46 protein-coding genes, 1 pseudogene and 2 riboswitches (1 of these 49 running past the window's edge) are annotated in these 44,728 nt (G+C 41.9%); of the genes and pseudogenes, 9 read left to right on the forward strand and 38 right to left on the reverse strand.

The annotated features are described in order from the left end of the window. The 9 genes from H525_RS0104020 to H525_RS0104060 all read right to left on the reverse strand — a co-directional run. Window positions 1–487, reverse strand: partial view of a hydantoinase/oxoprolinase family protein gene (locus H525_RS0104020; RefSeq protein WP_027415134.1) — the 5' portion only. 1,556 nt of this gene lie to the left of the window's left edge; the window shows 487 of its 2,043 coding nt (coding positions 1–487); its start codon is at window positions 485–487; its stop codon lies beyond the left edge, outside the window. A 50-nt stretch (window positions 488–537) separates the two neighbouring features. Continuing rightward, the gene (locus tag H525_RS0104025; protein ID WP_027415135.1) at window positions 538–1,080 is read right to left on the reverse strand and encodes a helix-turn-helix domain-containing protein; all 543 of its coding nucleotides are present in this window, start codon (window positions 1,078–1,080) and stop codon (window positions 538–540) included. A 210-nt stretch (window positions 1,081–1,290) separates the two neighbouring features. Beyond that, entirely contained in the window at window positions 1,291–2,646 is a 1,356-nt protein-coding gene (locus H525_RS0104030; protein WP_035099884.1) for an MFS transporter, read from the reverse strand. 219 nt (window positions 2,647–2,865) lie between these two features. Beyond that, window positions 2,866–3,618: an aspartate/glutamate racemase family protein gene (locus H525_RS0104035; RefSeq protein WP_027415137.1), complete on the reverse strand. Its 753-nt coding sequence runs from the start codon at window positions 3,616–3,618 to the stop codon at window positions 2,866–2,868. 159 nt (window positions 3,619–3,777) lie between these two features. Beyond that, the gene (locus H525_RS0104040) at window positions 3,778–4,527 is read right to left on the reverse strand and encodes an aspartate/glutamate racemase family protein (RefSeq protein ID WP_027415138.1); all 750 of its coding nucleotides are present in this window, start codon (window positions 4,525–4,527) and stop codon (window positions 3,778–3,780) included. A gap of 179 nt (window positions 4,528–4,706) precedes the next feature. Next, window positions 4,707–6,401, reverse strand: coding sequence for a PucR family transcriptional regulator (locus tag H525_RS0104045; RefSeq protein WP_027415139.1), 1,695 nt, complete (start codon window positions 6,399–6,401; stop codon window positions 4,707–4,709). A gap of 556 nt (window positions 6,402–6,957) precedes the next feature. After that, a complete protein-coding gene (locus H525_RS28410; protein ID WP_245590394.1) occupies window positions 6,958–7,116 on the reverse strand; it encodes an iron-containing alcohol dehydrogenase in 159 nt (52 codons plus the stop codon). 224 nt (window positions 7,117–7,340) lie between these two features. Next, on the reverse strand, window positions 7,341–8,162 hold the full coding sequence (locus H525_RS25335) for a DUF881 domain-containing protein (RefSeq protein ID WP_051330788.1): 822 nt from the start codon (window positions 8,160–8,162) through the stop codon (window positions 7,341–7,343). Between the two features lie 431 nt (window positions 8,163–8,593). Beyond that, window positions 8,594–9,070 carry a C40 family peptidase gene (locus H525_RS0104060; RefSeq protein ID WP_245590395.1) on the reverse strand — a complete coding sequence of 159 codons (477 nt, stop codon included), beginning with the start codon at window positions 9,068–9,070 and terminating at the stop codon, window positions 8,594–8,596. A 7-nt stretch (window positions 9,071–9,077) separates the two neighbouring features. Beyond that, a riboswitch (cyclic di-AMP (ydaO/yuaA leader) is annotated at window positions 9,078–9,202 on the reverse strand. Window positions 9,203–9,419: 217 nt separating this feature from the next. On the opposite strand from H525_RS0104060, the gene H525_RS0104065 reads away from it, so the two are divergent. Next, window positions 9,420–9,770, forward strand: a complete 351-nt coding sequence (locus H525_RS0104065; RefSeq protein WP_027415141.1) for a hypothetical protein — start codon at window positions 9,420–9,422, stop codon at window positions 9,768–9,770. A gap of 6 nt (window positions 9,771–9,776) precedes the next feature. On the opposite strand, the gene H525_RS0104070 is transcribed toward H525_RS0104065, so the two are convergent. The 3 genes from H525_RS0104070 to H525_RS0104080 all read right to left on the reverse strand — a co-directional run bounded on the left by H525_RS0104070 (window position 9,777) and on the right by H525_RS0104080 (window position 11,376). Next, a complete protein-coding gene (locus tag H525_RS0104070; protein WP_027415142.1) occupies window positions 9,777–10,478 on the reverse strand; it encodes a hypothetical protein in 702 nt (233 codons plus the stop codon). Next, window positions 10,475–11,035 carry a TlpA family protein disulfide reductase gene (locus H525_RS0104075; RefSeq protein WP_081413216.1) on the reverse strand — a complete coding sequence of 187 codons (561 nt, stop codon included), beginning with the start codon at window positions 11,033–11,035 and terminating at the stop codon, window positions 10,475–10,477. The genes H525_RS0104070 and H525_RS0104075 overlap by 4 nt, the downstream gene beginning before the upstream one ends. Before the next feature lie 77 nt (window positions 11,036–11,112). Then, on the reverse strand, window positions 11,113–11,376 hold the full coding sequence (locus H525_RS0104080; RefSeq protein ID WP_027415144.1) for a winged helix-turn-helix domain-containing protein: 264 nt from the start codon (window positions 11,374–11,376) through the stop codon (window positions 11,113–11,115). Between the two features lie 241 nt (window positions 11,377–11,617). Here H525_RS0104080 and lgt point away from each other — a divergent pair, with 241 nt between their 5' ends. Beyond that, on the forward strand, window positions 11,618–12,397 hold the full coding sequence (lgt, locus tag H525_RS0104090; protein ID WP_281172572.1) for a prolipoprotein diacylglyceryl transferase: 780 nt from the start codon (window positions 11,618–11,620) through the stop codon (window positions 12,395–12,397). Window positions 12,398–12,473: 76 nt separating this feature from the next. Here lgt and H525_RS26955 read toward each other — a convergent pair whose 3' ends face one another. The 13 genes from H525_RS26955 to H525_RS0104150 form a co-directional block, all read right to left on the reverse strand. Beyond that, a complete protein-coding gene (locus H525_RS26955) occupies window positions 12,474–12,713 on the reverse strand; it encodes a hypothetical protein (protein ID WP_027416312.1) in 240 nt (79 codons plus the stop codon). Then, window positions 12,710–13,759, reverse strand: coding sequence for a C39 family peptidase (locus tag H525_RS25340; protein WP_051330789.1), 1,050 nt, complete (start codon window positions 13,757–13,759; stop codon window positions 12,710–12,712). Before H525_RS25340 ends, H525_RS26955 begins: the two co-directional genes overlap by 4 nt. A gap of 510 nt (window positions 13,760–14,269) precedes the next feature. Further along, window positions 14,270–15,166: a polysaccharide deacetylase family protein gene (locus tag H525_RS22765; protein WP_081413217.1), complete on the reverse strand. Its 897-nt coding sequence runs from the start codon at window positions 15,164–15,166 to the stop codon at window positions 14,270–14,272. 183 nt (window positions 15,167–15,349) lie between these two features. After that, entirely contained in the window at window positions 15,350–15,949 is a 600-nt protein-coding gene (locus tag H525_RS0104105; protein WP_342664268.1) for a class I SAM-dependent methyltransferase, read from the reverse strand. Between the two features lie 343 nt (window positions 15,950–16,292). Further along, the gene (locus tag H525_RS0104110) at window positions 16,293–19,415 is read right to left on the reverse strand and encodes a molybdopterin-dependent oxidoreductase (RefSeq protein ID WP_027415147.1); all 3,123 of its coding nucleotides are present in this window, start codon (window positions 19,413–19,415) and stop codon (window positions 16,293–16,295) included. Beyond that, the gene (gene nrfD, locus H525_RS0104115) at window positions 19,408–20,634 is read right to left on the reverse strand and encodes an NrfD/PsrC family molybdoenzyme membrane anchor subunit (protein WP_425387646.1); all 1,227 of its coding nucleotides are present in this window, start codon (window positions 20,632–20,634) and stop codon (window positions 19,408–19,410) included. The genes H525_RS0104110 and nrfD overlap by 8 nt, the downstream gene beginning before the upstream one ends. Before the next feature lie 92 nt (window positions 20,635–20,726). Beyond that, entirely contained in the window at window positions 20,727–21,629 is a 903-nt protein-coding gene (locus H525_RS0104120) for a 4Fe-4S dicluster domain-containing protein (RefSeq protein ID WP_027415149.1), read from the reverse strand. Window positions 21,630–21,656: 27 nt separating this feature from the next. After that, window positions 21,657–21,857, reverse strand: coding sequence for a twin-arginine translocase TatA/TatE family subunit (gene tatA, locus H525_RS0104125; RefSeq protein ID WP_027415150.1), 201 nt, complete (start codon window positions 21,855–21,857; stop codon window positions 21,657–21,659). Window positions 21,858–22,086: 229 nt separating this feature from the next. Then, on the reverse strand, window positions 22,087–23,481 hold the full coding sequence (locus H525_RS0104130; protein ID WP_027415151.1) for a sigma-54-dependent transcriptional regulator: 1,395 nt from the start codon (window positions 23,479–23,481) through the stop codon (window positions 22,087–22,089). After that, on the reverse strand, window positions 23,471–25,660 hold the full coding sequence (locus H525_RS0104135; RefSeq protein ID WP_027415152.1) for a PAS domain-containing sensor histidine kinase: 2,190 nt from the start codon (window positions 25,658–25,660) through the stop codon (window positions 23,471–23,473). Before H525_RS0104135 ends, H525_RS0104130 begins: the two co-directional genes overlap by 11 nt. Beyond that, window positions 25,657–26,655: an ABC transporter substrate binding protein gene (locus H525_RS22770; RefSeq protein ID WP_245590398.1), complete on the reverse strand. Its 999-nt coding sequence runs from the start codon at window positions 26,653–26,655 to the stop codon at window positions 25,657–25,659. Before H525_RS22770 ends, H525_RS0104135 begins: the two co-directional genes overlap by 4 nt. Before the next feature lie 219 nt (window positions 26,656–26,874). Further along, window positions 26,875–27,060, reverse strand: coding sequence for a DUF2933 domain-containing protein (locus H525_RS22775; protein WP_035099888.1), 186 nt, complete (start codon window positions 27,058–27,060; stop codon window positions 26,875–26,877). A 54-nt stretch (window positions 27,061–27,114) separates the two neighbouring features. Beyond that, window positions 27,115–28,716 carry a multicopper oxidase family protein gene (locus tag H525_RS0104150; protein ID WP_027415153.1) on the reverse strand — a complete coding sequence of 534 codons (1,602 nt, stop codon included), beginning with the start codon at window positions 28,714–28,716 and terminating at the stop codon, window positions 27,115–27,117. Window positions 28,717–28,937: 221 nt separating this feature from the next. Here H525_RS0104150 and H525_RS0104155 point away from each other — a divergent pair, with 221 nt between their 5' ends. Next, window positions 28,938–29,858: a multicopper oxidase family protein gene (locus tag H525_RS0104155; RefSeq protein WP_027415154.1), complete on the forward strand. Its 921-nt coding sequence runs from the start codon at window positions 28,938–28,940 to the stop codon at window positions 29,856–29,858. A gap of 68 nt (window positions 29,859–29,926) precedes the next feature. Here the strand turns inward: H525_RS0104155 and H525_RS0104160 are convergent, their stop codons facing one another. The 4 genes from H525_RS0104160 to H525_RS0104175 form a co-directional block, all read right to left on the reverse strand. After that, the gene (locus tag H525_RS0104160; RefSeq protein ID WP_027415155.1) at window positions 29,927–30,244 is read right to left on the reverse strand and encodes a hypothetical protein; all 318 of its coding nucleotides are present in this window, start codon (window positions 30,242–30,244) and stop codon (window positions 29,927–29,929) included. A 95-nt stretch (window positions 30,245–30,339) separates the two neighbouring features. After that, on the reverse strand, window positions 30,340–30,666 hold the full coding sequence (locus H525_RS0104165) for an AzlD domain-containing protein (protein WP_027415156.1): 327 nt from the start codon (window positions 30,664–30,666) through the stop codon (window positions 30,340–30,342). Further along, window positions 30,657–31,391, reverse strand: a complete 735-nt coding sequence (locus H525_RS0104170; RefSeq protein ID WP_027415157.1) for an AzlC family ABC transporter permease — start codon at window positions 31,389–31,391, stop codon at window positions 30,657–30,659. The genes H525_RS0104165 and H525_RS0104170 overlap by 10 nt, the downstream gene beginning before the upstream one ends. An 89-nt stretch (window positions 31,392–31,480) precedes the next feature. Further along, on the reverse strand, window positions 31,481–32,035 hold the full coding sequence (locus tag H525_RS0104175; protein WP_027415158.1) for a helix-turn-helix domain-containing protein: 555 nt from the start codon (window positions 32,033–32,035) through the stop codon (window positions 31,481–31,483). A 226-nt stretch (window positions 32,036–32,261) separates the two neighbouring features. Between H525_RS0104175 and H525_RS0104180 the strand changes: the two genes are divergently transcribed. Together H525_RS0104180 and H525_RS25345 are read left to right on the forward strand one after the other, a co-directional pair. Beyond that, on the forward strand, window positions 32,262–32,456 hold the full coding sequence (locus H525_RS0104180; protein ID WP_027415159.1) for a helix-turn-helix transcriptional regulator: 195 nt from the start codon (window positions 32,262–32,264) through the stop codon (window positions 32,454–32,456). A 26-nt stretch (window positions 32,457–32,482) separates the two neighbouring features. After that, window positions 32,483–32,887 (forward strand): hypothetical protein, encoded by a 405-nt coding sequence (locus tag H525_RS25345; RefSeq protein ID WP_051330792.1) that lies wholly within the window; start codon window positions 32,483–32,485, stop codon window positions 32,885–32,887. 191 nt (window positions 32,888–33,078) lie between these two features. On the opposite strand, the gene H525_RS26960 is transcribed toward H525_RS25345, so the two are convergent. The 3 genes from H525_RS26960 to H525_RS22785 form a co-directional block, all read right to left on the reverse strand. Next, entirely contained in the window at window positions 33,079–33,381 is a 303-nt protein-coding gene (locus H525_RS26960; protein WP_155837125.1) for a prolyl oligopeptidase family serine peptidase, read from the reverse strand. Between the two features lie 351 nt (window positions 33,382–33,732). After that, the gene (locus tag H525_RS0104200; protein ID WP_245590396.1) at window positions 33,733–34,185 is read right to left on the reverse strand and encodes a DMT family transporter; all 453 of its coding nucleotides are present in this window, start codon (window positions 34,183–34,185) and stop codon (window positions 33,733–33,735) included. Between the two features lie 138 nt (window positions 34,186–34,323). Next, on the reverse strand, window positions 34,324–35,700 hold the full coding sequence (locus H525_RS22785; protein ID WP_051330793.1) for a DEAD/DEAH box helicase: 1,377 nt from the start codon (window positions 35,698–35,700) through the stop codon (window positions 34,324–34,326). 194 nt (window positions 35,701–35,894) lie between these two features. Then, window positions 35,895–35,980, forward strand: a riboswitch (cyclic di-GMP riboswitch). 122 nt (window positions 35,981–36,102) lie between these two features. Here H525_RS22785 and H525_RS29305 point away from each other — a divergent pair. Beyond that, the gene (locus tag H525_RS29305; RefSeq protein ID WP_425387648.1) at window positions 36,103–36,264 is read left to right on the forward strand and encodes a DUF3973 domain-containing protein; all 162 of its coding nucleotides are present in this window, start codon (window positions 36,103–36,105) and stop codon (window positions 36,262–36,264) included. 77 nt (window positions 36,265–36,341) lie between these two features. Here the strand turns inward: H525_RS29305 and cimA are convergent, their stop codons facing one another. Continuing rightward, complete coding sequence (cimA, locus tag H525_RS0104210) at window positions 36,342–37,970, reverse strand: citramalate synthase (protein WP_027415161.1); 1,629 nt, start codon at window positions 37,968–37,970, stop codon at window positions 36,342–36,344. A 176-nt stretch (window positions 37,971–38,146) separates the two neighbouring features. Between cimA and H525_RS0104215 the strand changes: the two genes are divergently transcribed. Next, the gene (locus H525_RS0104215; protein ID WP_027415162.1) at window positions 38,147–38,905 is read left to right on the forward strand and encodes a DUF3109 family protein; all 759 of its coding nucleotides are present in this window, start codon (window positions 38,147–38,149) and stop codon (window positions 38,903–38,905) included. A gap of 7 nt (window positions 38,906–38,912) precedes the next feature. On the opposite strand, the gene H525_RS0104220 is transcribed toward H525_RS0104215, so the two are convergent. Together H525_RS0104220 and tatA (H525_RS0104225) are read right to left on the reverse strand one after the other, a co-directional pair. Next, on the reverse strand, window positions 38,913–40,145 hold the full coding sequence (locus tag H525_RS0104220; RefSeq protein WP_027415163.1) for an MFS transporter: 1,233 nt from the start codon (window positions 40,143–40,145) through the stop codon (window positions 38,913–38,915). Window positions 40,146–40,447: 302 nt separating this feature from the next. After that, window positions 40,448–40,633 carry a twin-arginine translocase TatA/TatE family subunit gene (tatA, locus tag H525_RS0104225; RefSeq protein WP_027415164.1) on the reverse strand — a complete coding sequence of 62 codons (186 nt, stop codon included), beginning with the start codon at window positions 40,631–40,633 and terminating at the stop codon, window positions 40,448–40,450. Window positions 40,634–40,884: 251 nt separating this feature from the next. Between tatA (H525_RS0104225) and H525_RS0104230 the strand changes: the two genes are divergently transcribed. Next, entirely contained in the window at window positions 40,885–41,241 is a 357-nt protein-coding gene (locus H525_RS0104230; protein ID WP_027415165.1) for a hypothetical protein, read from the forward strand. A gap of 13 nt (window positions 41,242–41,254) precedes the next feature. After that, entirely contained in the window at window positions 41,255–41,773 is a 519-nt protein-coding gene (locus tag H525_RS0104235) for a PCYCGC motif-containing (lipo)protein (protein WP_027415166.1), read from the forward strand. An 83-nt stretch (window positions 41,774–41,856) separates the two neighbouring features. Here the strand turns inward: H525_RS0104235 and mnmL are convergent, their stop codons facing one another. The 3 genes and pseudogenes from mnmL to cshA all read right to left on the reverse strand — a co-directional run bounded on the left by mnmL (window position 41,857) and on the right by cshA (window position 44,524). Next, a complete protein-coding gene (gene mnmL / locus H525_RS0104240; protein WP_027415167.1) occupies window positions 41,857–42,822 on the reverse strand; it encodes a tRNA modification radical SAM protein MnmL/YtqA in 966 nt (321 codons plus the stop codon). A 28-nt stretch (window positions 42,823–42,850) separates the two neighbouring features. Beyond that, window positions 42,851–42,955: pseudogene (locus H525_RS26970) on the reverse strand (DUF441 family protein); the annotation flags it as partial. A gap of 87 nt (window positions 42,956–43,042) precedes the next feature. Beyond that, window positions 43,043–44,524: a degradosome RNA helicase CshA gene (gene cshA / locus H525_RS0104250; protein ID WP_035099891.1), complete on the reverse strand. Its 1,482-nt coding sequence runs from the start codon at window positions 44,522–44,524 to the stop codon at window positions 43,043–43,045. Window positions 44,525–44,728: the final 204 nt, after the last annotated feature.

The following is a 44,728-nucleotide window of genomic DNA, read 5'->3' on the forward strand; positions in this document are numbered from 1 at the left end:
AAGGATTGGCATAAGCATGGAGGAAGGATACGGCAATGGCATCCACTCCTTCACTTCGCAATTGTTCAACTGCTGCTTTGACTTCCTCTATTGCTAATTCAGATATTACCTCTCCCTTATAATTTAAGCGTTCACTCACTTCTTGGCGGAGATAGCGAGGAACAAATGGGGTCGGCTTTTCATAGCGGACATTGAACAAGTCGGGGCGATTCCCGCGCGCAATTTCGAGCACGTCACGGAAACCCTTAGTAGTGATCAATCCGGTTTTTACTCCTTTACGTTCGGTTAAAGCATTAATAATAACAGTAGTTCCATGTATGAAAGTATTAATGGCTTCAGGAGTAATATTGCTTTTCTTTATGACATCTATGACCCCTTGTTCGAAGTTAGGAGGTGTAGTGTCGCTTTTTGCGGTCCCGATGTTTCCATTTTCATCCAAATAGACAAGGTCTGTGAATGTTCCTCCAATATCAGTTGCTACGCGCATAAAAACCACCTTTCCTTATGTTTGATAAAAGTTATGTGAACCCGGTTATTTTAAAAGATAACCGGTGTTAACACGCAAAGAATCTTGGAATTTTGATTAAGTGGGTTGGACCAATAATGCGGCAATTGGGAAGGAAAATGGAGCGAATCCCCGGCTTTCACTAAATACTCTTTTCCATCCACATTAAAAATGACCGCACCTTCCAAAACATAATAGAATTCCTCACCAGGATGACTGAATACATTGTCTTCAACTAACCCCGGTGATACTGAGACGATAATCGGTTCCAGAGCCCTACTGGAAAAATTTCCTGCCAGACGAGTGTATTCTGCGCTCGACCCTTCAATTTTAAAAGGTTTTTGGCTTTCCTTCTTGACGATAAAATTCTGATTACTTTCATTATCAAAAAATTCGGTAATTGGAACCTTAAAGGCATCTGCGATTTTCTTCAGTGAAGTGATGGCTAATGACGTGGACCCACGTTCGACTTGTGACAGAAAACTGACCGATAATCCTGTTTTTTCACTCAGATCTTTCAATGTCATATCATTTTTTTTACGCAGATCTTTAATTTTTTTGTAAATCTCTTCCATATTAACTCCTATTTGATTATAAATTATTTTTTTGTATTTTTATTATATATCGTAATTATTTAATTATTAATTTATAAATTACGATCATACCAGATTTTTTTAAAAAAATTATGGTATGATCGTAATTTTAATCTTCACTAACTAAATCTTTCATAACCCTTACAACTTGGTCATAAGGGCTATCTTCACACTAAACATATTTTTTGCCAATTAGTGTAAAATCTCGCCTTCCATTTCCCTCAAAAACAACACGGCAATGAACGTGATAACCAAGAATACTGAAATGAAGGATACAGTAGACATGAAGCTAGAGTTTGCTGCCAGCAAAGCACCAATGACACTTGGAGCAATGGCATTTGCTAAACGCTGTGCGCTAGATCCTATCGAATAACTGACCCCGCGAATTTCTGTAGGATAGAGCTCGCCCATCCAAGTATCCCATACCCCCCATGCTCCCAAGCTAAAGAAAGAGAGAATAAAATTCCAGATATACATTTCTGCCATGCTGTTGGATGATGCAAACCCAAAACCACCGATAGCAGCCATAAGCACGAATGTAAACATCACTTTTTTACGGCCGAACTTTCCGGTCAAGTAAGACGATGCCATGTAACCTGGGAACATAAACACGGCCGAAATAGCCATAAATCCCAAACCCTGAGGAGTGCTGAGGCCTTTTTTAGCCAATAGAACCGGCATCCAGGAGGATAAAGCCCAATATCCCCAGGAGAAGCAGAAATTAATGATAATTTGCAGAACCGTTGGTCTCAGGAATTTTCCCTTGAATATCTCCATGAAGGAGCCTTCTTTTACATTGTCGACAACAAGCTCAACGTCCTCCATTTCCTCTTTCATCTTACCTTCTGATAGCCTGTGAAGAACTTCTTTCGCCTGTGATTGTCGACCTTTACCGGCTAGCCAATATGGGGATTCCGGGACCAACATGGCAATAACCAAGAACCAGAAACCGGCAAGCGAGCTGATTCCGAGAATCCAACGCCAGCCAAGATCGGAACAAAAATAAGTGACGCCGATTGCGATTAAGGTTCCGACCGGCCAACCACTAGCAAGATAGACCGTCGCTTTCCCCCGGACTCTAACAGGCAGCAATTCTTCGAAGAAAGGAAATGCTGCCACGATTAGACCAGAAAGAACGACTCCTGAGAAGAACCTTGACCACCAAAGCATGTCATAATTTACTGAGAACGAGCTGATAAAAGAGATAATTCCGTACAATATTAGGCTGTAAATCATTGATTTTTTCCGGCCCAGCTTATCGACCAATTCCCCCCAGACAATACACCCCGGAATAGCGCCAATGAAAATAGAACCGATCAGTGAACCGATTTGCGCTCCATCCAATTTAAACTCATTTCCTATGGACCCACTTGCTAGGATGATCACCATCATTTCCCAAGCTTCAATTACGAAGGAGAAGAACAATGCCAACCCTGCTTTCCAATGCTGGCTTGTAACTGGCATTTTTTCGAACACTTCACCGACTTGAACTGATTTTTGTTTAGAACCAGAATTTTCAGATATCTGTGCTGAAGGATTTAAGCTCATAAAGGTCCCCCTATTTTGATCATAATGTGTTGTATATACGTTGTTCGATAAAACGCTCGCACAAAATTCACTACTATACCATTTGTTCTCACATTGGATCACAAATCCTCAAGTATTTCGACACAGCACAATTGATTGGAACCACAAGTTTATGAATGGAATTTTGATAAAACCATAAAAACTGTCTCCATTGCAAAGATCTATTGATCGTCAATATACCTATTTAAATAGTCTCCAAGCATTGACCTCATCATCTGGTGGAGACTGGTACCCATCTAACTTGCTATGGCCCCATCCGAATTTTTTATTGATCTCTACCAAGAACTCTGCGTATTTAAGCGGAGCGAGACTTGCATCAATAACCGGAACCCCAAGCTCTTCCTGAATCGTACGGTAGAAACCAAATTCAATCGTGCAACCTAAAACGATAACATTCGCACCATCTTTTTCTACAGCTTCCCTCGCAGCGAGTCTCATTCTTTTTGTAGTTTCCTCATGGTTTTTCTGGAAATCATGTACACCCATATCAAGCGACTTGAAGGATGCCAGCCTATCCGCAAACCCGTATTTGTGAACATTTTCCTTCATTTCCGGAATCCACTTACGGCGGCCGACAATTATTGAAATGCTTTCACCAAGGGTTGAAGCTATATGCAAACTGGATTCTGCGGGAGCAGTGACTACCATCTTTTTAGACACTTCCCGGGCAGCCCTTAAAATAGGGTCATAAAAACAGCCAATCACAGCAGCGTCATACTCTTCCTCTTCTGCCCTTTTCACTAAATTCAGGATTTCAGGCATAATCATAACCTCATAGCTGTTGTATTCCAGATGAAGTGGTCCCGGTGCAGGGGTTAAAGAAACCACATCGACGGTCGTGTCCGGCTGCTTCACTTTTTCAAACTCACTTTGGAATGTGACATCAAATTGATTTGTGGTGACAGGATTGATCCATAAGATTTTCTTTTCCAATTTTTAACCCTCTTTTCAAAAGTTCTTTTTATAGTCTATAGTCCAATCTATGACTGCTCCAAGGTGAAACTTAGCTGACATCAAGTCTTCGACGGAGGCAGTAACCATGTTTCACCTGTGTTGAGAAAAAATTCAACGGAATTTATAAATTCTTATACATTAAAAAAGATTCCACGATATTACTTCATCATCCGGAGGAGATTGGTATCCATCCAATTTGCTGTGGCTCCATCCGAATTTATTATTAATCTCCGCCAGGAATTCCGCATATTTGAGAGGGGCAATACTCGCATCAATCACCGGAACTCCAATTTCCTCCTGAACCTCATTGTAAAAACCAAACTCAACTGTACAGCCTAATACAATCACATTAGCACCATCTTTTTCCACAGCTTCTCTAGCTGCATATTTAATTCTTCTCATGGTTTCTGCATGGTCTTTCTGAAAATCATGAACTCCCATGTCGAGGGTCTTAAACGAAGCCAACTTTTCCCCGAAGCCATATTTGTGAACGTTTTCCTTCATCTCTGGTATCCATTTTCGTCGGCCGACAACGATTGAAATGTTTTCGCCAAGAGTCGAGGCAATGTGCAAGCATGCCTCTGCCGGAGCGGTTACCACCATCTTTTTGGACACCTCACGTGCAGCCCTTAAAATAGGATCATAAAAACAACCAATTATGGCAGCATCATATCCTTCTTCTTCAGCTTTTTTTACCGCACGGAGCAATTCAGGCATGACCATAACCTCATAGCTGCTGTACTCTAGATGGGTCGGTCCGGGTGCTGGAGGTAAAGAAACAACGTCGACGATGGTGTCTGCCTGTTTGACTTTCTGCAACTCGTTCCTGAATGTTGCATCAAATATGTCGGTGGGGAAAGGATTAATCCACAATACCTTTTTTTTCATGATGATCCTCCATTTTCAAATTATTTGCGAATGGCAAATCTTAGGCAATAATTTTGATACTATTTTAATAATTACCGTATACATGTAATTATTTCATACATTCCTAATAATCTGAATATAGGACAAAGATAAAAATAAAGCTCCTTATTTGTCGGTTATAGACAAATAGGAGCTCACATTTAGTACAATAGTTTCCGTGCTTTTAAAGCCAAATGAAGGTTCAACCTTTGTTCAGGATTTTTAAACGGATCGAACCCAAGGACCTCTCGTACCTTTTCAATCCTGTACTTAACCGTATTTGGATGGATAAATAGCCGCTTCCCAACATCAGTGAAGCTTTCTTTCTCATCGAGAAAGGCCTCTACGGTTAGGACTAAGTCAGTTTGATTCTTGGAATCGTATTCGTATAGCTTGTCTAGTAAACTGGTTGTAAATTCCCCAAGCATTGCTTGGGATAACTCCCCCAATATCCCAAAAACCCCCAAGTCTTGGACGGCGGTAATACTGCCTGCACCGAACATTTTGCAGCCGACGCCCACCGCTCTGAGGGCCTCCCTGTAGCTTTCACCAAGATTTAATGGAGACGGATAGAAGTCACCGATTCCAATGGATACCTTTAGCGCCTCAAACTCCGACTCTAATGTTTCTTTAACCACCAGTGCGAGTTCACGGGCTTTATATCTTGCATGGTCTCGTTCTGAAAGCCGATCGAAATGAATAAAGATCAAAACCATATCTCCTTTTAACGCTAAGGAACAATTAGGCCAGTGGGTTTCGAGTTTCGGCCTTAGTACACGGTGAATTCGATTTTCCAAATGGCTAATCTCTATTGGATCTTCTGCGGCGCTAACTGTGTGATGATCCTGTTCAAACCGGGCGGCGAGAAGCATGTGTTTCTTCGCAAGATGCAGACCCACCATGCGGCCTCTGCTGTATAGGTCCTCTTCACGGGTATATTTTCCTTCGAACACCTCCGTTAGGAAATCGCTTCGGAGGCGTTTTTCCGCTTCGGTTACGGCCCGTTTTTTGGCTATCTCCAATGCAACTGCTGTAGAAGCATGTGCTAAGGCAATAAGGTCCAGCTCTTGCAAAGAACCTGCAAGCTCCCAAGTTATAATGTATCCAAATGGAGCATTTGCCGCTCCAGCGGGAACTACTACCTGTTTCACCTTTTGGTTTTCGTGTTCGACCCAAGTTGAATAATATTCCACTTCTCCGTTGGGATGCTTCACCGGAAATGTCGACTGTCGGGAATGAATAGTTTCAGCTATTTTTTGGATATCCAAGTATTTCGCAAGATAAGCTTCTTCTCCATCTTTACCTGAACGGACAGCCAATACCTCAAACATATCGGAGGTGATTAGTACGGGTTGTTTAATCAATCCGGAAAGTGTGGAAGCAATTGTATTTATATCCCCTCCATGCAAGATGACACGAGTCATTTCCCGATTGATTTCTTCTGATTTCTGCAAAATTTGGGATTGCTGATTCAGTATCGTTCCCAATACTGTTGAAAAAACAGTGGCGTAAGTCATCGAGGGTGGTAGCAAAATCAGGGGAAGGCCGTAACGATCCGCCGCTTTTAATAATTCCTCATGGACAATCTTACCAGTAACCATTGGGTGAAGCCCCAATGCAGCCACACCAGATTGGGCAAATTTTTTTATGGTCTCCACTTGACCTTCAAGGTCGTGGCTCAAACTATGGAAAGTGGTAAGAACGAACTCGCCACCTTCAAAAAAACGGTCAAATTCCTTCGGTATTTCAAGCACACTGACCTTCTCAATCTTCCTGTCCAAACCCTGTTGACCCGCCAGTACTCTAAAATCTTTAACTGGTTCGAGCTGTAGCATATCCTTTACCATGATTCCCATAACAACACTTCCTTTGTATTGACTCGAACCCATTATTTAAAGTTATGACACGACTCAGAAGCGATTAGCAAACTAAAGTATGATAAGAGTAAATAGTTGATCGTTTTTATTTACACCAGTTTAATTTTTTACATTTATTTTGTAAATATGAAAAACAGTGAACGGCAAGGGTTACCATTAGGAAGTTCTTCGTAGACTTTCCAAATTGCAAGCATTATTATCAATTCGTGTTCTTTAAATAGTTTATGATGGCGATTTTTAACATGTTTTCGAACCCTTCCACTTCCAAGCGAAGCGTAGGTGCAAGGGATTCTATCAAAGTGATAACGACAATGACATCAAAACTTTGCCGGAACTCAGCTAATTCACTTTACTGATCGTAAAAAACAGAAAGGTAGCCCTGCTAAAAATATCAGACCCGAGGACAGAGATTTTGACACTATGCGTAATACTTTTGTAGGGGATTTGGAACAGTTAAAGAGAATATGGAATTTCTCTTCCTCTATCATTTAGGAATTTCTGAGTTGGAATCCTTGGATTATTACCAGGGCTACCGCTATCGAATGCGTCCAACGATATCTTCGCGGATCATCATCTTGATGGCTTCCTTGGTATTTGTAATAACGGATACACTCGTTACTTCTGAACCTATTCCAGCAGTGGTCGGAATGGCTAAAGGGATAGGTTTCTTTTCGATTGCCCTCTTGCCACCCATGAAATCACCAATGTATCAACCATTTGCAGCATCAATAAAACTTCCCCCACCTATAACACAGATTACAACGGTTTTCGAGTAAAATGTCCAACGCTTCAGAAACATGAAGATCCGTTGGTTCAGAATTAACATCAAGATAAGTTACACATTTAACTCACTTGCCGCTAAATATCCTTGGCAACGCTCGACGTGACCAAGTGCTTCCTGCAAGTCTTCCCCCCCCCTCAACCCTTAACATATCCCGGAAGTTCTACTTTATTTGATGGTTCCAGAGTAATATTCAATGTCCTTTTTTTAAACTTATCCATAATTCCTCCTGGGGCCTGCAAATCTTTAGATAGAATATTTTTGTTCCCAATTACCCTGATTACAAATGGAGGGCCTAGTTTAGTCTGATTTACAATAATTGTCGGTCCAACACAACGAGGGGCAGATGTGGCAACTAAACGTTGGTCATTAATTGCGATCCCTTCAGCTCCGGATACATCTAACTGATTCAATAAACTGCGAAGATCTGCGTCGTGTATAATTCCAGCAACAATATTGTTTAAATTTCGTGCGTTGCTGCTGTCTTGCAACGTAATAATTACTCCTTGTCCTGTCACCGGAATAAGACCTGCTTTCGTCCGGAGTGTTTGAAGCGCATTGATTAATGAGTTAGACATAAGCTGTCTTTGAGAAAGCTTTTTCTCTTTTTCACTTACTTCAGCCTGCAGAGAATGTAATCTTTTTTCAAGTTCAGCTACCTGTTCCTTTTCTAAATTAAGCTTTTTAATTACCTTTAATTTCATATCCAAATCACTGCTGCGTGAATCAGTAAACATATTATCGTGCGGTACAACTGCGGTACTACGTATCGAAACAGTAATTAAAAAACTCAATAGAAGTAAAACAGGGGTAAAAAAGATATACAATTTACTAATTTTCATTCTTCCCTCACCAGCCATTAATTCTTCTAAGAAAACAGCCACTCGTTTTGTATTCGTTCCAATCATTTCAATCAATTTTTTAAGACTTTTGGCCATTTGGGTAAAAGAAGCTGCCAATTCACCAATCTCATCATGGCTTTTTACTTTGATTTACTAAATCAGAATAAGATTTAGTAATGCCATTTAAATGATAAAGAGCAACAGCACCTAAAATCCCTACCATTATCGCAACAGTCAAGAATCCTCCGATTCATTTTAGCATAACAGTAATTTTCATTATAAATTCCCTTCCCTAGGACTATATGTTGTATCTCAACATACATCAATTTATGTATTTCCGGTTTGGATGCTTTTTAAAATCCTTTTTATCACTCCTCTAAAATTACCTTGTTATACCATCGATTATAAAATCAATATATGAAGAAAGTAAGGAGTCTACCCTTTCCATAAAGAAAATTTGTCCTGGCAGCATAGTTGTCTACTACACAAAAATAGCCACGTTATCCTATGGCAGTTTAGGATCCCGTGGCTTTATCAAATTTATTGTATTACAAAAGTATCCGTTTTGCTCCTACAAATCTTTTTCCCCAGTAGTAAGGATCATTCAAACTATTGATGGAAACCCCTTTACTACTTGAGGAATGAATAAACTTGCCATTCCCTATGTACATACCGGCATGTGTGACTGGTGCATAGCCAGCGGTTTTAAAAAAAACTAAGTCTCCTGCTTTAAGAGAAGAGGGAGAAACTGTGTTTCCCTTTTTAAACATTTCATATGCCGTACGGGGGAGTGTCACTTTGCTGCCCTTATATACATAATTAAGGAACCCGGAACAATCAAACCCGGTTTTTTTGGAGGTTCCTCCCCACTTATAAGGAACACCAAGCACACCTGTTGCTTGGTTAACGATGTTGTTGTTATTCGTGGAAGCAAAAGCTTGTCCATTTTGAACAACAAACCCGGATAATATCACAGAGCCCATAACTACTACTTTCACGATTTTCTTGCTGAATTTTCCAAACAAACTAGAATTAAACTCCTTTCATGCCTACGAGGTTAGTTGACGGGTTCAGAGGAAAGGTCCCTTTCTACTAAGTAGATTCACCCCAAAAAAGAATCCCCCGCTTCAAAATATTGAATTCGGCATCTTTTCATCTTTTTAATTATTACTGGTCTATTATCATGAGCCAAAATAGAAATTTTTATAAAGTGGTTTCTATCATTCCTCCCTCCGCCAAACACCCAATTTTCATTGTAATCTTTAAGTTTGAAGAAAGTTAGAAGTTTCGATGTTTACGTGAAAGAATTTTATTACACATGTATTTTTCTTTTACTTGCCGACCATACTTCTGGTAGAAGAGGCGGTGCAAGAAATGAAGATTCGAAAACTATGGGTGGTACTTTTACTAGTTTTAATGATTATCAGTTGGAACGCCAAGCCGGCAAAATACATAAAAAATAATCATTCTGCTTTCACACAGCAGATGATCCTTACGTTAAATCAGCATTTTTTATTTAGTTTTTGGTGCGTGCTTTTCCCACCGCTTTGCGCAGGGGATATCGTTGTTGCTAATGATGCTCGGAATGTTCAGGATAAGACTCCAAAGAAGAACGATATAAAGATCAGGTTTTTTATATGGGATTTTTTAAAAAATGTGAGTAGTGAAATTTTTGCCCCTGGGCAACAAGGCCAAAAATTAGCCAAAGATGGTAAAATTCCATAGAAAATCTCAATGTATTACTCTTTTTCTCAAAGCAAAAAGCAAGAAAACAATCCACATCCATTGACCGATCGTAAGTCCAAAATATGTGACGAAAGAGGGTTGAAATAAAGAGATAACAAGCTGTCCTAAACAGAAAGCAATAAATATGTTGACTCCTAACAATGGATTGAAATTTGCTTTTCTTTTCTTGACTAATAAAACCAAGAGAAGGCTCGAAAGAACAAAGCGATACACATGGATAGGATGAAAGTATTCTCTACCCCCAATAGTTAGAAGCTCTCCTGATGATGGAACCATGATAGAAAAGAAAATAGTAAAAACGAGAACAAAAAAAGCCAAGTTGTAAGCAGTCATTTGAAAGGGTATTTTCTCTTTGTTTGAGATCCTTAAAAACGCCGCAAACGCAGTAAATAGTGCAAGCGCCATTCCCTCTTGAGATGGGCTTGTATACAATAATATCGACAAAATATCAGATAAGTTATTGAAAAGCAACGACGGTGAAAGCAGGACAGGGCTCATTTTCAATACGACTAAGAAAATGACAGCAACGTAGGTAAGGATTGAATCTATACTCGTTCGAACAGTTTTATCGTTCCGGTAAAACAAATAAAATCCGATATAAACCATAACAAAAGATACAAGTCCACTTCCATACATTCGATTGACCATAAAAGGTCCAATCTTTAAAATTTCATGCAGCCCAATCATTGTTTTTCCGCCAGATTTTTAAATTTAGCACGCAACTCATTAGGAGCGACCAAACCGACTATTTTATCAACAATTAGACCTTTACTATTCACAAAATAGGTGGTAGGGATTGCTTGTACTAAATATTGTTTCGAAACCGCGTCGGTTTTATCCAGTAAAATAGGAAATTTCATGTTAAAGGCACTTACAAAAGCTTTCACATCGTTTAAATCATCCTGTGACGTTAAATTCACACCATACACTTCAATTTTATCTTTATATTGGGTATATAATTTCGTCATTTCCGGCGCTTCTGCCCTGCACGGCCCACACCATGAAGCCCAAAAGTTAATAATCAGCGGCTGATTAAGATTTTTTACAGAATACTTTTTTCCGTCTAATCCATCTAATGTAAAAGTAGGCGCACGAAAACCAATTTCTGCTTTTTCGGTTACAGGAACCGTGTTGCTATAGGATTCCTTTCCTTCAGAAGCTTTACTTCCATGAGATTGATTTTTATAGATAGCAATGCTAGCTAAAACGAGGACAATCACAACAATTAAAAAATTCTTCATCATATTTCCCCTATTCTGTCTATGTAGTTATCGTTTTTCTATAAGCAATTCCGCTGCTAGCTATCCGCAAAAAATTCATTTCATTTATAACCTACTCCCCAGACTGTTTTAATCACATCGTTATCCGAAATTCCGGAAGCCGTTAATTTGTCACGTAAGTTCTTTATATGGGTATCAACTGTTCGATGATCTCCCCTAAAATTATGATTCCGTATTAAATCCAGTATATCCCCCCTTGTAAAAATTCTTTCCTGTTGCTCGTTTTCTTTCTGAGAAAATTGATTTCTACGTGTTAAAGACCTTTCACCGTTTTGAGCTTCGTCGACTATATATCCCTCTTCCATAAATATAGGGTAATAATTTCTCGCATCAGAGCTTCTTCATCTACAACCAAAATGCTTTTACTCTCCATTTTTCCCTCCTGTTACAAAGTCAAACTAAAGAAAAGGTCGCTATCTTCATAATACGAAATAAATGTGGAGATTTTTTGAAGGTGCTTAACGTCGTTGAGAGAAGGGATTTTTCTTCGTATTTTTTTCACATGTTTTAGTTACAATCAAATCTACACTAAAGTTATTTCAATTTATTAGGAGGCAAAAAATGAAAGTGGTCTTGTTTACTATTTTTGGTTTTTCCGTTCGATCATACGGCGTTGTTGTAGCAATTTCTATTTTGTTGGCGTATGGGATAGCAAGAGTTTTAACCAAAAATACTGTTTATGAAAAACATTTGTTGGATTTCTTACTGTACTCCATGATTGGAGCAATTATTGGTGCAAGAATATGGCATGTATTCTTCTTTCAATGGCCATATTATTCAAAACATCCCGGGGAGATTTTTGCCATATGGAATGGTGGTATTTCAATATTAGGTGCAGTAGTAGGCGGGCTTATTGTCATGTTTTTTTATACTCGTTATCATAAGCTGAACTTTTTTGAAATGGCTGATTTTCTTGTGCCAGCCTTAGTTTTGGGACAAGGCTTTGGAAGAATCGCCTGCCTTCTTAATGGTGATGCCTTCGGCTCGCCGACGGGTTCTTCCTTTGGACTGGTATACCCTCCTGGTACACAGGCATATGATACGTACGGTTCAAAGCCGCTGTGGCCGGCAGAAGTTTGGGAAGGCCAGGGCGATTTTGTCATATTTGCCCTGCTGTTTATGTTAAAAGATAAAAAATTACCACAAGGTTTTCTTTTATCCATCTACATCATTTTGTATTCAATTTTGCGTTTCATGTTGGAAATACTACGAGGGGATTCCCCACGGTATCTATTCCACTGGACAGCCGGTCAGTGGACAAGCGTGTGTCTCATTATGGTTGCACTTACCCTAGGGCTGTATAATTTTAAGAAAAAAGCAGTCTAATGCATAAAGGCTTCTATTTTTTATTGTAACTAAAAAATAGAAGCCTTTTTTACCGTTAAAGAAAGTATATGTTGCTTTACAGTGTTAAAGCAACATATACTTTCCTCCATGGGTCACCCGAGAAAAACTCGCGGGAGTGTGCCGAACGTTGCTTTTTCGATGTGGAGCGTGTGGCCGGAAGGTCGATCAGACCGACAATTGTCTCCATCATTGAGGTACCCGGATGTTTTGTCGGTCCGACCTTACGGTCACTAAGCGGCCGTTTCGCTTCCCTGCAGAAAAAGGACGAGCGGCAACGCCCGCGAGTTTTTCTCATTTTGGAATATAGGTAACCGCCTGTTTCCCCATTTGTTCCCATGCTCTTTTGAACATTATAATGGGGATTTTTCTATTTTTTATGTTTGCAAGCGGATCGTTAAAATAAATATATGTACCGTCATATCCTGTAAGCAGAACGGAGTGCTCCTTATAGGTAATATTTACGGGACCGCTTGGGGTTTCCCATTTCTCAAAAAGATTCTCAGGTAGTTTATCGAAAGTTGTGTTTACAATAACCCACACAGGTCTTCCTTTTTTCAAAGAAAAGAAAAGATCTGTAAACTCAGCGCCTGTCATATCGATGATTTGATTAGGCAGATACTTTTCAGCCAAATCTACAATCGGTCCATGATATACACCGTATCCAGGTTCAGAGAAGGTATACATGTTTCCCACATAGCCATCATAAGGGTTTCCAAAAAAGATGCTTCCATTCCTTACTTGATAAACAGTTAGATCCTTTTTAACTTCCTTGGCTAACGTTATTTTATCTGCCTTTACACCAGTAAACTGAAGCATCATTGACAGGCTTGTAACTTCACAACCTCTCGGCAGTTCAGGTTGCTGTGAAAGCAATGGAGCATCAATTACAATTTTCTTTCGGCTTTCTTCTTCTTTTTCCCATACAGGATTTTGATTTTCTTTAAAATAGACAGTGGTATTAGTATGGCCTTTCGCATATGATACCGATTCAGCAAAAGATTTAAAATCCCCTAAAAATCTCCTCCCTTGATAAACCTTATAGGAGGCATAATTGTTCCATAAAGCTGTATCTTCACCACGCTTACGTACAGATGAGTGCTGCTTTTTCTTTGCGTTAGAGACAGCTTGCTCAAAAGTTTTAAACCGGCCTTGGAAGTCGTTATAATAGTATACTTCAAATGTTTTTTTATCCTCGGGTTCATTGTCATTTTTTACAAATACCTCGTTCTTGCCGGAAGATAAAAAGGCTGCCTTTACAATAGGGTAAAACTTGGCTACTGCTATAAAGCAAATAAACAACATAATAAGAAAGATAATCCATGTATACATTATCTTTTTCACTTTCATTTCCCCTACTATTTCTAAATTACACAACTTCAAAAAATAAAAGCAGAAATCATCTCTCCGTTAAATGTCTATGTAATACCCTTCATCATCGGGCCCCTATGAGCAATGATTTATGTCATTCTTTTATTTTCTCTGGTGATACAGTAATTTCATTTTTGTTATGAACGTAATAAATCCACACATCCCTTTGTTTTGCTCCTTTATAAAGTAATCTTATTTACTAGTTTACCTAATATTTTTGTGGAATTGGTGAAGATATAATAAATCAGGTCTTTTCCTCCCCTTAATGTTTATCTAACACACCATATAACTAATGAACATCAAACTAAAACGGGAGGCATGTTTACTACCGTTCCATAGATTTAAATAGTTACTGGTTGCAGAAAAATTTATACCTTTTATTACTTCATTTAAGAATGTCAATAACTTTGGAATAATATAAAAGAAGGGCACGATTCAATATGGTTGCATCGTGCCCTTCTTTATTTCCACAAGGATCCTATTTTAATTAATTCCTACGATTTTTTTAAATTCTTTGAGGCTTGTATACGGATAAACAGCATAGCGGTTAAGTTCAAACTTGGGGCTGCCCGGATATACTCTGCCTGCTCGGGTAGTAAAGGCTAAATGGAAGCCTTCTTCTTTTAAAATATTAATGGTATTTAGGTTATATTGTCCGTACGGATAAGCAAAATAAAGAGAATGAGTCAATTGCTTTACGGTGTGAATATCGTTTTTAACAGCTGCTAGCGGTTGTGCGACCATAAAACTTTCCTTACCAAGTAGGCGGTGGAAGTGATGGGCATGGGCTTCATAGGTAAATACGTCACTATTCTTAGGTAATTCAGACCAACTTACATGGTTTAAAATATCTGGATTAAACTTTTCCGGATTTTTTTTCATGGATCCTGTCATTAAAAACATGGCTGCTTTAAAGTGGTAGCGTCTGAGTACCGGAGATGCGTAAATAAAATCCGATAAGTAGCCATCATCGAATGTTAAAACCACTGTTTTTTTGGGTAGCTTAATCTTTCTATTCACATATTGTTCAAGTGTATTAAGATTTATCGTTTGATAGCCATTATCATGCAGGATTTTCATTTGTGCAGCAAATGCTTCAGGTGTAATTACGGCCGCATTGTTTCGAAATTTTTTATTTTCACTGGTTCTTAATATGTGATGATACATAAGAACAGGAACACCGGGAACTGATGAATCAATATTGCTTTTCTCATAAGGATGAATTGGAATAAAGGGTGTTTTATAGGAAACAGATTGAGTCTCGGATTTTTCATTTTCTTTAGTTACAGCCTGAACCAATTTACTACAAGCAGAAAGTATACCTACAATTAGTAGAGCAGCAAATAAAAGCCCTATTTTTTTCATTTTGTCTATCTCCATTTCTTAACTTGCGACTTTTCCCATGTGCGTCATACTAACAAATTAAAATTAAGGATTGATAAGAAATTGATTAAAGATCGTTATATATAGATTTTTTAATTGATTTACTGAGTCAAAACGTCTGAATAAAAAAAGCTACCCTCTTTAGAAGGTAGCTACAGTTTATTTTTGCTATCACTTGCTTTAAATTTTTTTATTGGCTGCTTCGATTACGATAAAAATATTTTTAAAATATTGTTCAATACGAATTACTTTAAATCCGGCCCTTTTCACTTGTTCAAGACTATCGCGGTTTAAATGGCAGCCATCACACAATTGCTTCCATATCGGGGTTAACCAGTCCTGCAGTCGACCCAGGAATGGATCACTCAATCTTACATGTTCAAAAAACAGTACAGTTCCATCTGATTTGCAGACCCGCCGGATTTCCGCTAATGCTTTTGAAGGATTTGGGATTGTACATAGAACTAGCGTACCTACGACAGTATCAAACGTATTATCCGGAAAAGGAAGAGCCTCCGCTCCGGCTAAAATAACTTCAATAGGGATTCGAACAGTTTTTGCTTTCTCTAAAGACTGTTCTCTCATTAAAGGCTCCGGTTCAATTGCGACAACCTTTTCGGCTTGTTCATAATAAGGAAAGTTAAATCCTGTTCCTGATCCAATTTCCAACACCTTCCCGGACGCTTTACGTATGAGATTTTTTCGAATGTCCCGTAGGCCTCTACGTTCTAACGGCTCCATTAGTGTATCGTAAAGTCGAGGAAACCATTTTCCCATCATTTTCACTCCACATTCATTTTTCCCGATATATTTTTTCTGCCATTACTGCAGCCAAGAAGGTAACAAGCCTAGAACTCTCCTTTCCGTACTGGGAAGGGTCATGAAACATCTTTTTCATATACCGTCATTTTAAGATGAGACAAAGAGTAAGGATAACACCTAATGTCTTTTTCATAAAGAATGGCTCCTCTTTTTTCCTATGTTTCCAAATCCAAAGAAAAGCTATTCGGGAGCATTATGAAAAGCAGCAGTATCTCCTAATTATTTTACTTATTACTTTCCACTTAAAAAGCCCCTTTTGCGGAAACAAAGGGGCTTTTTGCTACATTCCAGTATTCTCTTTTTACAAAGTACTCCCTGATTTTTTGACATCCACATATAAATCAAATTGAGCCGGGGAGCCACCGATGATATCAGCATAGCACGCATTTGAAATAGAAGGATCAAGAGCCAGCAGGTTGTTAACAGAGAAGCCTTCCCCTCTTCCTTTGGCAAATCCGAGCTCTTCATGCTGCGGCTTATTTAAATCAAAAGGCGTCCATTGATACGGCTGTGGCGGACGTGTGATTTTACCATTAATTATATACGAGCTTGCGCCATACTGGGTGTGTCCATAGTTGAAGGCCGCCCCAACAGTACCCGGTTTAATCATTTCTGTCACGAGCACTTCCCCTTCTACTTTGTAGTTAGGCGCTTGAATCGTTATCCTGTCACCTGTTTTTAGCCCTCTTCGCACAGCATCACGCGAATTCATCCAGAGGTAGTTTTCATTGCGTATTTCACGGAGCCAGGCATTGGACATATTTCGGTGCGTTCCCAGGTTACGGGATTTCCAGTTAATCATCTTAAGCGGAAATGTTTCCTTCATCGGGACTCCCTTATAGTCTACAGGTGCTGTAACGTCCGGAAGCCCATCAAAGAACTCCCCGTTCGCTGAATTTTTCATGCCGGCTACCTTATTTGCATAAAACTTAACCTGGTGCCCCCATTGATGTGTAAGATAATCACCGGTATATGCCTTATCAGAAGCTTCAAATCGGCCGCCGCGATTCATCACGAATACCACTTTGCGCCATTCTTCCGGCTTGACTGCTTTTTTCCATTCATCAATAACAAAGTATTTGCCAAGCGCATTTTTTCTTGCCTTTTCAAAAAGAGTCATCTCTTCCCGGGAAGCATCGGGAACGGGCTTTCCGTCAAATGCAATATTGGCAATGCGCTTCAGATAGAAATCTTCCGCTCGATGCAGGGAACCGCCGCCCACAAATGCTTTATCGCCCACACCAGGCCAATTCATTCGTTTGGCAATTTCAATATACACATCATCGATAGATTTAGCATCCGGGACAACGCGTGTTACCGGTTGTCCGACTGTGCTTACCTTCCACGGCAGATTCTCAAAAAGCCCTTCCCGGCCAAAGCGTTCCAGGTAGGATAAATCCGGAAGCACATAATCTGCGACTGCCGCGGTCTCACCCATGACAATGTCAGATACAACAAGAAGCGGAACGACCTTTTGGTCCTTTAACAGGCTTTCCTGAAGTTTTCCATTCGGGAAAGATAGCACAGGAGAGACCCGGCTGATAAACATCGCTTTAATCGGATAAGGATAGCCTTCTGCGGCACTCGGCAGTACATCATACGAAGCGGCACCGGCAGCAGGATACCAACGGCGTTTGGCAGGATAACCATCCTTTTTGAAATAGCTGCTCTTTTCGTATACCGATTTGTTTCGATCAATCGGAATGCCCCACGCTTTATTCGCTTTCGGCACGGATTGCAAATTGTAACGGCCGTCAAATTCTTTATACGCAGCTCCTCCCGTTAACGAGCCGCCTTTCCAATCAGCATTGCCAATCAAGTGGTTAAGCATATTAATGGCACGCACCGCTTGAAATCCGTTTGCATGCATAGCCGGCCCACGGTATGCCATAATGCTTGCTTTTTTTCCGTGCGAAGTGAATTCTCCGGCAAGCTCTGCAATTTGTTTTACGGGAACTGTGGATAGCTGCGAATACTGCTCCAGCGTTTTTCCCATTACACGCTTTTTAAACATCGTGAACACGGTTTGCACATGCTTACCTGCGACCATTCCTTCGAATTCCAGATCACCGACCATTGCTTTCTCAGACGGCTGGGCCGTACCGCTAACCATGACGACCGGTGCTTCCTCGTCTCCTAACCCCGCATCTTTCACTGTTAAGAGCGGTTTGCCCGGTGCATCTAAATTCACAAGGTACGTCGCATCGCTCCATGTCGGCTCTTTTGCCTGTTTGGCTGCGTTCATATTTGGCAGACGAAGATATTTCTCGTCATATCGCTTGTTTTCAATGATCCACCTGGCCATACCGAGTGCAAGCGCAGCATCCTGCCCTGGTTCAATCGGAATCCACATTGTCGCCTTTTCTGATGTTTTACTCATGCGCGGTTCAATTACCGCCATCTTCATGCCACGGGCGAGCGCATTCGTAATTTTAGGCGCAAGATACGTCGGAGACTTACTGGAAACCAGCGGGTCGGTACCCCACACAATCAGAAATTCAGTATTTTCAATATCAGATGCAAGACGTTTTTTAACCTTTTTGCCAACCACTTCATAGGACTGAGCATTCCCTACACCGGATGAAGCCCCGCAAACAGAACTATGGTCAAAAAAGTTTACGGTACCTGCCTGGCTGTTAAAAAAACGTGTCGCAAAATCTCTGCGATCTCCGCCAAAACCTACAATCTGATTCGCCTTTGGACCCGCATCAGGATGGTGCGTATCAATGAGCACATCCCGGTACTTTTTATCAAATTCAGCAAACTCCATTTGCTTATCCTGTACCTTTTTCCAGTCAGCCATTACCGTCTCCTTTGGCACGTATGCCCAAATGGATTGTAAGCCAGGGGTTCCCAGCTCTTTATTTCCTTCAATAATATCCTTAAAAACCTGTTCCCATGTTATGCTTTCCCAGCGGCCGCTGCCCCGCGAGCCCACTCTGCGAAGCGGAGTCCTGATTCGATACTGATCATATGCGGTTTGAATACCTGCCTGTCCTTTCAGGCAGGTGCGTCCTCCGCGGAAACCGCGCCCTTCTACTGCCATTTGCGCCGTAGTGAGCCCTGTGATGACTTTAGAGGGAGAAGTAAGATAAGACTGCTGCCCATATGGAATCGTATTGAGCGGACTGTACGAATTTCCCGCCATTTTACGAACAATGGAGCTATATGGCGCATTCGGATCGCCTGGTACCATTAGCGCACGGACTGTACAGCTGGAATTACACTGCTGGCATACGGTGTGGATTACATTTGTTGCGTCATATTCCTGGTCATCACCGCCAATTCCATGCGGCGTATCTTCCCACGTATCCGTCATTAACTGGCGGAAAGGACCGAAAAAAGAAGGAACGACAAGGCCAATTCCGACAAGAGCTGAAGCTTTTTTAATAAAATCACGCCGTGACATATTTTTTTCACTCATGATGCATACCCCCATCTTCCGTATCATACTGGTCTATCGGAAGAATTTTTTCACCCAGCGTATATAAGATTAAGCACATAGCAATCAATCCAAAACTTGTCACCCATTCTGATATTGTCGGGAAATATTCACCGGCCGGAAGTCCATTTAATACAGGCACGATAAAAATAGGAAGAACCATATCGAAGCGCACACCCACTACGCCTATAATTGTCATAACAGAGGCAGCCAATATCCAGGAAACAGATTGCCTTGTCTTTTTGTAAAAGAGAATGGCGAGCGGAAAAATCATGGCAAGCCCCATCTGGAAAATCCAGAATGTCCACCAGTGAGAGCTGCCGGCAAGTACATGGACAGTGTCCATCTCTTCGCTTTTTAACCCGTACCAGCCAATTAAAAATTCGTACCATTCAAGCGCTAATTCAATCGCAAGAAACATGGAGAGCAGAGAACCAAGCGAATGAACCATTTTTTCATCGTTTTTGCGCTTCACGGCTTTATTTTTTATCACATAAATAGCGATAGAAAGCGCCGTTCCCGATACAAGAGCAGAAAGGATAAAGACGATCGGGAAAATGCCTGTGTTAAGAAACGGACGGGCTTTTACTACAGCGAAGATCGAGCCTGTTCCTCCGTGAACCCCGAATACAGCCAATGGAATACCTAGAATACCAAGTACCTGCAACCGTTTTCTATCTTTGAACAGCGCCCCTTCAGAAATATCTTTGTAGCCAAAGGTTAAGAGACGGTAGAACTTCGCCAATTTACCCGGACTGATTGAACCTTTTACGAGATCCGAACGCATGGAAAAATAAAGTTCAGTTACAAGCAGCAGAATGTATAAAATATAGAAATGAATTTCCCAGGCCATTGTACTTGTTACATTCCAGTAAATAATGGCGTTAAATACATGGTCAATGCGGCCAATATCCAGAGAAATAAACGCAATCGCTGTAATCATGCACACAATCGCTGAAAGAAGTGCCGATCTGCCAATTCGCTCATACTGGTGCATTCCGAATCCATAGATTAACGTTGATAGAAGGAAAGACCCTGCGCTCATTCCAATGAAGTAAATATAGAACGCTACCCAGGCTCCCCATGGGACAACATTGGTCAGATTCGTAGACGTCATACCTTCCAGAAAATATCCTTTAATAATTGATACGATACCAACAGCAAATACAATGAGTAAGGCGGTCCACCAGATTTTTTCCATCCTTTGGGCTCGAAGCGGGGACATCCCCGAGTTTTGTTCCAAACCATGCAGTTTCATCTATTTCTCACTCCCTCTTCCGAGATAACACGCCGTTAACGCAAATAAATTACACGCGGTTCTGTTCCCATTTCTTCTTTTAAACGGAAAGCACGCGGGCTGGCCGCAAGCTTGGAAACGACACTGTTCGGGTCATTTAAATCTCCAAAATAACGTGCATCCCCGATACAGGTTTCCACACATGCCGGTTCTTCCCCACGCTCCAGGCGATGCATGCAGAACGTGCATTTGCGGACAGTATCAATCGGAACGTCCCCTTTTTTACGAGGTCCGCGATTTTTCCCATAATCGGCTCCCTGAACCTCGTCATAGCCCATCATTTCCTGTTCGTAGCTCAAACCAAAATCATAAGAGCGCGCACCATACGGGCAGGCCACTTGGCAGTACCGGCAGCCAATGCATCGGTCACCATCGATAGCTACAATGCCGTTATCAAGCTTATAGGAAGCACGGACAGGACAAACCTGAACACAGGGAGGCTTGTCACACTGCATGCATGGCCGTGGAATATTTATGTTTTTCACATTTGGAAACGTTCCTGTTGTTTCTTCAATCACTACGTTATAAGAGACACCCGGCGGCGTCCGATTCTCAGCCTTGCATGAAACGGTACACGTATCACAGCCTACGCACTTGGCAAGGTCAATCACCATCGCCCATTTCTTGCCTCCAAAAGCATTGTTCTTACGATCTTGTTCCTGGTTGCGTCTTTTTTCTTCTTCCGCAAGCTGTGTAAATTCAACTCCAAACTCTTTTTTGACATGGTCTTTGTATAATTCATGATAGTGTGCACTCGTCATTAATCCTTTTGATACCTTTTGGGCGTCTTTTGCCATTAAAATCCCCAGGTTCGTGCCAAAGTCCACTTTATCTAAAATTTCACGCGCATCCGGAAGAGTCGCGTTAATAAGCTGGTTCCATACATTATCGATTTTCATGAAGTTTCACCTCTTTATACATCTCGTCTATTTGGTTAATTTTTTCGCTTCTTCGCTAATCTCTTTAAGTTCAGGAGTATCCTCCATCAACTCACGTGTCCCTTTTTTAAACTCTTTTAACGTCTGTCCGAAAGCTCTTCCAACCTGTGGAAGCTTGCTTGGTCCAAAGACAATTAACGCAATGATTAAAATCATAATGAGACCTGGAACACCAATATTCTGCAGCATTTCTCTACACTTCCTTTGTGTTTTTTTTCACATATATATCCCTAGCAATAACCGTGCCAAGTTTAGTGAATAGGTCATCAGATCAATAAAGAAAGGCATGCTTTCATTTTCTTAGATCTGCCTGTATCTGACTTTTTGGCAGAGTAGGACAAAATATAAATAAAAACCTTTGACAAAATGGCATAAAAAAGAGAGGGTGGTTTGTCTGCCATCCTCTCTTTTTTAATCCTTATTGTTTTAATTCATATTCTTCAATTTTTCGGTATAAATTTCTCACACTAATGCCTAATTGCTCCGCTGCCCGTGTCTTATTCCAGTTCACCATATGCAGCACACGTTCAATATGATGCTTCTCCATTTCTTTAAGAGAGTAGGAAGATTCCTGGCCGCTTTCATCCAATCTTATTTCTCTGACCTGTACTATCTCCGGTGCCTGACTGCTAACATCCCACCTTACTTTCCCCAGAAATAAATCCTTTACATGAATCGTGGTTCCCGGAGATAAAATAATCGCCCTTTCAATAATATGGGCAAGCTCCCGTACATTGCCGGGATATTGATAAACCATAAGAGCCTGCTTTGTTTCCTCCGCTAAAACTTTCGGACCCATATGACGCGTTAATTTTTGCAGGAAGAAATGAGCCAGCGGCAAGATGTCCTGTCTGCGCTCCCGCAGCGGCGGAATGGTTAGATCTACAACATTTAGCCGATAGTACAAATCCGCACGAAATTCTCCGTCCACTACCTTTTGTTCGATATTAACATTGGTAGCAGCAATAATTCTAACATTTACCCGCCGCAGTGTATTGCTGCCTACACGGCGGAATTCACCGGACTCAAGAAATCGCAGCAATTTAACCTGAAGAGGATAAGGCATATCCCCGATTTCATCCATGAAAAGCGTTCCTGTATCTGCAAGCTCTACAAGCCCCTTTTTTTGCGAAACCGCTCCGGTAAAAGCGCCTTTCTCATGGCCGAACAGCTCGCTCTCCAGCATCATTTCAGCAATCGCACCCATATTTATCGGGATAAACGGCTGATTTTTCCGCGTGCTGTTTTCAAAAATATAGCGGGCCATTAAATCTTTACCGGTTCCGCTCTCCCCGGTTAAAAGAATAGGAGAATCGGTTCTCGCGACTCGTTCTGCTGCCAAAATAAGCTCTTTCATAACCGCGCTTTCGGCAATGACACTTGTACGTTCCTCTTGAATAGGCGCTTCTTCCATGTTTGAATGGTCCTCCGTCTCCGGCGACTCTGCTTTGTTAAATGCATTCTGTATGATGATTTCCAAATCCTTCAAATTATACGGCTTGGTTATATAATCAAAAGCTCCGTATTTCATCGCCTCGATTGCCGTCTCTATTGTGCCGTGTCCGGTTAGCACAATCACTTCCGCTGAAAAAGGCTTTTGCTTATAAATTTCAAGAAAAGCCATGCCGTCCATATCGGGCATTTTTAAATCAAGCAGAATGAGATCGATTGTTTGGCGATTCAGGCATTCCAGTGCTTCAAGGCCATTGCCGGCTTCTTCAACACGGTACCCTTTTCGCGTAAGGCGGGATGAAAGCAATTGGCGAAATTTCGGTTCATCATCGACTATAAGGATGTTTCTCTCAGAATGCATGCGCTTCTCCTCCATTACTTTTCGGCAGTCTGATTTCTACAGTCGTTCCGGATCCCGGCTGGCTGCTAAGTTGAATGCTTCCACCGAAACGCTTTACAATTCCGTAGCAAATCGACAAGCCCAGCCCTGTCCCTTTTCCCGGTGGTTTTGTTGTAAAGAAAGGGTCAAAGATTCGCGGTAAATCCGCTGCGGCAATCCCGGTGCCATTATCTTTAACTTCCACAACGATTTCATCATCGGACAGATTGCGTGTTTGAATCCAGATGGTTCCGTTTCCGTTAACTGCATCTACCGCATTTTTTAATAAATTAAGCAGCACTTGCTGGATTTCCCCTCCCGGAACGTGAACAATCGGTGAGTCTGCCTCAAATTGTTTATTTACATTCACCTGTTCTTTTTTCACTTCATGCTGCAGCAATACCAGTGTATTATCAATGGTCTGATGAATATCAACCGATTCGCTGTTTGATGACGACTGCCGGGAAAAGTTTAAAATCTGGGACGTAATATTTTTACATCGCATCACCTGTTCGGACATTGTATCGAGGTATCTCTCAATCTCACCGTCTGCTGCCAGATCAACCAGATTTTCCTCCTGCGTACGATCTTTTAAATCTTCCGCATAAATCGAAAGGATACCCAGCGGATTGTTTATTTCATGGGCAATGCCGGAAGCCAGCAGTCCAATGGCGGCAAGCTTATCAGCCTGAACCATGGTCATTTCCATTTTTCGTTTTTCTGTGACATCCTCAATAACTTCCAAATACGGTGAGCGCTCCTTTTCCGGAGATATCTTAAAAATCTGGTGACGATAAAAGCGTTTATCCCCGTTTTTATCTGTCCTGCTGCTTATTCTTTCACGTTCATCACCGGTCGCCATCTGCCGGACTATGACTGAGCATTCTTTGCATACATCACAATTTTCTCTCTCTGCATCTGCGCATAAATCACCTATATAACCATACTTTTCCCCATACCATTCTTCCATTTTCCCGTTTGTCCAGCTTACATGGAAGTTTTCATCTATTAATACAAGACCCATTCCCATTCCACTCACAACTAAATCAAGCCTCTTTTTTTCCTCAATTACTTCTTCTGTACGCTCTTTCAATTTTTCCGCCATTTCATTCATAGAGTTTGCCAGACTGCCGATTTCATCATTGGCCTTTACTTCAATCCGGGTAGCGAGATCTCCATTGGTAATACGCTGAATTCCCCGTTCGATTTTTTCAATTGGCCGGCTGAAAATATGGGCAAATACAATACTGATGATGAAAACAAGCAACGCTATCAATAAAGTGAAAAGAAGAAGATTCGCCTGCAGCTGTTTAAAAGAAGCAAACGCCACATCAACGGGCTGCTCAAGAACAATAAGCCAATCGGTACTTGGCACACGCTGCACATACCCGATAACAGGCTGGCCTTCCTTCGTGTTATACATTTGATAAACAGGCTGCGCGGCATTCAACGGAATCGTACGAAACTGTTCATAAACCCCACTGCTATCTATGACAGAAGAAAAGCCTGATTGGACGATTGGTTTCCCATTTTGATCCATTACATACAGTGAAGAAGCATTATGCCGGGCACGGCTGATCAGTACATCAAATAACTGTCCCAGATTAATCTCTACAAGAATGCCCCCCGTTCTCCCAGAAGCCCCGTATCTTGGAATAGCCAGGCTTACCACCATTTTTCCATTCTTGTTCATCATTACAGGACTAATGTAGGTTTTTCCAAGACGCGTATTGGCTAGAAGCTCATTGTTCTTTATTATCCCTAAATCCTGAGAAGTCACCAAAGACCAGCGATCGACTTTAAATCGTTCTTTCCCCCTTTCATCATACCTCGTTACATTTTCCGCATACGGAATGTTTTTCAAAAAAGAGCTAAATAAATAGTACTCATCCTCCTCATCCCCAGTCGGACTATAGGATGCCATCGAATCACGCAGTACATTCATTGTCTGAAACGTATGAGAGACAATCGTCTCTAGTTGATTTACACCATCTTCGACAAATAGCTTATTCGTTGTATTAATCGAATCTGTTAGCTTTTGCTTGCTAATGTAGATATTTACCGTTCCTAACAGAAAAAAAGGCACAATTGACATCAGCAAACCAAAGATTAGAATTTTCGTTCGTATACGGACAAATCGATTCAGCATGCGCTTTATCATTTCTGTTCCTCTCCGGACGAACCATAAACAAACGTCCGCTGTTGTTCATTTAATACAAGGCCTATTTCATGTATCGCCGCCTGGTTAACAGACAGTTTAATTTGATTAGGCGTTTCTACTCTAACAACTGTATCATGGTGCCCACTCAACATTCGCGCCGTGAGGGAGGCTGCCTGTCTCCCCTGCTCCACAAACGATATCCCGTAGGCGGCAAACAGTCCATGCTGTACCTGTTCGGGATAAGAACCCATCACAAACAATCTTTTTTCTTTTAAGATGGGTAAGCTTCTCGTAATTGCGTCTTCAAGCAAATAGCCAGGAAGCGGAAGCAATGCGCTGTATTGACCCGGTTGTATATGCATGAGCAAATCGCGAAGTTCTTCATTGGATGAAACCTTTTTGATTTCAATATTTAATCCGAGACGTGAAGCTGAGGCTGATGCCTTTTGGATTGCAGTCTCAGTAAGCAGAGCTTTAGTATCGCCAATGACGAGCAATGTTTTGGGGTGAGAAATAATATGGATAAGCACTTCCATCCGTTTTCCAATCAATTTTAGCTGTCCGTTATCAATTCCCGTAACTTCTCCCGTATGCACATCCTGCATCATTCCCCATTCAGCAGGTGATGCGATACCTATGAATACAATCGGAATGTTCCGGCTTTGTCCCCGGACCATTTCTGTTTCTCTTGCTCCAGTCGTCACAATAAGATCCGGCTTTTGCTTTATTAAATTCCCAACGAGCTCCTGCTCCTTATTTGAATCGGCCTTTTTAAGATCAGCCATTACGTATTGAATATTCTCTCCTTCGTGCCAGCCAAGCTCTTCCATACCCGACATAAAGCCGGTTACTTTATCAAAACGCCCTTCATTCGCGATAATAATGCCGACTTTATACACCTTCTCCTTAGAAGATTGATTAAAAAAAAGAAAGAAACCTAGAATACAAATAAATGCTAAACAAGCTATGAACGCTCCCTTATAGCGGGTAATCATCTCCACATGCCCAGCCCCCCCTCCTCCATAATACAGAACAAGCCAAAAAAAGAGCAATGAATTGTTCATCGCTCGAAATATCCTCTCTCTATCATAGTTAACGACAGTTCACGAATATAAGCAGGTGTAGTCCCCGCAACTAGGAAGAGCAAATATAAATAAGCGGGTATAAAACCCGCTTACATAAAGTGAGAAATTCGATTTTATTATCCGATCGCTTTAATGATGGTGATTTAAGTTGTTACCATCACTGCTGTGATTATGACCTGAATGGTTGTGCCCGAAAATATGCATCAGCGGACAAAGCAGAAATCCTGCGTATAGAAGCAGTGTCCATTTCCCAAGAGCGATACTTACGATCACACCTGCTATCACTAAAAGGATCACGAGACGTTTGACTGACATAACAATCCCTCCCCCATCCCCAAATAGTCAATCCATCCCAGATAGGTTATTTGATTATTCTTTAATCCCCGCTTTATCCACTCCGGCCGGCGTTTTATATCCGTCGTAGTGGACTACCGTAGCCATCCCTGTACTTGCATGGTGCAGGTCGTGACAGTGGAACATCCAATCGCCCGGGTTATCAGCCTTAAAGGCTATTTCATATGTTTCATTTGGTTTCACATTTAGTGTATCTTTGATGATCGGAGAACCTTTTAACGGAACACCGTTTTTAGAAAGAACAATAAACGAGTGACCGTGTAAGTGCATCGGGTGATTTGCCTGCCCTTTGTTTTCAAATGTTACTTTTACCCAATCATTTTTCTTTACATTTAACGGTTCAGTATTTGGAAAAGACTTGCCGTTAATGGTATACTTCATCCCCATATCCGAACTTTGATCCATCACATCCTGAAATACCATTTTATATTCATCGTTGAATTTTTTAGGGATTGATATTTGTCCTTTTCCGTAAGTGGTAATATCGAATAACTGGGAATTCACTTTATCACTTTGAACAACCTGGTTACTGTCTTGATTCTTAATCAAAATTTTTATATCTTTCGCAGCCGGCCGCTGTGTTCGATCCGAGATGACAAAGCCGGTTGAAGGTACTGTAAATTCAACATCATATCGTTCACCGGGAGCAACTGGCAATAATTTGTTTTTTACTTCTCCGGGTTGTTGTATATCCTGCCCGTCTGTAGCAACCACTTTGTAGGCGATATTTCCAAAATCCATGAGACGAAGTTGATAGCCGGCGTTAATAAAGCGCAGTCTGACTTTATCGCCTGTTTTTACCTGTAGGGGTTCAATTAACGAACCTGATTTTCCGTTAACAGTAAACAAATTATAGGAAGCCATATGGTCCATATTCATCATGCTTCCCATTTGTTTCTGTGACATGTTCTGCATGCTGTCATTGGACATGCCCTGCATGTTACCGTTTGACATGTTTCCCATATTGTCATGAGACATATTCTGCATTTGAGAATGGTCCATGCCACTCATAGATTGGTCGTTCTTTGCAGTGCCTGTTTCCCATTCATCTAGCATGACTGTATAGTCTTTACTTACTTTCGGTTCATCTTTCTTTTCTACGATAAAGGCTCCATACAACCCTTTGTCAATCTGGTTCACACTATCGACGTGGGAATGGTACCAGTACGTTCCAGGAATTGTTGCTTTGAAATCATAAGTGAAAGATTGTCCCGGTTTAATTGAGTTTTGTGAGAGTCCGGGAACACCATCCATTTGTGTAGGTACAGGGTATCCATGCCAGTGGATTGTGACATTTTTCTGCAATTCATTTTTTAAATGAACAACAACTTCCTGGCCCTGTTTGACACGAATCTCCTTGCCTGGTACTGTACCACCATACGTCCAAACAGTCATCTTCACACCTTTTGCCAACTCCTGCTGGGTTTCTTTGGCCACCAGGTTTACAACAACCTTATTTCCTTCATCTTTAATACTTGCTAATGATTTTGCGGACTCTGTTGCTGCCGGTTTATCATTCGAAGCTTTGGCAGGTACGGATTCGGCTTTCGTTCCACATGCCGCTAAGAATAAACTACCTGCGAAAACGGAAGCTACCAGTAGGCTTTTTTTCTTCACTTTCCCCTCATCCTTTCTTTAACAATTCTCTATTTATCATGCTCTATTTCTTTTATAGCAAAAGGTTGTGAAGAAACATTGAAGGTTAGTAAAAGACACAATTTTGCTAAAAATACACGTGTACCTACATTTTTTATTCGGCGGTTTTGACCAAATATCTTTATAGTGAACCCCTGGTTAAATAATGAATAACATAAGGGTAAAAAAGTGGAGGTAGCGATATGCATACACCAAAAATTTTTGCTCCTAATTCTTATTTTGCTTCGTCAGAAATTATTGAAGGAGGCCGACGATTCTATATAACCGCCGAACAGGTAAACCAACAATTGGTAAGGGATATCACGATACATGCATGGGGATTTAACGGTACTACTCCAGGACCTGTTCTGGTTGTATATGAGGGAGAAAGAATTCAAATCGTTTTATATAACAAGTTACCTGAATCGACAAGTATTCACTGGCACGGACTTATTGTGCGTAACAATGTTGACGGAGTTCCCGAAATTGGTTCAGGTGTATCAGTTGGACCTGGAGAGTATTATGTATACGATTTCATTATCCAACAAACTGGGACTTTTATGTATCACGCACATGCTAATGATGCGAAACAAGAGATGATGGGCTTAGCAGGAATGCTAATTTCTTTACCTCATCACGAAAGCATGGTAGATCGGGAATATGTGCTTTTACTGCAGGAATGGAGCGTTCAGACGGGAACCACGATGCAAGATATGATGTCCAAAAATAACAGAGAACAAGCATCAGAAAAGATTTATTCTATTGATCCAATGAGCATGGACTTTAATTACTTCACCATAAACGGCAAGGCTTTTCCTGATACCCAAACAATGCATGTGAGATATGAGGAAAGAATTCGATTTAGAATAGGTAATCTAAGCATGAATTCTCATCCTATGCACCTACACGGTCATGTGTTTAATGTTACTGCTACAGATGGGTCCCCTCTACCAGTGCCTTATCATAAAACAACCATTAATGTCGCGCCCGGAGAAACATATGATATTGAGTTTTTAGCGAATAATCCAGGTATATGGGCATTTCACTGTCATAAACCTCACCATATCACGAATGAACATAAAACAAAAATGGGTGGAATGTTTACTACTGTTCGATACGTTTAAATTTAAAACCCCAATCTAACAGATTGGGGTTCAGAATGCCGATAGCAGCTTTTTGTCTTCTCCTTCCATTACTTTTTAGCAGGAGCGCTGTTTGATTCTTTGTTTACCTCATCCATAACCTTTTTGCAGCTTTGAATCATTTCTTTTCCCTGTGGACCATTCATTATTTGCTTCATCATCTGTGCCATATCCTGCCCGGTCGCTTGATTCATCATCTGATTCATGTTCTGCCCGGTCATTTGGCTCATATCATATCCCATATGGCTGCTGCTTTGCACTGTGGGAGTAGAAGCGTTTGAAGCGAAAACGTTCGGAAGAGTCAGCCCGCCAATCACAACACCGGCAATCAAAGAGGGTACGATATAAAATAGTTTTTGTTTTAACATAACTTTCTTCTCCTTTCTTAATCTTTCTTACACTTTTATCATCGTTGAAAGGTATGAAGAATCCTTGATGTTTATATGGACAAATGATGACAAAATTAAAATATAAACCGCAAAACCATCATGGAAAGAATTCCCGTCACCACCGTTCCCAACAGGCTGCGTGTTATGATAGCGACTGCAAAAGTTGGTAATGCCGCTACCAATTCAATATTATTTTGAAAAGCTGAAGATTTCCCACCCGACATTAACAACTCTTGCCCTACCAAAGCGGCCATAACAGCAATTGGAACATGTTTCAGCCAGCGCATCCCCCAATCAGGTAATTCTATACGGCTGAAAACCATAAGAGGAAGAACTCTTGGGATGAACGTTACAATAGACGAACCTACAATAACAAAGAGGATATACCATCTTATCTCCATTTTTCCATCACCATTCCTATCGTTGAACCTAAAATGGTAGCTACAATGACTCCTACACTCCCAGATGCAACCAAGCTCGTTGTCACAACAATGATTACAGCGCTTACCCCAACAACTATATCTACTACAATCTTTTTCCGGCTTGCCATCTGAAGAACCAGGAGTCCAATAAACATGGCTGGTAAAGCGAAATCGAGGCCAAATGCTTTAGGATTTTTAATCCATTGTCCTAAATAGGCCCCTGCAATATTTGCTGCGATCCAGTTTAAGTATGCCGTTATATTTAGACCAAACATCCATTTCTCACTGGCAGCTTTCTTGTTTGTTACCTTATTTATTGCAACACCAAATGTCTCATCTGTTAGCAGGCAGCCTACAAACATATTTTTCAGTGGAGAAAGATGCCGGAAATAGGGAGATAGAGCTGCACTAAGCAAAAAATGACGAAGATTAACAAAAAAAATCGTAAAAATAATAGCCGGAACCGGGCTGGTTGCCGCAATCATTCCAGCAGCAATAAATTGAGCTGAACCGGCATAGAGAAGAATACTGATAAGGGCGATTTCCGCTATGCTTAGCCCCGCGGTCTTCTCAACAACACCAGCGGCAAATCCAATACTTAAATAACCCAATAACGTAGGAACACAATCCTTCACCCCTTGTAAGAAACTTTCTTCTTCTATTACAGCGACGTGTGTTTCAATCTGAATGTTCTCTTGCGCCATTTTATCCTCCCCATCTTTCTCTTTTTCTTATTTTTTGGTTTAAAATTGTCCAATATCTCAGTACGTGACCTTTCATAAAATGGGCGTCATTAATTTGGATAATGAATAACAAGGAAACATTTAACCGTATCCGTGTTTGAATTTCGATAGATATGGGGTCTGCCTGCTTGAAAATGAATGGCACTGTCCTGCTTAACTACATAGGTTTCATATTCTATTAAGACCTCTAACGTACCCTCACAAACCATGATATATTCTTCTACACCTGCATGATGCGCCTCTGATTCATGGCTGCACCCCGGTTCAAGAACAATAGAGAAAATTTCAAACTGCTTTTTCGGTTCGAATGGAAAAAAAGGATATACGCGATATTTCCCATCGTTCTCTAAAATGGGAGCAATGTTGTCTGCGGAAATAACGGTGATAGATGGGGCTTCTTCTTCAATTAGGGAGGAGAAGGATACATGCAGTCCATTTGCAATCTTCCAAAGAGTCGTTACGGTTGGGTTCGACTCGCCCCGTTCAATTTGCCCTAACATCGCTTTGCTTACCCCTGTGATTTCTGCAACTTTATCTAAACTAAGATTTCTCTCTTTGCGTATTCGATTTAAGTTCTTACCGATATTAAGATTGATTCGATGCATATCATCCTCCGGAAACATTCGGATCATTGTACGTTATACTATCCATATGTATATTATAAAATACATGATACATTGTTTCATAGCGGATGTCTATGAGCGGGAGAATAAGAAATCCTCACGGGGAATTTATCGACTGAAATGTAAAACATATTTGACATCGAGACAGTTAACATGATACATTTTAAATGTAAAACATGTTTTACATTTAAAATGTCAGAGGGGTATTATGGAAAATCGGATTAAATCCTTACGTAAAGAAAAAAAGATGTCTCAAGAGGAACTTGCCAATGCTTGTGATGTATCTCGTCAAACGATTAACGCTATAGAAAATAACAAGTATGATCCTAGCCTAGCCTTGGCCTTTCAAATTGCATCGATTTTATGTGTACCCATAGATGAACTGTTTATTTATAGAAAGTGAAAATACTTGATAAAGGAGGAGTATACATGACACAAAAGCGTCTAGGTTCTAAATTCTATATTTCTTTAGGTTTGGGAATCGTTTTACTCTACATGGTGGGTTCTGCCATCATGAACGTTATCAGCGGAAAACCGGTAACCACCAGTGATCTAATTAGTATCGCTACCCTACTAATGTTCTTTATGAGATTTATTACGTGGGGAATGGATCGGAAGGCTGAAATGGATGAAATGGGGAGACGGATCAATTATCAGAGTGCCAAAATTAGTTATTTTCTTTTAATCGTCATTCTTTTTATCCTATGGATCATGGATAGACTTGTCTTTGTTAGAAAAGATGATTTAGGAAACATGACTTTATTTTTTGCCTTGTGCATTTCCCTTGTTCTTTTACCTACAGTAGAGTTTTTCCTTTCGAGGCGCTACAAATAACGGGTATTCGGATAAGCGTGTTAATTATTTAACAGTTTTTTTTGATACTACAACACTATCCCGGAGAACAAAAAGCAAAATAAATTGATCAAAAAGAGAGGCTGTTCCCGTTCGTTACTTCGACGTTTGGGACAGCCTCTATATGAAACTACCGCTCGTTGAATTGCATGGTCGGGGTCAAGCCCCTTTGCTTAAATGATCCAATTGCTCCAATTCTCCTGTCTCCGACTCCGTTCATCGAGCCAGTTACAAGTCAGCGAAAACAGCTGCTGTTGGCTCTGGTGGGATGAAAAGATATGGTCGGCGTCAGAAATCACTTCCTTATCACACTGACCATCGGACCTCTGCCAGAAAATACGCTGGTAAAGAAAACAATAATCTACCGGGATATCATCGTCGTCTGTTCCATGAACAATAAATATGTCTCCAGAAACAAAGTTGTATTTCATCAGAGGGTGGTATTCCGTTAATGAATGGAAAATATAATCAAGCACTATTCTACATCTGACGCAGCGAACCATCGACAGCTCTCTATTCTATTAATATGCTATATGAACATTATGCTTTTTCAATCAGATCATTCGTGATGAGCACTTCCAAATGCATCGTTTTCCGCTCACCGTTAAAGTCAACCTCTACTAGATCTTTCTCTATATTGCGGATAATTCCCCTGCCGTATTCCTTATGAATAGTTTCATCACTTTTTTGTATTCTTTCATTTGTTTCTTAATATCTAAAATATCCATAATAAACCCTCCAGGTTAAAAAATGGCTTACTCTGTTTTACCAAATCCCTTTGAGCAGAAAACAAGAGGCCACCTTTCTCGCACGTTAGGCAAAAAAATTTACCCCGATTTGATACTCCCACGCGAAATGAGGATAAGAGCGACGATAAGAAACAGTAATCCGATAAATCTGTACGTGTTGAACGGGATCTTCGGACCATTAAACCATCCAAAGTGGTCAATCAACATACTCATTATAATTTGACCGCAAATAACGGACACAACCGAGGCGCCTACCCCTATTTTCGGCACAACCATAGCTAAAACGGCAATATATGTAGCGCCAATCAACCCACCGAGCAGCTTCCATTTAGGAACGGTAAACAATTCAATCACATTTCCTTTACCAAAGAAAAGTACAGCAATTAACAGGGCAATAGTTCCCACAAAAAAAGATACGAAAGCGGCTTCTATCGTTCCAATGGCTCGGCCTAATCTGCCGTTTATCGCAGCTTGAACGCTTAACCCAACACCGGAAACTACCGTTAATAGAGTGAATAAAAATTTCATCATGCGTGATAACCCCTTTCCTCTCCCCTTTATTTATCGAATGTTATTAAATAGATGATATATTACAAAACAATGTGCGAAATCGTAAATAACCCCCTTGCTTTCGTACAAAGAGCAAGGGGTACTGCGCGTTTTTTATGTTTACTTTTTACGCTTTCGGTAAGATTCAGAAATGGCCTTTCTGCGTTCCTGGCGCAGTTGTTTTGCTTTTTCCAGCCGCTGTTTTTTCTTATACCCGGGTTTAACAGCTTCCTTTTTAGCGTGGGCACGGCCTGGAGACGGCTTTTCCTTAGCAGACGCCGCTTGTGTTCGTTCACTGCTTTCAGCCTTTTGAGTAATATCTCTTTCTTCAACGATTTTCCTACCTGCCCGCTCCCTGAGCTTCCGCTGCCGGGGTGAGCGTTTTGCCCCACCAAGAAATTTTTCTTCTGCGCCTCCGCTGATCGCTTTAGAAATACGATTAAAAATCATTTTCTGGCGCGGGGATACGAGAGAAATGGCTTCCCCCTGCTGTCCGGCACGGCCGGTGCGGCCCACACGGTGGATGTAGCTTTCTACGTCTGAGGGCATATCGTAATTAAAAACATGGGTAATCCCCTCTACGTCAAGCCCGCGAGCTGCAATATCGGTGGCTACAAGATACTGAAACTTTGCCTGGCGGAATTGATCCATAATCTGTTCACGCTTTTTTTGGCTTAAATCACCATGCAACGCCTGAGCATCCAGTCCGTTCATTTGCAGCTGGCGAACGAGTTCGTTGACCCGCTGCTTAGTATTAGCAAAAATAACAGCAAGGTAAGGGCGTGCTTCCTTAATAAGCCGCAGCAGCACGTCCACCTTGTCACTCTGGTTAACGACGTAATAGGATTCTTTTGTGTTAACCGCCGTAATCTGTTTCTTTTCAATCCGAATGATCTGCGGCTGATTCATAAAACGATGCGCGAGTTTGCGAACATCGTCGGGAATGGTCGCAGAAAACAAAAGAACCTGTTTCTTCTGGGCGGTCTGGATGAAAACTTCCTCCACCTCTTGAAGAAAGCCCATCTCCAGCATTTTATCCGCCTCATCCAGCACAAGGGTTTTGATGCGTCCAAAATGCAAAGTCTCACGGCGCAGGTGGTCTAAAATTCGGCCCGGTGTTCCCACCACAATATGAATGCTGCCGGTCAGCTTGTTAATCTGCCGCATAATATCCTGTCCCCCATGCAGAGACAGCACATTTATATTCATATGCTTACCAAGCTCCTTAATATCTTCGGTAATCTGGATCGCCAGTTCACGTGTCGGCGTCATAATTAAGCCCTGTATGTCTTTCTTTTCGGGTTCGATTGTTTGGAGCAGCGGAATAACAAACGCTGCAGTTTTTCCGGTTCCCGTCTGTGCCTGCCCAATAAGGTCTTTTCCTTCAAGAGCAAGCGGGATGGCCTCCTGTTGAATCGGTGTCGGTTTTTTATAATACAAATCAGCAATTCCCCGCATAATTTCAGGTTTTAAGTTAAATTCATTAAAAGAATTCATTTCTTTCTTCCTTTCTCAGTGCATAAAAAAGCACACTATTTGTATTGTACCCGAATTATGGCAGTTCTACCATAAAGAAAAGGAAAAGAATTCACCTTATCAATTGAATTTAACTTTGTATAACTATGATTTAAGTTTACAAATAGTTTGAATTCTATTATTATATGAATAGAAAGTAACATATCTTTTTAGAGCTACGATACTAGCAAACTCATTGAAAGATGGGGACGCAAAGCCACGGGTCTAAGGTTGGATAAACTAGGACGGCCGGGCTGCCGAATAGCCTGGTTATTATATAACCTGAACCCAAAGGCTATTCCCCATGAGGAATAGCCTTATTTATTATCAATAAATCAAAATCATATAAAACAAATATACTTCTATGGGAGGCTGGTTAGCTTGATGTATTACTGTATTAATTGTCAAATGCTTCACGAAAAATCTTCATCTGTGAGAATTTTCCTCACCGGATTTATGACCTTACCGAGCCACGAGAAATTCCCTTTAGGCATGTGCCAGTGTGAATCAAACCACGCCGCATTGAAAGCGGTTTCCAATGGATAGAAGGGATACATGTAAAAACAAAAACACCGGCACAAAGTTTCCTCATTTGTGCCGGTGTTTATTATTTTCGGAAAAGATTAGTGATTTAGTATGCCCTGGCGTTCCGTGTCAGCTGCTTCTAATGCGTCCACATTCACTTCCTCATAACGCTTCATCAACACATAACGTATACTGTCCAGCAACGCTTCCCAGCTTGCCTGGATCACGTTCGCGGACACGCCAACGGTACTCCAGCTGTCTTTTCCATCCGTTGACTCGATTAACACCCGAACTTTGGAAGCTGTCGCATCTTGCTCACTGAGCACACGTACTTTATAATCGGCCAAATACATTTCACGGATAGCGGGGAAGAATGACTCCAGCGCTTTACGAAGGGCATTATCAAGCGCGTTAACCGGCCCGTTTCCTTCCGCTACGGTATGAACAATTTGTCCCTGAACACGGAGCTTAACGGTTGCTTCTGTTCTCGTCTCTGTCTCCCCGATCTGCTCCATGAGGATTTTGAAAGACTCTACCGTAAAAATTTCTACATATTCGTTAAGTCCCTGGCGCAGCAGCAGTTCAAAAGATGCCTCCGCCCCTTCATATTGATATCCCTGGTGTTCCAGTTCTTTAATCTTCTGAATAATATTCTTGCTTCTTGGATTGTTCTTATCCAGCTCTATGTCTAACTGCTTCGCTTTAAACAGAACGTTACTCTGTCCGGCAAGCTCGGATACAAGCACCCGACGGTGATTTCCCACCACTTCCGGCTGAATATGTTCGTATGTCTCCGGAGCCTTTAAAATCGCGCTGACATGCATCCCACCTTTATGGGCAAATGAGCTTATGCCAACGAACGGTTGAGAGTTTGGCGGCACGATATTTGCCATTTCATACACATAACGGGATGTATTGGTCAGCTGCTTTAACTGGGCTTCCGTTACACATAAATACCCCATTTTTAATTGCAGATTAGGTATGACGGACACCAGGTTCGCGTTTCCGCAGCGCTCCCCAAACCCGTTTATCGTTCCCTGAACCTGGGTAGCTCCCGCCGTTACCGCAGAAAGCGAATTCGCTACGGCAAGTTCACTATCATTGTGGCAGTGTATTCCAATAGGTGTCGCCAGTTCCCGGCAAACCCTCGTCACGATTTGTAAAATATCGCTGGGTAAGGAGCCACCGTTCGTATCGCATAAGGTTATCCAATCCGCTCCTGCTTCGGAGGCCTTCTGAATCGTGGCAAACGCATACTCGGGATTATTTTTGTAACCGTCGAAGAAATGTTCCGCATCGTAAATGACTTCCAGTCCGTTCTGTTTTAAAAAACGCACGGAATCGTAAATCATATCCAAATTTTCTTCTAATGTGGTACCAAGAGCTTCGGTCACGTGAAAATCCCAGCTCTTCCCGAAGATTGCTACGGCTTTTACCCCACTCTCAATAATCATCCGGAGATTCTCGTCGGCTTCAGCCGTAATGCCGAATCGCCGTGTGCTGCCAAACGCCGTGATTTTGGCGTGTGTAAGTGAAAGTTCCTTCGCCCGCATAAAAAATTCCATATCTTTCGGATTACTTCCAGGCCAACCGCCTTCAATATAATGGACACCAATGGAGTCTAATTTTTTAGCGATTTTAAGCTTGTCGTCTACCGATAAGCTAACTCCTTCCCCCTGCGTTCCATCACGAAGCGTTGTATCGTATATGCATATTTGCGTCCTCATGTTCGCAACCCCTCCGCTTTTCAATCTCTCGTTCTCCAATTTATATTATTCAGAATTCCAAAGTTTTTTTTCAGTAAAGTATACCACACCGTTTTAGGACTATCTATACCCTATGTGTATAATTATTGCGTATGCTATGATATAGAAAAAACTTGGTCAGGAAAGCAGGCTTTAAAATGAGCAGCCTTTATTACGGAACACCTGAACGATTACTCTGGGAAGATGAAATGGCGTTACGCGATTATATCGATCGCCATCTGGATAAAACGATTCATCGCTATGCGCCGTATTTAATCGATGAAGCGGTGTTGACGCCGGTGAATCTCGATTGTTTCAACTGTCATATTGTCCACGGGCATAACTGCTGTGAAGGCGGGCAGCCATATTCGATGGAAGGCGAGAATCTTGCCCTATTTAACAAACACGCCCTTCCTATCTTAAAAAAGCACACCACAAGTGACCGGGTATTGTACGCAAAACAAAAAGGGCTCTTCGAAAAAACAGCCAACACAAACTACTATCCTTCGATTCGGATGTACGATAGGAATTGCCTGTTTCTAATCAAAGAAGAGGGGCAGCATATCTGCGCTATACACAGGTATGCGCTTGAGAATCGTATGGATCCGGCGAAGCTTAAACCATTTAGCTGTTCGTTGTTCCCCCTTGAAATCATCGAATATAACGATGCTATTTTGATAACCGCTCTTACTGCTGAGACTGAGTGTTTCAGCCGGTGGGGCGATTACTATCGCTCTCATTATTCCTGTGTCAACGCGAAACAGCGACCGGAGAACACATCTGGCCACTATTTTGCGGAGGAGGGATATATCCCCGCCTGGGAATGGGGGCGTGAGCTGTTAATCAGCTACTGGGGAGAAAAAGTCGTACGGGAAGTGGAAGAGCGTCTGTATGCGAAAAAAGGCGGCCGCTTATAGTACCGGGTTACATACGCATATGCTTTAGTAATGTGCGGGGCGTCTCATGCGGGTGCAACCTGATTTTGACCCAGATGGTGTTGACTAAGAAAAGCGTCCCCGCTAGCAGAAACATGCTGTTAAGCCCGATGGTTCCACTCAATATTCCGCCTATGACCGGACCCAGCAGATTTCCCAGAAAAAGCGCGCTATTGCTGTAGCCGAATGTACGGCTCTCCATTCCCGCCGGCGCATACTGCTGGATTAAGGCGTTAACGGACGGCAGAAGTCCACCTATGCACATTCCAAGTAGAAAACGAAAGACCATGAGTGTCCACACATCATTGACCATCCCCTGTGGAATAAAAAATACGGCCGCGCCAAGCAGGCTAAACAGCAGGACGTATTTAGCGCCGATTCGGTCACTCCATTTGCCAAGCAGCGGAGAAAAAATCATCGTCGCGATTCCCGAAGACGATATAACAATTCCCGCCATCAAAGAGATAAAGTTTGAACTGTGCCACAGTTCCTGAACATAGACCGTCATAAAAGGGTTGGTACTCATCATGCCGAATTGAATGAGAAACCCTGTAATAAACAGGGAAGGAAGGGGCGAAATATGAATGATTCTGCTAAAGTCACTTTCCGCCTGTACTTCCACCTGTGCTGTTTGCTCTTTCGGCTGCGGTTTATTTATTTCTTTTACCGCCACAATAACCAGCATGGAAGCGATAAAAAGCAGTACACCGGTCACGATGAATATGTGCCGGAAACTCATCCATTCCGCAAATAATCCACCCATAAGCGGCCCAAGAATCGACCCGGCAACCGATCCCGACTGGAGAATACCGAGCGAATAACCAATTTTTTCTTTTGGCGTATTCGTTGATACAAGCGCGATGGCTGCCGGCACGAAGCCGGATATCACTCCATTTAATAAGCGTAAAGCCAGCAGCTGCACAGGTGAAGTAACAAGCCCCATTAATAGTGTGACAACCGCCATACCTATACCGGAGCGGATAAGCATCATTTTACGTCCTGATTTATCTGCGATTTTCCCCCAGATCGGTGAAAAAATAAAGGCCGTTAAAAAATTCGCACCAAAAATCAAACCCGTCCACCGCTGTATAGAAGCTTGATCATGCATCCCGAGATCCAATGAGAGATACAAAGGCAGAAAAGGAACAACCAGACTCATAGCCGCCAGCACAATGAACTCTGCGAACCATAAAATATACAGATTTCTTTTCCAAACTTCCATAGGGTATTACATCCACTCCTTCGTAATCTATAAAGAAACACAAAAAACCCTGACACTCATGTGTAAGGGAACTCCGAATCATTAATTAGTCTTAGAAGAATCATTGATTGAGCCGCATCTACTAGAATAAATATAGTATATAACATTTTTTGTGAAATATCTATCCTTTTCTCGTAAAAAAAATTGCGAGCGAGAAAGCCGTACTTGTCCCGTTCCCTACTCGCAATTTAAATTTGCTCCACTACGTTTATTGCATGAAAAAAGAGAACTTCACACGATGTCCTCTTTTTTGATACATTCATTTACTTTATTTGCGGCTTTTTCTCTTCTTCCACGATATCTTCCGATAAGTCACGGGCGGATTTTTTAAATTCCTTCAGTGTTTGTCCAAAAGCACGGCCGATTTCCGGCAGCTTTTTAGGGCCAAATACAACAAGCGCGATAATCAAAATAAGTATTAATCCCGATGCTCCGATATTTGAAAACATTACACTCTCCCCTTTGCAACCGTTCCCTGCAATTATTATAAATCATTTACTCACGCACATGAAACTAAAAAACAGACAAATGTCACGAATTTTTTACAGTTTCGTATGCCACTTCAGGATTGGCTTAAAAAGATTCGCACCTGCTTTCAAAATAAGCTACTATATAAATATTAATAAGCTACTATAATAGTTATTCACGAGAACCTTAAAGAATTACTGTTCATTAGGACGATATGTTAGGAGGCCTCCGGGTGACAGCGGAAGAGATACGCCATTTACTTAATAAAGCGAGACATGCGATTTTTACCGGGGAGCCGCTGCCGCATGCCTGGGCACCCAGCACCCAGGAAGAGTATATTGCCATTTATGAGGAACGAACCGAGCGGAACCCGCTTGTTGAGAAAAAGTTGTTCAGTGAAGCAATGGTTGACATTCTTCCTCTTTACCAAAAAAATTGGAGAGAAATGAATCAAGCGGCCGCCATCATGACAGGAGAATCGGCAGCGGAACCAAAAGACACAGACGAATGGCTTATAGAGATTTATGATGAAATGATAAATACGGAAACCGAAGACGAATGGAACGCGTTCGTCAAACGTTTCGAGTAAGGTGGAATAACGAATGAGAAAACGTTTTTTTAAACCGTTTTATATTGGCATTACCTGCCTGCTATTGCTTTCGGTCAGTCTGACTGGATGCACGGCACAACAGGACAGCCAGCAGGCAAATCCATCCGGGCAGAATATGGACACGCAGCATGGAGGAGATACACTGGAGACAACAGCAGGGCCCCAACGATTGCCTTCATTTTTAAAATCTGTCGATCCGCAGATCGCTACCGTTTACCAAACGGCCGCTGCCAATCCGGGCATACTCAAGAATATGCCCTGTTACTGCGGCTGTGGTGAGAGCGTAGGGCACAAGAATAATCTGGACTGCTTTGTCCACGAAATTAAGCCTGACGGAAAAATTGTCTGGGATTCCCACGGGATCACCTGCGGTACATGTCAGAACATCGCGATGGAAGCTATCATGCTTCGCAAAGAGGGCCACAGCCTGCTTGATATTCGCAAACAAGTGGACACTGAATACAAAGAAGGCTATGCGAAACCTACTCCGACACCGATGCCGGCATTGTAAAAATGGCCCATTCCATTACCGCACCGATTCTAGGGTTTACGTTCGTACCCCATATTGTTACAGGAGAAAATAAGACGACCCGCTTACGCGCGGACCGCCTTTTTCCCCTGCCACGTATTTCGTCTTCTCAACTCGTCGTCAATCGCATTCAACACTTCCCATTTTTTGCGGCTCCACATGGGGCCGATTAACAAATCCGGGGGGCCGTCGCCGGTGAGGCGGTGGACAATCATTTCCGGAGGGAGCTGTTCAAGGGCGTCGACAATAAGCCGAACATATTGGTCTTTTTCCAGGAACGTGAGCAGCCCTGCCTCATATTGTTTCACCATCGGCGTCTTCTTGAGCAGATGCAGCAGGTGAATTTTAATGCCTTGGACATCCATTTTCGCAACGGCTCTTACTGTGTCCATCATCATCTCTTCCGTTTCACCCGGTAAGCCGAAAATGATGTGGGAACAAATACGGATGTTATGTTTTCTCATCTTTTCCACAGCGTCCAGGTAGCATTTTGTGTCATGGGCACGGTTAATAAGCTCAGAGGTGGATTCATGGATCGTCTGCAGCCCGAGTTCAACCCAGAGATACGTTCTTTCATTTAACTCTGCCAAATATTCGACCACATCGTCGGGCAAACAATCAGGGCGTGTGGCGATGGAAAGGCCGACCACGCCTTCCTGCTGCAGAATGGTTTCATAACAATCCCGCAGGACATCCACAGGCGCATACGTATTGCTGTACGCCTGGAAGTAGCCGATGTATTTCGCATCCGGCCATTTCTGATGCTGCCGGCCTTTAACTTCATTGAATTGGGTAATAAGATCATCGCGGCGCCAACCGGCAAAATCACCCGAGCCGCGTGCACTGCAAAACGTACACCCTCCAATGGCCACTGAGCCATCCCGGTTGGGACACGTAAATCCCGCATCCAGCATCACCTTAAACACCTTTTCGCCAAACCGTTGGCGCAGGTGATAATTCCACGTGTGATAGCGTTTATCCCCCCATAAAAGCGGGCCCTCTGTATTTGACAATAAGTCTACTTTATTCATTTTTACAACCTCCAGCCTCCAGTATACCTTACTTGAACATGCCCGCAAACAGTGTAAGTATACCAGCGGCAATGAGAGGCCCTACCGGAACGCCACGGAAAAATACCACCCCAAGGATAATGATTACCGTAAGAATCAGATACGTATCCATTTTCTCCTCCTTATCTGAAAATGAAAAAGGACAGATCCTCTATAAAGAGTTCATGTCCTCTATTTCTACCTATATCTTTTTTTTGCGTTTGCGGTCTTTATTTTTAAAATCATTATCGTTTTTACTGCGCTCGCGCTTTCCATAGCTTCCTTTGTCCCTTCCACGGTCTCGGGATTCAGTTCCACGATTTCCGCCGCGTCCACCATCTTTGCGCTTGATTTTTTTCGTGCGCAATGGTGCTTCAGCTGTCAACTTGATATCTACATCGCTGCTCTTCTTCGTCATGAGTTTAAGCGCAGCGGCCACAAGGGAAATGGAATCGTACTCATCGAGAACTTCTTCCGCTAAATTTTTGTAATCGCCAAGCTGCCCTTCCCGAACGGCTTCAATTAATTTATCCAGAGCTAACCGCTGCTTGCCTTCCAGTGCTTCAACGTTGGTGGGAATCGCCCGGCGATCCATTTTTTTCTTCGTCAGCTGCTCTATAATTTTTTTATGCTCCATCTCACGAGGTGTGACAAACGTGATGGCTGATCCTGTCTTTCCCGCCCGTCCGGTACGGCCAATGCGGTGAACGTAGCTCTCCGGATCCTGCGGAATGTCGAAGTTGTACACATGCGTAACACCACTGACATCAAGTCCCCGCGCCGCTACGTCTGTAGCAACAAGGACTTCCAACTGGCCTTCCCGGAATTTACGCATGGCGACATCGCGCTGGCGCTGGCTTAAATCGCCATGAATTCCCTCGGAAATGTACCCTCGCTTATTCAATGCATCATTTAATTCATCCACCCGCCGTTTGGTGCGTCCGAAAATAATGGCCAGTTCCGGTGAGTCAATATCAAGCAATCGGCACAGTACGTCAAATTTTTGACGCTCCTGTAATTCCATATAGTACTGTTGAATGTTAGAAACGGTCAGCTCTTTCGCTTGAATAGAAACGTGCTGGGGATTCTTCAGGAATTTCTCCGTCAAACGCCGGATAGCCGGAGGCATGGTAGCCGAAAAGAACAGCGTCTGGCGTTCTTCGGGGATTTCAGTAAGAATCGTTTCAATATCTTCCACAAAACCCATATCCAGCATCTCATCCGCTTCATCAAGCACAACCATCGATACATAATTTAAACGGAGCGTTTTTCGGCGAATATGATCAAGCAGGCGTCCCGGCGTTCCAACAATAACCTGTGGGCGCTGTTTCAAAGCCCGGATTTGCCGGCTAATCTCCTGTCCGCCGTATACCGGAAGGACTTTAATCCCACTGTTACTGCCCAGCTTACTTAGCTCTTCCGCAACTTGAATCGCGAGCTCTCGTGTGGGAGCCATAGCAAGCACTTGAACCACCGGATTTTCCGGATCGACTTTTTCAACAATCGGAATCCCGAATGCCGCCGTTTTCCCTGTTCCCGTCTGAGCCTGTCCGATTATGTCAAATCCCTGCAATGCAAGCGGAATGGTTTTCTCCTGGATGGGGGTCGCTTCTTCAAACCCCATATCGCTAATTGCGCGTGTTAATTGATGCTTTAAACCAAATTCATTAAATGTAGCCAATATTTATTCTCCTTTTATGATACAGCATTTTCCTATAATTATAATTTAATTCCATGGCATTACAATAGTATACCCCTTTTTGGTAAAAATATATAGAAAAAACTTTATAGAGCTATTTGCGATGTGCTCAATTTCTGTACGGAACCAATGAAATCTACGGGAAAAAATGCTTTTTTGGTTCGTTAGAACCCATTAATCCTTTTATTT

Source organism: Aneurinibacillus terranovensis DSM 18919 (assembly GCF_000430625.1).
In the GTDB taxonomy this organism is placed as follows: Bacteria; Bacillota; Bacilli; order Aneurinibacillales; family Aneurinibacillaceae; genus Aneurinibacillus_B; species Aneurinibacillus_B terranovensis.

Excerpts from the sequence above, each read along its gene's own strand:
- H525_RS0104025 (WP_027415135.1), bottom strand. The coding sequence starts at position 1,080 with ATGGAAGAGATTTACAAAAAAATTAAAGATCTGCGTAAAAAAAATGAT.
- H525_RS0104030 (WP_035099884.1), bottom strand. The coding sequence starts at position 2,646 with ATGAGCTTAAATCCTTCAGCACAGATATCTGAAAATTCTGGTTCTAAA.
- H525_RS0104040 (WP_027415138.1), bottom strand. The coding sequence starts at position 4,527 with ATGAAAAAAAAGGTATTGTGGATTAATCCTTTCCCCACCGACATATTT.
- H525_RS0104045 (WP_027415139.1), bottom strand. The coding sequence starts at position 6,401 with ATGGGAATCATGGTAAAGGATATGCTACAGCTCGAACCAGTTAAAGAT.
- H525_RS28410 (WP_245590394.1), bottom strand. The coding sequence starts at position 7,116 with ATGGGTGGCAAGAGGGCAATCGAAAAGAAACCTATCCCTTTAGCCATT.
- H525_RS0104065 (WP_027415141.1), top strand. The coding sequence starts at position 9,420 with ATGAAGATTCGAAAACTATGGGTGGTACTTTTACTAGTTTTAATGATT.
- H525_RS0104070 (WP_027415142.1), bottom strand. The coding sequence starts at position 10,478 with ATGATTGGGCTGCATGAAATTTTAAAGATTGGACCTTTTATGGTCAAT.
- H525_RS0104075 (WP_081413216.1), bottom strand. The coding sequence starts at position 11,035 with ATGATGAAGAATTTTTTAATTGTTGTGATTGTCCTCGTTTTAGCTAGC.
- H525_RS0104080 (WP_027415144.1), bottom strand. The coding sequence starts at position 11,376 with ATGGAAGAGGGATATATAGTCGACGAAGCTCAAAACGGTGAAAGGTCT.
- H525_RS26955 (WP_027416312.1), bottom strand. The coding sequence starts at position 12,713 with ATGAGAAAAACTCGCGGGCGTTGCCGCTCGTCCTTTTTCTGCAGGGAA.
- H525_RS22765 (WP_081413217.1), bottom strand. The coding sequence starts at position 15,166 with ATGGAGATAGACAAAATGAAAAAAATAGGGCTTTTATTTGCTGCTCTA.
- H525_RS0104105 (WP_342664268.1), bottom strand. The coding sequence starts at position 15,949 with ATGATGGGAAAATGGTTTCCTCGACTTTACGATACACTAATGGAGCCG.
- H525_RS0104110 (WP_027415147.1), bottom strand. The coding sequence starts at position 19,415 with ATGAGTGAAAAAAATATGTCACGGCGTGATTTTATTAAAAAAGCTTCA.
- nrfD (WP_425387646.1), bottom strand. The coding sequence starts at position 20,634 with ATGGAAAAAATCTGGTGGACCGCCTTACTCATTGTATTTGCTGTTGGT.
- H525_RS0104120 (WP_027415149.1), bottom strand. The coding sequence starts at position 21,629 with ATGAAAATCGATAATGTATGGAACCAGCTTATTAACGCGACTCTTCCG.
- tatA (WP_027415150.1), bottom strand. The coding sequence starts at position 21,857 with ATGCTGCAGAATATTGGTGTTCCAGGTCTCATTATGATTTTAATCATT.
- H525_RS0104130 (WP_027415151.1), bottom strand. The coding sequence starts at position 23,481 with ATGCATTCTGAGAGAAACATCCTTATAGTCGATGATGAACCGAAATTT.
- H525_RS0104135 (WP_027415152.1), bottom strand. The coding sequence starts at position 25,660 with ATGATAAAGCGCATGCTGAATCGATTTGTCCGTATACGAACGAAAATT.
- H525_RS22770 (WP_245590398.1), bottom strand. The coding sequence starts at position 26,655 with ATGATTACCCGCTATAAGGGAGCGTTCATAGCTTGTTTAGCATTTATT.
- H525_RS22775 (WP_035099888.1), bottom strand. The coding sequence starts at position 27,060 with ATGTCAGTCAAACGTCTCGTGATCCTTTTAGTGATAGCAGGTGTGATC.
- H525_RS0104155 (WP_027415154.1), top strand. The coding sequence starts at position 28,938 with ATGCATACACCAAAAATTTTTGCTCCTAATTCTTATTTTGCTTCGTCA.
- H525_RS0104160 (WP_027415155.1), bottom strand. The coding sequence starts at position 30,244 with ATGTTAAAACAAAAACTATTTTATATCGTACCCTCTTTGATTGCCGGT.
- H525_RS0104165 (WP_027415156.1), bottom strand. The coding sequence starts at position 30,666 with ATGGAGATAAGATGGTATATCCTCTTTGTTATTGTAGGTTCGTCTATT.
- H525_RS0104170 (WP_027415157.1), bottom strand. The coding sequence starts at position 31,391 with ATGGCGCAAGAGAACATTCAGATTGAAACACACGTCGCTGTAATAGAA.
- H525_RS0104175 (WP_027415158.1), bottom strand. The coding sequence starts at position 32,035 with ATGCATCGAATCAATCTTAATATCGGTAAGAACTTAAATCGAATACGC.
- H525_RS0104180 (WP_027415159.1), top strand. The coding sequence starts at position 32,262 with ATGGAAAATCGGATTAAATCCTTACGTAAAGAAAAAAAGATGTCTCAA.
- H525_RS25345 (WP_051330792.1), top strand. The coding sequence starts at position 32,483 with ATGACACAAAAGCGTCTAGGTTCTAAATTCTATATTTCTTTAGGTTTG.
- H525_RS0104200 (WP_245590396.1), bottom strand. The coding sequence starts at position 34,185 with ATGATGAAATTTTTATTCACTCTATTAACGGTAGTTTCCGGTGTTGGG.
- H525_RS22785 (WP_051330793.1), bottom strand. The coding sequence starts at position 35,700 with ATGAATTCTTTTAATGAATTTAACTTAAAACCTGAAATTATGCGGGGA.
- H525_RS29305 (WP_425387648.1), top strand. The coding sequence starts at position 36,103 with ATGTATTACTGTATTAATTGTCAAATGCTTCACGAAAAATCTTCATCT.
- cimA (WP_027415161.1), bottom strand. The coding sequence starts at position 37,970 with ATGAGGACGCAAATATGCATATACGATACAACGCTTCGTGATGGAACG.
- H525_RS0104215 (WP_027415162.1), top strand. The coding sequence starts at position 38,147 with ATGAGCAGCCTTTATTACGGAACACCTGAACGATTACTCTGGGAAGAT.
- H525_RS0104220 (WP_027415163.1), bottom strand. The coding sequence starts at position 40,145 with ATGGAAGTTTGGAAAAGAAATCTGTATATTTTATGGTTCGCAGAGTTC.
- tatA (WP_027415164.1), bottom strand. The coding sequence starts at position 40,633 with ATGTTTTCAAATATCGGAGCATCGGGATTAATACTTATTTTGATTATC.
- H525_RS0104235 (WP_027415166.1), top strand. The coding sequence starts at position 41,255 with ATGAGAAAACGTTTTTTTAAACCGTTTTATATTGGCATTACCTGCCTG.
- mnmL (WP_027415167.1), bottom strand. The coding sequence starts at position 42,822 with ATGAATAAAGTAGACTTATTGTCAAATACAGAGGGCCCGCTTTTATGG.